At 41.5% G+C, this 57,671-nt stretch carries 55 protein-coding genes and 1 other RNA gene (2 of these 56 cut by a window edge); 33 read left to right on the forward strand and 23 right to left on the reverse strand.

What is annotated here, in order from left to right; genetic code table 11:
• Positions 1-397: the end of a phosphonate ABC transporter substrate-binding protein gene (gene phnD / locus H6H03_RS03545; RefSeq protein ID WP_190953753.1), read on the forward strand. The gene continues 611 nt to the left of window position 1, outside the view; only the last 397 of its 1,008 coding nucleotides appear in the window; the start codon falls outside the window, past its left edge; it ends in the stop codon at positions 395-397.
• 109 nt (positions 398-506) lie between these two features.
• Positions 507-1,340: a phosphonate ABC transporter, permease protein PhnE gene (gene phnE / locus H6H03_RS03550; RefSeq protein ID WP_242057742.1), complete on the forward strand. Its 834-nt coding sequence runs from the start codon at positions 507-509 to the stop codon at positions 1,338-1,340.
• A gap of 71 nt (positions 1,341-1,411) precedes the next feature.
• Here the strand turns inward: phnE and H6H03_RS03555 are convergent, their stop codons facing one another.
• Both H6H03_RS03555 and phnF read right to left on the reverse strand, forming a co-directional pair.
• Entirely contained in the window at positions 1,412-1,876 is a 465-nt protein-coding gene (locus tag H6H03_RS03555) for a CYTH domain-containing protein (RefSeq protein WP_190953754.1), read from the reverse strand.
• A 150-nt stretch (positions 1,877-2,026) separates the two neighbouring features.
• Positions 2,027-2,767 (reverse strand): phosphonate metabolism transcriptional regulator PhnF, encoded by a 741-nt coding sequence (gene phnF / locus H6H03_RS03560; protein WP_242057741.1) that lies wholly within the window; start codon positions 2,765-2,767, stop codon positions 2,027-2,029.
• A 269-nt stretch (positions 2,768-3,036) separates the two neighbouring features.
• Here phnF and phnG point away from each other — a divergent pair, with 269 nt between their 5' ends.
• The 12 genes from phnG to phnM all read left to right on the forward strand — a co-directional run bounded on the left by phnG (position 3,037) and on the right by phnM (position 12,287).
• Positions 3,037-3,495, forward strand: a complete 459-nt coding sequence (phnG, locus tag H6H03_RS03565; RefSeq protein WP_190953755.1) for a phosphonate C-P lyase system protein PhnG — start codon at positions 3,037-3,039, stop codon at positions 3,493-3,495.
• Positions 3,496-3,546: 51 nt separating this feature from the next.
• Entirely contained in the window at positions 3,547-4,146 is a 600-nt protein-coding gene (phnH, locus tag H6H03_RS03570; RefSeq protein ID WP_190953756.1) for a phosphonate C-P lyase system protein PhnH, read from the forward strand.
• Positions 4,136-4,600: a GNAT family N-acetyltransferase gene (locus tag H6H03_RS03575; protein WP_190953757.1), complete on the forward strand. Its 465-nt coding sequence runs from the start codon at positions 4,136-4,138 to the stop codon at positions 4,598-4,600. Before phnH ends, H6H03_RS03575 begins: the two co-directional genes overlap by 11 nt.
• 15 nt (positions 4,601-4,615) lie before the next feature.
• Positions 4,616-5,791 carry a carbon-phosphorus lyase complex subunit PhnI gene (locus tag H6H03_RS03580; protein ID WP_190953758.1) on the forward strand — a complete coding sequence of 392 codons (1,176 nt, stop codon included), beginning with the start codon at positions 4,616-4,618 and terminating at the stop codon, positions 5,789-5,791.
• Complete coding sequence (locus tag H6H03_RS03585; RefSeq protein WP_190953759.1) at positions 5,788-6,204, forward strand: fosfomycin resistance glutathione transferase; 417 nt, start codon at positions 5,788-5,790, stop codon at positions 6,202-6,204. The genes H6H03_RS03580 and H6H03_RS03585 overlap by 4 nt, the downstream gene beginning before the upstream one ends.
• 67 nt (positions 6,205-6,271) lie before the next feature.
• Positions 6,272-7,477 (forward strand): alpha-D-ribose 1-methylphosphonate 5-triphosphate diphosphatase, encoded by a 1,206-nt coding sequence (locus H6H03_RS03590; protein ID WP_190953760.1) that lies wholly within the window; start codon positions 6,272-6,274, stop codon positions 7,475-7,477.
• A 76-nt stretch (positions 7,478-7,553) separates the two neighbouring features.
• The gene (locus H6H03_RS03595; protein ID WP_190953761.1) at positions 7,554-8,141 is read left to right on the forward strand and encodes a phosphonate degradation HD-domain oxygenase; all 588 of its coding nucleotides are present in this window, start codon (positions 7,554-7,556) and stop codon (positions 8,139-8,141) included.
• A gap of 2 nt (positions 8,142-8,143) precedes the next feature.
• Entirely contained in the window at positions 8,144-9,013 is an 870-nt protein-coding gene (locus tag H6H03_RS03600) for an alpha-D-ribose 1-methylphosphonate 5-phosphate C-P-lyase PhnJ (protein WP_277926132.1), read from the forward strand.
• Positions 9,010-9,447 (forward strand): hypothetical protein, encoded by a 438-nt coding sequence (locus tag H6H03_RS03605; RefSeq protein ID WP_190953762.1) that lies wholly within the window; start codon positions 9,010-9,012, stop codon positions 9,445-9,447. The genes H6H03_RS03600 and H6H03_RS03605 overlap by 4 nt, the downstream gene beginning before the upstream one ends.
• On the forward strand, positions 9,440-10,213 hold the full coding sequence (gene phnK / locus H6H03_RS03610; RefSeq protein WP_190953763.1) for a phosphonate C-P lyase system protein PhnK: 774 nt from the start codon (positions 9,440-9,442) through the stop codon (positions 10,211-10,213). Before H6H03_RS03605 ends, phnK begins: the two co-directional genes overlap by 8 nt.
• Before the next feature lie 113 nt (positions 10,214-10,326).
• A complete protein-coding gene (gene phnL / locus H6H03_RS03615; protein WP_190953764.1) occupies positions 10,327-11,061 on the forward strand; it encodes a phosphonate C-P lyase system protein PhnL in 735 nt (244 codons plus the stop codon).
• 89 nt (positions 11,062-11,150) lie between these two features.
• Complete coding sequence (gene phnM, locus H6H03_RS03620; protein ID WP_190953765.1) at positions 11,151-12,287, forward strand: phosphonate metabolism protein PhnM; 1,137 nt, start codon at positions 11,151-11,153, stop codon at positions 12,285-12,287.
• 223 nt (positions 12,288-12,510) lie between these two features.
• On the opposite strand, the gene H6H03_RS03625 is transcribed toward phnM, so the two are convergent.
• The 3 genes from H6H03_RS03625 to H6H03_RS03635 all read right to left on the reverse strand — a co-directional run bounded on the left by H6H03_RS03625 (position 12,511) and on the right by H6H03_RS03635 (position 16,068).
• Positions 12,511-13,191 carry a DUF6875 domain-containing protein gene (locus H6H03_RS03625; protein ID WP_190953766.1) on the reverse strand — a complete coding sequence of 227 codons (681 nt, stop codon included), beginning with the start codon at positions 13,189-13,191 and terminating at the stop codon, positions 12,511-12,513.
• A gap of 1,042 nt (positions 13,192-14,233) precedes the next feature.
• A complete protein-coding gene (locus H6H03_RS03630; RefSeq protein WP_190953767.1) occupies positions 14,234-15,898 on the reverse strand; it encodes an alpha/beta hydrolase in 1,665 nt (554 codons plus the stop codon).
• An 8-nt stretch (positions 15,899-15,906) separates the two neighbouring features.
• Positions 15,907-16,068, reverse strand: a complete 162-nt coding sequence (locus tag H6H03_RS03635) for a hypothetical protein (protein WP_190953768.1) — start codon at positions 16,066-16,068, stop codon at positions 15,907-15,909.
• Between the two features lie 282 nt (positions 16,069-16,350).
• Between H6H03_RS03635 and H6H03_RS03640 the strand changes: the two genes are divergently transcribed.
• Positions 16,351-16,791, forward strand: a complete 441-nt coding sequence (locus tag H6H03_RS03640; protein ID WP_190953769.1) for a hypothetical protein — start codon at positions 16,351-16,353, stop codon at positions 16,789-16,791.
• A 372-nt stretch (positions 16,792-17,163) separates the two neighbouring features.
• On the opposite strand, the gene H6H03_RS03645 is transcribed toward H6H03_RS03640, so the two are convergent.
• A complete protein-coding gene (locus H6H03_RS03645; RefSeq protein ID WP_190953770.1) occupies positions 17,164-18,219 on the reverse strand; it encodes a M20/M25/M40 family metallo-hydrolase in 1,056 nt (351 codons plus the stop codon).
• Between the two features lie 469 nt (positions 18,220-18,688).
• Here H6H03_RS03645 and H6H03_RS03650 point away from each other — a divergent pair, with 469 nt between their 5' ends.
• From H6H03_RS03650 to H6H03_RS03660, 3 genes are all read left to right on the forward strand, one after another.
• Positions 18,689-19,909, forward strand: a complete 1,221-nt coding sequence (locus H6H03_RS03650; RefSeq protein ID WP_190953771.1) for a hybrid sensor histidine kinase/response regulator — start codon at positions 18,689-18,691, stop codon at positions 19,907-19,909.
• A gap of 351 nt (positions 19,910-20,260) precedes the next feature.
• Positions 20,261-21,532, forward strand: coding sequence for an urease accessory protein UreH domain-containing protein (locus tag H6H03_RS03655; protein WP_190953772.1), 1,272 nt, complete (start codon positions 20,261-20,263; stop codon positions 21,530-21,532).
• Positions 21,507-22,178 carry a hypothetical protein gene (locus H6H03_RS03660; protein ID WP_190953773.1) on the forward strand — a complete coding sequence of 224 codons (672 nt, stop codon included), beginning with the start codon at positions 21,507-21,509 and terminating at the stop codon, positions 22,176-22,178. The genes H6H03_RS03655 and H6H03_RS03660 overlap by 26 nt, the downstream gene beginning before the upstream one ends.
• 87 nt (positions 22,179-22,265) lie before the next feature.
• On the opposite strand, the gene galE is transcribed toward H6H03_RS03660, so the two are convergent.
• Entirely contained in the window at positions 22,266-23,264 is a 999-nt protein-coding gene (gene galE / locus H6H03_RS03665) for a UDP-glucose 4-epimerase GalE (protein WP_190953774.1), read from the reverse strand.
• A 573-nt stretch (positions 23,265-23,837) separates the two neighbouring features.
• Between galE and H6H03_RS03670 the strand changes: the two genes are divergently transcribed.
• From H6H03_RS03670 to H6H03_RS03685, 4 genes are all read left to right on the forward strand, one after another.
• On the forward strand, positions 23,838-24,470 hold the full coding sequence (locus H6H03_RS03670; protein WP_190953775.1) for a hypothetical protein: 633 nt from the start codon (positions 23,838-23,840) through the stop codon (positions 24,468-24,470).
• Between the two features lie 179 nt (positions 24,471-24,649).
• The gene (locus tag H6H03_RS03675) at positions 24,650-26,401 is read left to right on the forward strand and encodes an ABC transporter ATP-binding protein (RefSeq protein WP_190953776.1); all 1,752 of its coding nucleotides are present in this window, start codon (positions 24,650-24,652) and stop codon (positions 26,399-26,401) included.
• A gap of 666 nt (positions 26,402-27,067) precedes the next feature.
• Entirely contained in the window at positions 27,068-27,742 is a 675-nt protein-coding gene (locus tag H6H03_RS03680; protein ID WP_190953777.1) for a HupE/UreJ family protein, read from the forward strand.
• An 846-nt stretch (positions 27,743-28,588) separates the two neighbouring features.
• Positions 28,589-28,888: a hypothetical protein gene (locus H6H03_RS03685; RefSeq protein ID WP_190953778.1), complete on the forward strand. Its 300-nt coding sequence runs from the start codon at positions 28,589-28,591 to the stop codon at positions 28,886-28,888.
• A gap of 174 nt (positions 28,889-29,062) precedes the next feature.
• Here the strand turns inward: H6H03_RS03685 and surE are convergent, their stop codons facing one another.
• On the reverse strand, positions 29,063-29,743 hold the full coding sequence (gene surE / locus H6H03_RS03690; protein ID WP_190953779.1) for a 5'/3'-nucleotidase SurE: 681 nt from the start codon (positions 29,741-29,743) through the stop codon (positions 29,063-29,065).
• 416 nt (positions 29,744-30,159) lie between these two features.
• On the opposite strand from surE, the gene psb32 reads away from it, so the two are divergent.
• Complete coding sequence (psb32, locus tag H6H03_RS03695) at positions 30,160-30,903, forward strand: photosystem II repair protein Psb32 (protein ID WP_190953780.1); 744 nt, start codon at positions 30,160-30,162, stop codon at positions 30,901-30,903.
• Positions 30,904-31,185: 282 nt separating this feature from the next.
• Here the strand turns inward: psb32 and H6H03_RS03700 are convergent, their stop codons facing one another.
• Complete coding sequence (locus H6H03_RS03700; RefSeq protein WP_190953781.1) at positions 31,186-31,575, reverse strand: DUF4346 domain-containing protein; 390 nt, start codon at positions 31,573-31,575, stop codon at positions 31,186-31,188.
• A gap of 277 nt (positions 31,576-31,852) precedes the next feature.
• Between H6H03_RS03700 and H6H03_RS03705 the strand changes: the two genes are divergently transcribed.
• Genes H6H03_RS03705 through H6H03_RS03715 form a run of 3 tightly spaced genes read left to right on the forward strand, consistent with a single transcriptional unit; the run spans position 31,853 to position 33,703 of the window.
• Entirely contained in the window at positions 31,853-32,557 is a 705-nt protein-coding gene (locus H6H03_RS03705; RefSeq protein WP_190953782.1) for a hypothetical protein, read from the forward strand.
• Positions 32,526-33,209, forward strand: coding sequence for a hypothetical protein (locus tag H6H03_RS03710; protein ID WP_190953783.1), 684 nt, complete (start codon positions 32,526-32,528; stop codon positions 33,207-33,209). Before H6H03_RS03705 ends, H6H03_RS03710 begins: the two co-directional genes overlap by 32 nt.
• A 26-nt stretch (positions 33,210-33,235) precedes the next feature.
• Positions 33,236-33,703, forward strand: a complete 468-nt coding sequence (locus H6H03_RS03715; RefSeq protein WP_190953784.1) for a tetratricopeptide repeat protein — start codon at positions 33,236-33,238, stop codon at positions 33,701-33,703.
• A 135-nt stretch (positions 33,704-33,838) separates the two neighbouring features.
• Here the strand turns inward: H6H03_RS03715 and H6H03_RS03720 are convergent, their stop codons facing one another.
• Together H6H03_RS03720 and H6H03_RS03725 are read right to left on the reverse strand one after the other, a co-directional pair.
• On the reverse strand, positions 33,839-35,020 hold the full coding sequence (locus tag H6H03_RS03720; RefSeq protein WP_190953832.1) for a GNAT family N-acetyltransferase: 1,182 nt from the start codon (positions 35,018-35,020) through the stop codon (positions 33,839-33,841).
• Between the two features lie 206 nt (positions 35,021-35,226).
• The gene (locus H6H03_RS03725) at positions 35,227-36,048 is read right to left on the reverse strand and encodes a RibD family protein (protein WP_190953785.1); all 822 of its coding nucleotides are present in this window, start codon (positions 36,046-36,048) and stop codon (positions 35,227-35,229) included.
• 293 nt (positions 36,049-36,341) lie between these two features.
• Between H6H03_RS03725 and H6H03_RS03730 the strand changes: the two genes are divergently transcribed.
• Positions 36,342-38,468, forward strand: a complete 2,127-nt coding sequence (locus H6H03_RS03730; RefSeq protein ID WP_190953786.1) for an ATP-binding protein — start codon at positions 36,342-36,344, stop codon at positions 38,466-38,468.
• A 220-nt stretch (positions 38,469-38,688) separates the two neighbouring features.
• On the opposite strand, the gene H6H03_RS03735 is transcribed toward H6H03_RS03730, so the two are convergent.
• From H6H03_RS03735 to groL, 6 genes are all read right to left on the reverse strand, one after another.
• Positions 38,689-39,819, reverse strand: a complete 1,131-nt coding sequence (locus H6H03_RS03735) for a Gfo/Idh/MocA family protein (protein ID WP_190953787.1) — start codon at positions 39,817-39,819, stop codon at positions 38,689-38,691.
• Between the two features lie 187 nt (positions 39,820-40,006).
• Entirely contained in the window at positions 40,007-40,726 is a 720-nt protein-coding gene (gene rnc / locus H6H03_RS03740) for a ribonuclease III (protein WP_190953788.1), read from the reverse strand.
• Positions 40,727-41,922: 1,196 nt separating this feature from the next.
• Positions 41,923-42,347, reverse strand: an RNA gene (rnpB, locus tag H6H03_RS03745) — RNase P RNA component class A.
• Positions 42,348-42,467: 120 nt separating this feature from the next.
• Positions 42,468-43,163: a hypothetical protein gene (locus H6H03_RS03750; protein WP_190953789.1), complete on the reverse strand. Its 696-nt coding sequence runs from the start codon at positions 43,161-43,163 to the stop codon at positions 42,468-42,470.
• Positions 43,164-43,227: 64 nt separating this feature from the next.
• A complete protein-coding gene (corA, locus tag H6H03_RS03755; protein ID WP_190953790.1) occupies positions 43,228-44,370 on the reverse strand; it encodes a magnesium/cobalt transporter CorA in 1,143 nt (380 codons plus the stop codon).
• 489 nt (positions 44,371-44,859) lie between these two features.
• On the reverse strand, positions 44,860-46,521 hold the full coding sequence (gene groL, locus H6H03_RS03760; RefSeq protein WP_190953791.1) for a chaperonin GroEL: 1,662 nt from the start codon (positions 46,519-46,521) through the stop codon (positions 44,860-44,862).
• A gap of 156 nt (positions 46,522-46,677) precedes the next feature.
• Between groL and H6H03_RS03765 the strand changes: the two genes are divergently transcribed.
• Complete coding sequence (locus tag H6H03_RS03765; RefSeq protein ID WP_190953792.1) at positions 46,678-47,760, forward strand: MraY family glycosyltransferase; 1,083 nt, start codon at positions 46,678-46,680, stop codon at positions 47,758-47,760.
• Between the two features lie 41 nt (positions 47,761-47,801).
• Here the strand turns inward: H6H03_RS03765 and H6H03_RS40095 are convergent, their stop codons facing one another.
• Positions 47,802-48,032, reverse strand: coding sequence for a hypothetical protein (locus H6H03_RS40095; protein WP_242065733.1), 231 nt, complete (start codon positions 48,030-48,032; stop codon positions 47,802-47,804).
• Positions 48,033-48,221: 189 nt separating this feature from the next.
• Here H6H03_RS40095 and H6H03_RS03775 point away from each other — a divergent pair, with 189 nt between their 5' ends.
• Together H6H03_RS03775 and H6H03_RS03780 are read left to right on the forward strand one after the other, a co-directional pair.
• Entirely contained in the window at positions 48,222-49,187 is a 966-nt protein-coding gene (locus H6H03_RS03775; protein WP_190953833.1) for an acetamidase/formamidase family protein, read from the forward strand.
• A 135-nt stretch (positions 49,188-49,322) separates the two neighbouring features.
• Positions 49,323-49,898 carry a hypothetical protein gene (locus tag H6H03_RS03780; RefSeq protein ID WP_190953793.1) on the forward strand — a complete coding sequence of 192 codons (576 nt, stop codon included), beginning with the start codon at positions 49,323-49,325 and terminating at the stop codon, positions 49,896-49,898.
• Positions 49,899-49,963: 65 nt separating this feature from the next.
• Here H6H03_RS03780 and H6H03_RS03785 read toward each other — a convergent pair whose 3' ends face one another.
• Positions 49,964-50,542 carry an NADPH-dependent FMN reductase gene (locus tag H6H03_RS03785; RefSeq protein ID WP_190953794.1) on the reverse strand — a complete coding sequence of 193 codons (579 nt, stop codon included), beginning with the start codon at positions 50,540-50,542 and terminating at the stop codon, positions 49,964-49,966.
• Between the two features lie 205 nt (positions 50,543-50,747).
• On the opposite strand from H6H03_RS03785, the gene H6H03_RS03790 reads away from it, so the two are divergent.
• Positions 50,748-51,746, forward strand: a complete 999-nt coding sequence (locus H6H03_RS03790) for a methyltransferase domain-containing protein (protein ID WP_190953795.1) — start codon at positions 50,748-50,750, stop codon at positions 51,744-51,746.
• 120 nt (positions 51,747-51,866) lie between these two features.
• Here the strand turns inward: H6H03_RS03790 and H6H03_RS03795 are convergent, their stop codons facing one another.
• On the reverse strand, positions 51,867-52,853 hold the full coding sequence (locus H6H03_RS03795) for a 2-dehydropantoate 2-reductase (RefSeq protein WP_190953796.1): 987 nt from the start codon (positions 52,851-52,853) through the stop codon (positions 51,867-51,869).
• Positions 52,854-53,117: 264 nt separating this feature from the next.
• On the opposite strand from H6H03_RS03795, the gene H6H03_RS03800 reads away from it, so the two are divergent.
• A complete protein-coding gene (locus tag H6H03_RS03800) occupies positions 53,118-54,044 on the forward strand; it encodes a CPBP family intramembrane glutamic endopeptidase (protein WP_190953797.1) in 927 nt (308 codons plus the stop codon).
• A gap of 119 nt (positions 54,045-54,163) precedes the next feature.
• Here the strand turns inward: H6H03_RS03800 and H6H03_RS03805 are convergent, their stop codons facing one another.
• Positions 54,164-55,696, reverse strand: coding sequence for an acyl--CoA ligase (locus tag H6H03_RS03805; RefSeq protein ID WP_190953798.1), 1,533 nt, complete (start codon positions 55,694-55,696; stop codon positions 54,164-54,166).
• A 249-nt stretch (positions 55,697-55,945) separates the two neighbouring features.
• On the opposite strand from H6H03_RS03805, the gene H6H03_RS03810 reads away from it, so the two are divergent.
• Positions 55,946-57,103: a BMP family ABC transporter substrate-binding protein gene (locus H6H03_RS03810; protein ID WP_190953799.1), complete on the forward strand. Its 1,158-nt coding sequence runs from the start codon at positions 55,946-55,948 to the stop codon at positions 57,101-57,103.
• Between the two features lie 119 nt (positions 57,104-57,222).
• Here the strand turns inward: H6H03_RS03810 and H6H03_RS03815 are convergent, their stop codons facing one another.
• Together H6H03_RS03815 and H6H03_RS03820 are read right to left on the reverse strand one after the other, a co-directional pair.
• Positions 57,223-57,441 carry a hypothetical protein gene (locus H6H03_RS03815; protein ID WP_190953800.1) on the reverse strand — a complete coding sequence of 73 codons (219 nt, stop codon included), beginning with the start codon at positions 57,439-57,441 and terminating at the stop codon, positions 57,223-57,225.
• 58 nt (positions 57,442-57,499) lie between these two features.
• A protein-coding gene (locus tag H6H03_RS03820) for a COG3650 family protein (protein WP_190953801.1) crosses the window boundary here: on the reverse strand, positions 57,500-57,671 show its 3' portion. Its footprint extends 248 nt past the window's final position; the window shows 172 of its 420 coding nt (coding positions 249-420); its start codon lies off the right edge, out of view; its stop codon occupies positions 57,500-57,502.

The following is a 57,671-nucleotide window of genomic DNA, read 5'->3' on the forward strand; positions in this document are numbered from 1 at the left end:
AGCTGTTGCCAATAAGCAAGTAGATGTTGCTACTGTTAGTAGTGAAGCCTTACAACGGTTAGAGCTAACAAATCCTGAAGCTAGAAAAAAAATAGAAATTATTTGGAAATCATCTATGATTCCCAGCGATCCTATTGCTTACCGCAAAGACTTACCAGCAGATATCAAAAGTAAATTTCAAAACTTTTTCTACAACTATAAAGATGAGAAAATCTTGAAACCTTTTAAAATTGCTGCTTTTGCTCCAGCGGACGATAAAGTTTGGAATACAATTCGAGAACTTGAAATTGCTAAGAAAATTCAAGAAACACAATCTCAAGCAGATTTGAGCGAACAAGATAAAAAACAAAAGTTAGCAGAACTAAATCAGCAACTCCAGCAAATTCACACAAACTAAGCTATTGCGCTGTTGATAAATAACAAGATTCCCGATTTCTGGAAAAAGTCGGGAATCAGTATTTTTGATGTCTACAAAGTTTATTAAAAAATCAAATAGGTTTTGATATATGAAAAAATCTCAAAAAGATAGATATCTTCTTGCTAATACTTCTCCTGCGGTATTAGCAATGTTAGAAAAAGAAGCAAAACTTGTTACTAATGGTCGCTTAATTTTTCTATTAATTATTGTTGTTATACTAATTTTTTCTTATATCCAGGGAGAACTAAATTTTCCATTATTATTTCAGCGTGGTGACAATATGGCGGAATATATTCGTGGATATTTTCCGCCTGATTTTACTGATTGGAAATATTATTTTTCCGAAACTCTGATTACTATATCGATGGGAATTTGGGGAACTTTGATGGCTGCGATCGCCGCGGTTCCTTTGTCTATTTTGGCATCGAATAATATGTGTCCGCCTTGGATTGTACAATCAACACGCCGACTTTTAGATGCCATGCGTGCTATTAACGAACTTGTTTTTGCACTCATCTTTGTGGTAGCCGTAGGCTTAGGGCCTTTTGCTGGGGTATTAGCTTTATTTGTTCATACAGCCGGTACACTTGGGAAGCTATTTTCTGAAGCAGTGGAAGCGATCGATCCTGGCCCTGTGGAAGGAATTCGAGCAACTGGCGCTAATCAGATTCTAGAAATTATCTTTGGCGTACTTCCCCAAGTATTACCTTTATGGACTTCTTTTACTCTCTATCGCTTTGAATCAAATGTACGTTCCGCTTCTGTATTAGGAATTGTTGGTGCTGGTGGAATTGGCGTTTCTTTATATCAAAGTTTCGGAGCTTTTGAGTATCAAAAAGTCTGTGCAATTTTGATTATTTTGATTCTTGCCACAGGTATTATTGATTTTTTCTCAGCCAAAGTTAGAGGTTGGCTAGTTTGAATCAGAATTCAGAATAGGCATTTGATAAAAATGAATGTATAGACGTAGCATTGCTACGTCTATATCAAGAATTACCATTGTGAAAAAGGATGTTTTGCTAAATTGCTGTTGAAATATCTGGAGTCGTGAGAAACTTCTTCTCCAATCCAGTTTGGTAGTTCAATTTGTTGATTTTCATCAGTGAGTTCAACTTCGGCTATAATTAACCCTTTGTTAGCGCCCTCAAACTCATCTATTTCCCAAATCAAACCGCCAGAATTTATCTTATATCTGATTTTTTCTATAAATGGACGCTGACACAATGTCTCAAGCATTTCTTGAGCATCTTGAATTGGAATAGAATATTCAAACTCTGCTCTTGAATATTGGATAGTCGGGCCTTTAATTGTCAAATAACCTTTTTCACCTATTATACGTACCCGTACAGTTGCCTTATCTTGTGTAGGAATGTATCCCTGACGATAGACGCTACCTTCAGCTAATCCTCTCCAACTATCTCCGATTACTAAATATTTACGCTCTATTTCTTTCGCCATTTTTCGTAATTCTCAATTGTCAGTCTCTTTTATTTCCAAACCTCAGTTAAATCCAAGATGAACCCAGGCAAAACATCTTTCCCTTGGCTTGTGTCATTTTTGAGTTCTAAAACTGAGGTTTAAATATCTATTACCAAGTACATAATACAATTATTTTGTCAAGTCATTTTCAAAAAATAATTCCATGCGATCGCCCCGCAGTCGAGTAACGCCATACTCAATTACATTACCTTTTTGATCGACGTTTACCGACTCAGCTAAAAGAATAGGTTGATTGAGTCCAAGTGCCAACCACTGTGCATCGCGAGGTTGAACTAGACGCGCCGAAACACAAGTACTGCGACGTATATGATCGCATCCATATACCTGTTGTAAAAACTGAGAAATTGATTGCTTTTCTCGCAAAATCTCAATATTTTTTGGCTCTAACAAATCTGGAAACCGTTTGAGGGGAAAATATCCTGTCCCCACACTAATTGGTTCCTCATCCGCTAAACCTAAACGCTCAATTAAAGCCACCGATTCACCATAATTAATCTCCAATACTTTGGCAACGTTAATATCTGCGGTAACTTCCAAGGTGCGGAGTAGTTGAAACCTAGCTTGCCAACCCTGTGCTTTCAAGGTTTGATTGTAACGTACCCGTTTACCAATCGCATAGCGGATAGTTTTAGCTGCGACAAAAGTTCCGCGCCCCCTGTCAACTCGTAGCAATCCCTCATTTTTGAGCAATGCGATCGCCTGCCTGATTGTATGGCGATTGACGGCAAATTGTTCTGCTAACTTCGTTTCTGTTGGTAATTTATCTCCAACTTGATAAACCTCCTGTTGGATATTTTCTCGCAACTCGGCAGCAATTTGGGCGTAAATAGGCATTACTTCATTGTTCATATATCAATTATCAATATTTAGATTGTCAACTTACTCAAATTGCGCTACTCTATTTTCATCTAGATGTCTAGACAAATTAAGAATAGTTTAACAAAAAAGAATTCATGAGTTAGGAGCCAGAATTCTCCAATTTAAAATTTGGTAGCCTTAAATTCGCATATTCGCATACTTATCAAACAGAAAAATAGTTGCAACACTTTCGATTGTGAAAAGGGTTATTGACTAACTTTTTGGCAATCCCAAATTGAAAATCCAAAATAGTATGACCTATGGATACTGTAACGCCGCGACAAACATGGATGAATACACTAGCTAAAGCTGAACTCAAGCAACTAGAGGAACTGGTGAATAAATTAGGTACATTGCCGAGTTATAGCTTTTTACGCTCTCCAGAAATTGGTCTAGCGATGGTTCGGGGACGTGCTGGAGGTACAGGAGAGCCATTTAATTTAGGAGAAATTACCATGACTCGCTGTGTGGTGCAACTAGAGAGCCAAGCAGATGAAAAGATCGCCGGTTTTGGATATGTCGCGGGGCGATCGCACCGTCATGCAGAACTAGCAGCCCTGTGCGATGCATTATTGCAAAGTTCTCAATGGGGCGATCGAATTCAAGCTGAAGTCATTCAGCCCTTGCAAACAATAAGCCGAGAACAACAAGAACTCAAACAACGCCAAACCGCCGCCACCAAAGTTAACTTTTTCACGATGGTGAGGGGGGAAGGGTAAGAATTTGGGGCAGGGGGAGCAGGGGGAGAAATAACCAATACCCAATGACTAATGACTAAACTTACTTATTTACCAGGTTTTGAGGATTCGGTTCATGATGCCCAGCAGACATTTCGATCGCTACTTGATGCGAATGCTAGGCCGGGGACACCATACCCGATAACTGCTAACATGAGCGTGCCTTTAGGCTTAACGGCTGCTTGTGCTGCGGCTTGTCTGACGTTGCTAGATTTGGATGTTCGGGTTTGGCTGCAACCGAGTTTTGCTTCTACCGTTAGAGATTGGTTACTGTTTCACACTGGTTGTTGCTTTACGTTGCAACCTGGGGAGGCTGACTTTGCGCTGATTGGAGATTTGGCAGCATTGCCAGAATTGTCTAATTTTCGCTGGGGTACAGCAGAACAACCTGAAGCTTCGACAACGCTACTAATACAAGTTGAAAGTTGGGAAGGAGGACAAAGAGCGACGCTAACAGGGCCAGGAATTTTGGATCGCAAAGAAATTGCTCCTAATCTCCCTTGCCATTTTTGGGATTTCTGGGTGAAGAATCACCAAGCTTATCCTCAGGGTGTTGATGTATTTTTATTTACAGAAAATGCAGTTATGGGACTACCTCGCACGGCAAAATCTGAGGTCTGTTATGAGCGTTGATATCCGCGTTGCTAGTCGTGAGGATCTGTCAGTGCTGGTTGAGCTTTATGCACAGATGGATGGTGAGTCACCCTTGCCGACGGATAGTGCAGCAGAGATTTGGAATGCGATCGCCGAAATTCCCAACTATCAGATTTATCTTGCCTTCCAGAATCAAGAGCCTGTAGGTACTTTTAGTCTGCTTTATGTTCCCACAATGATGCATCGGGGTTATCACAAATTTGCAGTTCTAGATGCGGTGACTGTTATTCCAAGAGTTCGCAGTCAAGGAATTGGCACTTTGATGATGAAAGCTGCACTCAAAATCAGTGCAGAGGCAGGGTGTTATAAAGTTACGCTGTCTTCAAATTTGAAACGCGATCGCGCTCACCAATTCTATCAAGCACTGGGATTCGAGCAGCATGGCTGGAGTTTTAAGTGCGTAGTCCAGCCAAGTTACCAAATTAACAATTGAAAAAGGTAAAAATTCATGCCGTATGTTGCAGTCAAAGGTGGCGAACAAGCGATTGAGAATGCAGAAACGCTGCTTAAGAATAGACGCCGGGGCGATCCTGCTATCCCTGAACTGACGCTAGAGCAGATTGAACAACAGTTGACTTTAGCTGTTGAGCGGGTAATGTGTGAAGGCAGCCTATATGACCGAGAATTAGCAGCCCTCGCTATTAAACAATCCTGGGGCGATTTAGTCGAGGCAATTTTTTTGTTACGAGCATATCGCACAACACTGCCACGCTTGTATTACAGCCAGCCGCTAGACACCAGCAAAATGCAAATACAGCGGCGAATTTCCTCAATTTTTAAGGATGTTCCCGGAGGGCAGAACTTAGGCCCCACCTTTGACTACATCCATCGCCTGCTGGACTTTAAGCTGATGGCAGAATCAGAAGTTCCCACAGCAAAAGAAGCAGAGGCAATTAACGAACCAGTTCCCAGGGTGATTGATGCTTTAGACCGGGAAGGGTTAATGCAGGTGGAAGAGGATGGGGGGACAAGGGGACAAGGGGACAAGGGGAATTTATCAGAAACACTCCCCGCGCCCTGTTCTGACTTGACGCGTCAACCGCTTAGTTTTCCTGCGAAAAGGGATGCGAGACTCCAGAATTTGGCGCGTGCGGATGAGGGGTTTTTATTATCTTTGGCGTATTCGACTCAGCGAGGTTATGGCAGAAATCATCCTTTTGCTGGGGAAATTCGGATGGGGGAAGTGGAGGTGGTGATTTGCCCGGAGGAATTGGGATTTGAAGTGGCGATCGCTGATATTACTATTACTGAAGTGCAGATGGTAAATCAGTTTAAAGGTAGTAAGGAATTACCTGCTCAGTTCACTCGCGGCTATGGGCTGACTTTTGGTTATAACGAACGCAAAGCCATGTCAATGGCGTTGGTAGATAGGGCAATGCGAGCTGAGGAATTTGGCGAAACAGTCCAAGGGCCAGCCCAAAATGTCGAGTTTGTACTTTCTCACTCAGATAACGTTGAAGCACAGGGCTTTGTTCAGCATCTCAAGCTTCCTCACTACATTGATTTTCAAGCAGAGTTAAATCTAGTACGAAAGATGCGGCAACAACAGCCAAACACTCAATCATCACCTGAATTAACTACAGAAAATCATCAAACTGAGTTTGTTTTGGAAGAAGTCAAATGATTACAGGAATTAATCATATTACTTTGTCTGTTTCTGATTTGGAAAGGTCTTTTGATTTTTATACCAGAATTCTTGGTTGTCAAGCGATCGCCAAATGGAAAAAAGGCGCTTATTTACTTGCAGGTAATCTTTGGTTGTGTTTATCTTTAGATGCAAATACGCGCAAAAGTCTTGCGGCTGAGTATACGCATATTGCTTTTAGTGTTCCTGAAAAAGAGTTTCAAAAATATAGCGATCGTCTGATTTCTCTGGGTGTGGAAAAGTGGAAGGAAAATATTAGTGAGGGGGAATCGTTATATATTTTTGACCCAGATTTTCATAAGTTGGAATTGCATGTGGGTGATTTGTTTTCTCGAATTGCTGCAACTAGAGAAGTTCCTTATGAAGGTATGGAGTTTTTTGGGTGTGGTTAATTATTTTTATCACCCAGAGGCGCAGAGAGGAAAGAGAGATTAAAGAGAATATGATTTAGTAAGAATAATGCAAAATATTCAAGAATTAACAACATTAACTAAAGGTAAGATTGCGATTCAGGGGGCAGATGTGCTGGCTCCAGAGGGTTGGATTAAAGATGCAACTGTTTTAATTGAAGATGGGCGGTTTATTAGTATTGATGGGGGGAGTAGTCCTCAGGGGTTTGATTTTGTCAATGCTCAAGGACTCCAGATGTTGCCAGGAATTGTGGATTTGCATGGCGATGCTTTTGAAAGGATGATTTGCCCTCGTCCTGGAGTTAACTTTCCTTTATCAATGGCGATCGCTGAAAATGACCGGAATCTTTTGGCTGCTGGAATTACGACTTTTTTCTGTTCAATTACTGACTCTTATGAACCGGGTTTGCGAAGTCGAGATTCAGCTCGGGCTTTGATTGAGTTTATTTTGGAAACGGGAAAGCAGGTTTTAAGTTGCAATCATCGAATTCATATTAGACATGAAGAAGCAAATACAAAAGGGCATGAAGAATTATGTGATTGGCTGATATCTGGTCGCATTCAACTTTTGTCGATTAATGACCATTTGCCACCTGCTGGAGATGAGCAAATGTTAAGCCGATACCTCAATGGTTTACGGCGACGAATATCTATGTCTGACGAAGAAATTAAAGAATTTATCGCCCAAGTACAAGAACGGCGAGACGAGGGATACAAACAAGTAGAGGAATTAGTTAAGCTTGCTCATACTTACAATATTCCCTTAGCTTCTCATGATGATGATTGTGAAGAAAAGGTAGCAGAAAGTAAACGCCGTCAGGTTGCGATCGCCGAATTTCCTGGGAGTATTGCTTTAGCTGCCCAATCCCGTGCCTATGGTGCAGCAGTCCTCATGGGTGCGCCGAACTTAGTGCGGGGTGGTTCCCATGTCGGCTACATGAGTGTGGCGGAAGCCGCTAAAAATCATGTCTTGGATTGCCTTTGCTCAGATTACCACTATCCTTCCTTATTTCATGCACCCTTTAAAGTAGCTGAATTAGGCTTGATGAGTTTTGAACAAGCATGGACGCTAGTTTCTAGCCGTCCAGCAGCAGCAGCCGGAATTAGCGATCGCAAAGGCAAAATCTCTCCTGGGTTAGATGCAGATTTCTTGTTGATATCCCCCAATAATTCTTTACCTACTGCGATCGCATCTGTCTACATCAAAGGACAAGAAGTAGCCCGCTATCCAATTAAATACTTACAGCAATCCTAAATTCTTTATAACCGCTCAATCTTCTCTCTGCGCCTCTGCATGAGCTAAATCTACCTCACAATCTAAACACAAAAAAATGATTGCCACAATTGAAACCATTATTCAGCTATTTACCGAAAAAGGTTCCCAGTTATATGGCGCTGAAGCTGTCAGCCAGCTAGAACATGCACTGCAATGCGCCACCTTAGCTCAAAACGCAGGTGAAAGCAATGAATTGATTACTGCTTGTCTGCTCCATGATGTAGGGCATCTCATCCATAACTTAGGGGATAACGCCGCTACCAGAGGCATCGATGACCGTCATGAATATCGAGCCATACCCCTACTAAATAAGATGTTTGCACCGGCAGTCACAGAACCAATTCGTCTTCATGTCGCCGCCAAACGTTATCTGTGCCAAGTTAATTCTGAGTATTGGTCAACTCTCTCAAGTGGTTCTGTGCGTAGCTTAGAACTGCAAGGAGGTAAGTTTTCTCCTGAAGCAGCCGAGACTTTCATTTCTCAACCTTATGCCGAAGATGCCGTCAAGCTAAGAATTTATGACGACCAAGCAAAAGTAGCTAACCTGCAAACCCCAGATTTAAACCACTTCATTCCATCTCTTAATGCCTGTTTGCATTCACGCACCTTACCCCAGACATCACCAATAAACAGCAAAAATTAACAATGGAAAACATGCCCAGTCCTCAGTCCCCCGAAACAGGTTTCAACTTCGCCTACCTAGACGAGCAAACCAAACGCTCAATTCGTCGCGCCTTACTTAAAGCCGTTGCTATTCCAGGACATCAAATTCCCTTTTCTTCTAGAGAAATGCCCATGTCTTACGGTTGGGGAACTGGTGGAATTCAGGTAACAGCCTCCGTTATTGGTCAAACCGATGTGCTAAAAGTGATTGACCAAGGAGCAGACGACACAACCAACGCAGTTAACATTCGCCGCTTCTTCAAAAAAGTTTGTGGCGTGCAAACAACAGAACAAACTCAAGCAGCAACCTTAATTCAGACACGCCACCGCATACCAGAAACACCACTGCGAGAAGGGCAAATTTTGGTTTACCAAGTACCAATTCCCGAACCCCTACGCTGGCTAGAACCTTCATCTGTTGAAACGGGTAAAATGCACGCCCTAGAAGAATACGGCTCAATGTACGTCAAACTTTATGAAGATATCACCACACACGGACACATTGCCACATCCTACGACTACCCGGTGATGGTACACGATCGCTATTTAATGAGTCCTAGCCCAATCCCGCGCTTTGATAATCCTAAAATGCAGATGAATCCTGCACTCCAGTTATTTGGCGCCGGCAGAGAAAAGCGCATATATGCAATCCCCCCCTATACCAAAGTCAAAAGCCTCGACTTTGAAGATCATCCCTTCACCATAGAACGTTGGGACAAAGCTTGTGAGCTATGTAGTTCTACGGAAAGCTATTTAGATGAAGTAGTAATTGATGACCAAGGCGGCAGGATGTGGATTTGCTCGGATACAGACTACTGTCAGGGGCAGAGGGACAGGGGGGCAGGGGAGTGAATATCAAAGATTCATCGCCGAATATCAAAGATTCATCGCCGAATATCAAAGATTCACCGCCGAATATCAAAGGTTCATCGCCGAATATCAAAGATTCATCGCCGAATATCAAAGGTTCACCGCCGAATATCAAAGGTTCACCGCCGAATATCAAAGGTTCACCGCCGAATATCAAAGGTTCACCGCCGAATATCAAAGGTTCATCGCCGAATATCAAAGGTTCATCGCCGAATATCAAAGGTTCACCGCCGAATATCAAAGGTTCACCGCCGAATATCAAAGGTTCATCGCCGAATATCAAAGGTTCATCGCCAATGCCCAATTCCCAATGCCCAATGCCCCATACTTCTCTACGAGAGGCTGCGCCAACGACTACGCTCAGGACAAGCTCAGTACAAGTGCCCAATGCCCTATACCCAATACCCTATGACTAAACCTCTTTTACAAGTTCACCAATTGAGTAAATCTTACGGCGCAATTAAAGCGTGCGATCGCATTTGCTTTGATTTATATCCTGGGCAAGTTCTGGGTATCGTCGGCGAATCGGGGTCGGGTAAGTCTAGTTTGCTCGGTGCGATCGCCAACCATTTCCCCATTGACCAAGGTAATGTTACTTATACAACTCGTAGCCAAGAAGACTTAGAAATTACTCGACTTCCCGAACCTCAACGCCGCCGATTGATGCGAACTGAGTGGGGTTTTGTCCAGCAAAATCCCCGTGATGGTTTGCGAATGAAAGTGAGTGCAGGAGCGAATATTGGCGAAAGGCTGCTAGATGTTGGCGTGCGGCACTACGGCAATATTCGCGATGAAGCTGCTCACTGGTTGCGACAAGTGGAAATCGATCCAGCGCGGATGGATGATTTACCAGTAACTTTTTCTGGAGGTATGCAGCAAAGATTACAACTAGCTCGTGTATTAGTGACACGTCCCCGGCTGATATTAATGGATGAACCAACTGGAGGACTTGATGTATCAGTGCAAGCGCGGTTATTAGACTTATTGCGATCGCTAGTGCGAAATTTTCATCTCAGCGTCATTGTAGTCACACACGATATAGGTGTTGTCAGGCTGCTAGCCCATCGCTTGCTAGTCATGCAACAAGGGCAAGTAGTGGAATCAGGTTTAACTGACCAAGTACTCGACGACCCCCAGCATCCCTACACTCAACTATTAGTCAGCGCTGCCTTAACACCATAACAAGAGGATGGGGAAGTGTGGGGAGTGTGGGGGGATAGGGGAGAAAGATTTCTTGCCACACCTCCCACACCTCCCACACTTTCTGTTCAACCCGTGCCCAATCCCCAGTAACAATGCAATCATTAAATAATCATCGCCATCTTTCCACTAACATTTCTACCAACACCGTTTTGCAAGTAGAAAATCTGCGAAAAGGTTTTACTTTGCATCAGCAAGGAAGCGTTCGCCTATCAGTTTTAGAAGGATTATCCCTGAGTGTGAATGCTGGGGAATGTCTAGCTTTATCTGGGCCTTCTGGTTCCGGGAAGTCTACTTTGATGCGCTGTTTATATGGTAACTATCGCGCTGATAGCGGCTCAATTTGGGTAAAGCATGGAGGAAATTGGGTTGATTTGTGTCAACTTCTGCCCCATGAACTGTTAGCGGTGCGGCAGAAAACCATAGGATATGTCAGCCAGTTTTTACGAGTGATTCCCAGAGTTCCCGCCCTAGAAGTTGCCGCAGAACCACTGATGGAATTAGGGATAAAAACAGAAGTTGCTTTTGACAAAGTAAAAGAATTATTTCATCGTCTCAACCTACCAGAACGTTTATGGAAACTCTCCCCCACCACGTTTTCTGGAGGCGAAAAGCAACGGGTTAATCTCGCCCGCGCCCTGTGTGTAAACTATCCGATTTTGCTACTCGATGAACCTACATCAGCCCTAGATGCTACGAATCGCCAAGTAGTCATAGAACTTCTCCAAGAACACAAAGCAGCTGGCTGTGCTTTAGTTGGAATTTTTCACGATCAAGAAGTGCAAATGCAACTCTGTAACCGCCAATTAACCTTTGCTAAGGATAATTGATCGCAAATTCAAAATAATCGTAGCTTGGGCTTACCGTTTGAAAATTCCATGCCCCATGCCCCATGCCCCATGCCCCATGCCCAAATCCTATGAATGAGCAAGTATACACAAATTATCGCCTCCAACTTCCCCATGAGGAAGTGCTGGGTACGCTTGTAGTGCGAGATGGATTGATTGCTGACATTCAGCCAGGAGTTGTTACTCATGGGTTGAATGGTCAAGGAGATTATCTCATGCCTGGGTTGATTGAACTGCACACGGACAATTTAGAACGCTGTGTATCTCCGCGTCCGGGAATTCGCTGGCCTTTGGAAGCAGCAGCAATTCACCATGACCGAGATTTAGCTAGTGCTGGAGTGACAACTGTATGTGATGCGATCGCCATTGGTGACATAGCTGTTGGTTCCCCACGTTTAACTAATTTTGCCCCGATGATTGATATTATCTGTCGCGGGCAAAAAGCTGGACGCTTTTGTGTGGAACACCGGATTCACCTACGTTGCGAACTGGCATACGATAAGGCTTATGAAATTACCGCACAATATATAGACAATCCGCTGTTATCGTTAATTTCTCTAATGGATCATACCCCTGGTCAGCGGCAGTTTGTCCGTTTAGACAAGTTCAAACAATATTACATGGGCAAACACGGAGCCACACCAGAGGAAATTGATGATTTCATCGTGGTTCGTCACCAACAACAACAAATATATGCACAAAAAAACCGCGCGGCTTTGGTGGAAATCGCCACAGCCAAAGGTATTTCCTTAGCCAGTCACGATGATGCAACAGTGGAACATGTTCAGGAAGCGGTACGAGATGGAGTAGTAATAGCCGAGTTTCCTACCACTTTAGAAGCAGCAAAAACAGCCCACAGTTTTGGACTGCAAGTTTTGATGGGTGCGCCTAATCTAGTTTTGGGCGGTTCTCATTCTGGTAATGTTTCGGCGATGGAATTGGTTTTGCAAAATTTAGTCCATGTTATTTCTTCTGACTACGTTCCCCAAAGCCTGCTGCAAGCTATCTTTCTCATTGCTGACAAAACTGGTAAGCCAATTTATGAAGCGATGCAATTATTTACCAGTAATCCAGCGAAAGCTATTCACCTATTTGGCGATCGCGGTAGTCTCGAACTAGGTAAACGAGCTGATGCGATAGCTGTTCATTATGATGGTGTAGTCCCACGCTTGACTGCAACTATCTGTCAAGGTCGTCGAGTCAGTTAAATGAAAAAGCTAGAAGCCAGATTTCAGCAATGCTTGAAGTGGCGCACTGGAATCTTTGACAAATTTTTAGAATAAAACAGGGAACACGAAAGACCAACTCTAAACAGCAAACAAGATAGCTAAAACCATAGGTTGTTTGGTAGAAACATTCAATAAAAGTTTGACATCAGTTATCAGTTATCAGTTATCAGTAGTAAATGATAACTTATAGCTGATTGAAACTTTAATAAATCACTAAGTTTGCTGTTTCTACTTCTTCTTTCGCTAAAGCCAATGCCTGATAAGCAGTTTTAAACCTAGTCTCATCTGTAAATTTCTGGCCAAACCGCTTTAAATAAGCTTCCAGATATCTAATGCGTAAGTGTGGGTCAGCCGGACTTTGAAGAAAAGGCAAGTCTGCTTCAACCATAAATCGGATAGCTAACAAAGGTACAGGGCTACGTAGTGGACGGAAGTCTGGGTTGTGTAAACCCGGACTTTGATTGCGTTTATGAAATTCTCCAATCATTAGTCCTGATTCGACAAACAAAGGTTTAAGTTTTTGTTGTATATTATCTATGCTTTTAGTAGCATCTTCTATATGGATGTCAGGAAATATTAGCAAAAAAGCTTTACTAAGTTTTAATTCATGTTCTTTAACATCCATCTCTAGAAAGATATCTCGATAGCGTTTGACAATATTTTCTATTTGTTCTGGATACAAGTCTTTCGTGCGAATAACTGCCAAACGAATATTGTTAGATCTTAGAGAGTGGGGTACAAAAGGACAAACTGCACCCGGTCTTCCTAAATGAGGATGAGGTCTTCCTAAAAAATTTTTAACCCAATCTAAAATTTGAATGAAGTAGGGAAGGTCTTCGTTTTCCTGAAGTTGTTCAATTTCAATAGGTGTATAGAGTTGCATTAGCGTCAGTCAAGTGTAGTAATTGTTAAATGCTGAATTCAAATTCATTTGATGATGCTATCTGATAGCTGAATCAATTTTTATCTAAAAAATCAGCCTTCATGATGTTGCATTTTGGGCTGATTTGTAATTATTACCAGATAAAAATCGTTTTAATATTTCGTGCGATTCAATTTAGAGAAATGCACATAGCTAAAAATATATTTCAGCCTCAAGTAATTTATTTGTGAGCATCATTTGTAGTATTATGGAAAATATTTTTATTTTTTTTGACCTTATCCCCCTGCCTTTTTAGCCCTTAAAAGCTAATAATATTTTTAACAAAAGTATTATAAAGTTAATATCTAAGTGTTTAGTTTTATTGTAAAAATTTAGTATAGATTTTCAAATACTGATAGTATGTAGCGTAAAATATCAGTATTCTTACTTTAAGAGTAAGTATTTTAGTTAAAATTTGAATATTCTTAGAATCAGGGATAATTTGTGATTACAAAGACTTACAAGCGCTGATAATACAGAAATGTAGAAAAGCAGAAAGTTGCGATCGCAAGTGATTATCTCAACTTCATACAAGCTATAAATATGTACATACTTAGTATTATTTTATAGTCAAAAGTTTTGGTATTTAATTTACAGCAGATTGGAGATTAGTAGGGAACATTGTTGCATCCCTACGCGTATATGTCATTTACCTGAAAAATACTGTAAATAGACAATTGAGGATGATATTATTAACCTGCTAAAACAATCACAGGTTAAAAGTTAAATTTTCTCTTTACCAGCAGCTTTATGAATCCAATAAGCTCCAGTTATATTAGCACTTAGATGTGATTTGTACAGTTATTTATACCCTCAAGGAATAAACAAAGGGCAATAGCAAAAGTATTCATTGCCTATTGCCTTTTTCCTTCAGATGTAAGTAATTTTTTGCACACAATCAAATCGGATTCATTTGTCATTTTTCATTAGCAAAAGGCAAATGAGAAAAGACAAAGATTAAAAATTAATTTCTGGAACTACATGTCTGCCCAACTACAAAGGGTTAGTTATTTCCAACGTATTCTTTGACTACAGCCATAGCATTAGGAGGAATTTCGGTAATTAGCCGGAATGGAAATGCCGGGGTTGATGTAGAGTTGACATAATCTGATGTGAGAAACACAGCGTAGTTTTTCGCTTCTGGAGTCAGTTGTGCAGCGAAGGATAAAGTTAAAGCTTTAACTAACTTACGAACATCAGCTGCTTTTTCGTTGACAACTTCACCGCCACTGATAGGTGTATTTGGTTTTCCCTTTTGATCCTGAGTGGTACTTGGGTCTTTGACACTCAAATGAGTACCTCCAACTACACCAACTAACCATTTGGGGGATGGGATTTTATCAAATCCCACAATTTGTTCGGTTAAAGCCGGGGTGGTTTTATCTGCTGAACTTGTTAACACCAGGGTAGGAACCTGCACCTTGCTTAACCCAGTTTCACCAAATATCAGAGAAGTTGTAGGATTGAGAGCGATCGCTCCTTTAATTCTGTTATCCCGCAATTGATAGCTATTTTCTGGCAGTTCTTGAGCGATACACTGCATAGCTTCTCCTAAACTCAAGATCGCCAAGTTCTGTTTGCAGCGTTGTTTGAGACGTTCTAGTTGTAACTCGGCACCAGCAATTGCCAAAGCTGTACCACCACCAAAAGAATAGCCAACAACCATCGCGTTCTGAGTCGCAAGTTTCCCAGCAAGGGGGTTATTAGCTGTTTGATTGAGCTTTTCTAACTCGTCGAGAACAAAACTAATATCTTGAGGGCGAAGCAAAAACTCCTCAGGCTTGACAAATCTGTTTTTCCCTTGTAAGGCTGAGCCAACATTTGTCGCATTACTACCAGGATGTTCTAAAGCTGCGACTACATAACCGTGGGATGCTAGATGTTCCGCAAGATAACGCAAGTCCGTGCGGATTGAACCGAAACCGTGAGAAAAGACAATCACAGGTTTGTCAGGAGTTGCAGCAGTTGACCAGTAAACATCAACTGGAATTTTGCGATTGTGCTTTTGGTCATCCAAGTCTAATTTGAGTATTTCTACTTTAGCGGTTCCTGGTTGCGAGGGGTCAAAAGGAAAAGCAACCTGGGGTGTCAAGGGCTGTGGTGTCAGGAGGCCAAGTTGAGGTGCAATTGCCAACATAAACTGCTGAGTGCGCCAAAAAGCGGTATTCAAACTCCCTGCAACCTTAAAAGCCTGCGGTACATTTATTTCTAAGCGTTTACTCGGATAAGCAGCGATAAAACTGAGTATAGAAAGACCCTCTGGTGCAGTAGAGCCTAATACTAATCCTGCCCTGAGTGCTTGTACTCCAGCTTTGTCTTCCCTGGCTAAAGCAGTGGCCAGATCGTTGAGAATACTTGTACCAATCTGCGTATTAAGTAATCTATTAATGGTGACAACATTTAACGGTAGATTCGTGTTTAACGCACCCAAAAAGAACTCGCGTTGTTCTTGGGATAGTCGTTTAGTGTAAGGCTGCAAACTACTAGGTAATTCCCTAGTTTTTGCAGCCTTTTGCAACTCAGCAAGGGTGATGGATTCTGTAAATAGACCAAAACGAACAACAACTGTGTCAGCTGCTTTTGCACAAGTATTTGTACTGAATTGCGTCAGTGCAATGGCGCACAAAAAACTACCAAGTTTTTTCAGACCTTCCCAACTTCTAGCCATGAAGATTTTCACCAATTCATACTTACGTGAATATAGCGGATATTCGTGTATTTGACTACTTCATTTGCTGTCAAGAAATAAACGCAGATTTTTTGTTGGAAGTTAATAGCGATCGCCCCTAAGTGGTAAATGTATTTGCTAATGCGATCGCAACTCATCAAAAACATCACAAAAACAAAGAACTGTACAATTTATTACAGCTAAAAATTTGAGTCAAAATCGGTGTTAATAGCCACAAAAAACCGATTGTTTCTCAACTAAGTTAAATATTGCAACAAATTTCCTTTGTGATTAGTCACTAGCCATTAGTTATTAGCCCCTTGCTGATAACCAATGCCCCATCCGCAATGCCCAATCAATAATCTGTTGCAGGTGAATAGTCTTATTGCTGTTGCTGCACTACCATTACTCTTCAAATTGCGCCAGTAGCACCAACACTTTTTTCTAATTTTATGCTTCCCAGACTCATTTATATTTTTATTTTTCTGATCTCGCTAAGTACTATTGCATTATGGTGGCCTGTGAATGATTCTGTTTGCAATTCTGAGGCTTTTTTAGCATCAAATACTACAAAGTTTCAAGTAGAAGCCAGTAAAGTTGTTGTTCAGCCGTGGCATGGCAAACATAAATCATACGGAATCTTTATGATTCCTGATGAATACAAAAAAGCTCCATTTTTTGTGTTAACAGTCAAAGGTGCTGGCAATTACTGTTCAAAACAATTCGGTTATAGAAAAAAAATTGATAATATTGTTGCTCAGCCAGGAACTTATCTATTGAGAAAGTTCATTAGAACTCGAACATCTGTGCGATTGATTCTCCAAGGTTTGTACTTTCAGATCAATGATAAAAAGAATTGGACATTAACTTTCCCTCAAGTAAAAGTCGATTAATAGTAAACATTTTTAATCCAATTGCATGAGGTAAAAATTGATTGGCTTTGAGGCAGGAGCCAGGAGGGAGAAGAATTTTTATATTTAATTCTCTATAGCAATCTGTGTAGGAGTTGCAAAATTCCTCATGAAGGTAGGGAATAGGCAACAGGCAACAGTCAAGAAGAACGTACAAATTTACTCTAGCTTTCACAAATGATTTAGGACTGCTATAGTTGTCTACCTCATTTGGTTGCAAACTGCTGTAAGTACTTTTCAAACAACCTCTTAATTATGGGCGTATGAGACGCCACACCACAAGATTAGATTTTTTATTTCTTGGAAATGCTTAAAGTTAGTATTTTCCAAAATCTCGGAATCACTAATTACGAATTAGGTCGCTGGTTGAGTTGCTAAATCCTCGTTTTTTTCTAATAAAGCAGTGGTAGCATTGACCACAATCTGCGCTGAACCTGTGAAAAACGATCGCTCAATAGTCGCTAGAACATCGCTGGGTTGATGATAGTGGGGACTACGTAAATTTGCGGTATCCGTTACCAGTACAGCACCCACTCCTTGATACCAAAACGGTGCATGGTCGCTGCGTAAAGTATCTGGTGTCAGTAAGCCTTTGAGAGGAATTGGCAGCCTTAAAAGTGCTGGCAAATAAGATTCTTGTTTATTCAGAGCAGTTAGGGGAATGTTCTGGGAGTTTTGAAACGCATTCAATAAAGGTAAATGTTCTGTATCACCAACTACCACCAAAAAATCGCCCTTCTCGCTAGGTGGTGTAACAGGCAATCCAGCAGGATATTTTTGACACCCAGACGTGTAACAAGCATAACCTACCATATCCATGACGATCGCCCCGCCCAAATTTTCTAAACGTGCCTTCTTGGCGACAAAAGCCTGACTACCTAAAAGTCCTGCTTCCTCTTGGTCAAAAAAAGCTAACTGTAACGTCCGTGGTGTGGGATGGGAACCCAACAGCCGCGCAACTTCCAGCATTACGGCTATACCGCTGGCGTTATCATCGGCGCCTGGAGAAGAGGCAACAGTATCGTAATGCGCTCCTACGAGAATTGCTTTAGCGGCTTTGTTAGTTCCTGCACGTTCGGCAAAAATATTTACACCGTCCGAGAACTTTTCTAATTTAGGTGTCCAGCCGAATTTTTTCAGTTCATTTGTGATATATGTGCGAGTACGCGATCGCTCTGTTGTCGTGTAACGCTGAAAATTCAAATTTTGGATATGGTTTAACAGTCTTTCACCAGACACTTGTAGGGTACTGTCAACTTCCTGAGACCCTGGCTGTGGTTCTGGTGTTTTTACTGGAATGCTCTGAACAATCTCTGGTGAGGGAGGCTGTTCAAAAAAAGTGCTACCTCTGCTACTCACCGTGACAACTGTCATCACCACCAACAGTATCAGCCAGATCCATTTTCTCATGTGATTTATCCTTGGCTTATCCAAGTTGTAGTTTGTTCAATTATCTATGATTGGACTTTTTGAGTGTCTGGAGTGTCCATACAATCAAATGACCAATGATTCCTTGACGTACAGAGCCAGCAGATTTATCCGTGGAATCAATGGAAAGTTTTTTCATCCAAAATTCCCAAGCCCCAGATTTATTCGTGGGGTTAATAATCTAAAATTGTCTGGCTCACTTAAAAATTTGCTCAAAGAAATACCAACTCAATTAAAGAGTCCATCAAGAAGGCATTTTCTTTTTCCAAACTGCGATCGCGTTAGGTTAGATTGATTGAAATAATACTACTTAATTGCTGGGCAAAAATTGATACTTGATATTTAGACAAAACGAGAATATTTTAGCCTTTTTCCCTCGATAACAAAAGTTATAATTATAGCATTTATTACTTATATAAATGCCTACAAATGTTTATAAAAAAAGCAACATATGAACGGAACCAGCATTCTATCAAACATACAGACAACACAGACAGTTCGGATTCTGATTGTTGAGGATGAGTATATCCTGGCTATGAATTTACAAGAAATTTTAGAATCGCTGGGATACACTATTCTAGATATTGCTGATTCCGCAGAAACAGCAATTGACAAAGCATCTGAGCTACTCCCGAATTTGGTTTTGATGGATATCCGGTTACGGGGTGAAATAGACGGCATTCAGGCGGCAGAGCAAATCTGGAATCGTCTTCAAATCCCTGTCCTCTACATCACCGGACATTCTGACAAAAGCACTGTAGAGCGAGCTAAATTGACAAATGCTTTTGGTTATATTCTCAAACCTGTCAAAGAGCAACAACTTTACGTTGCAATTCAAACAGCACTCAATCGCTATCAAAACGAACAATTGACACAATTACAACGGCTCAACGAGTTAAAAGAGAATTTTTTAGCAACCACCTCTGATGAAATACGAATGCCCTTATGGAACATCAAAATGACAATCTCTGTGCTAGAAAAGATTCTGGAGCGCGAGGACATTTTAAATTCAGAACTACTTTCTCCATTTGAATCTGTCGCTGGGTATTTAAGTATTTTGCGTCAACACTGCGAACAAGGGCTAGATTTAGTAAATAATTTGCTGTCTGTGCAAATGATTGATGCAGATGTCCATCCATTAAAATTAACTTCATTTCAACTTCAAGACTGGCTTCCTCAGGTAGCTTCACATTTTCGAGAACGTGCCAGATCTCAGCAGCAGATTTTCCACCTTAGCATCCCCCCAGATTTACCAGCTATAGTTTCAGACTTAGCTATTCTGACTAAAATTGTCTCAGAGTTACTTAACAACGCCTGTAAATATTCTCCTCCCGATGAAGAGATTAGATTAGCTGTCCGGCTAATCTACACTACAAAAAGTTTCATCAATGATGATACTGAATTTCAGACAATAACTACTTCTCAAGTGCCCTTCTTTGAAATTACAATTAGCAATTCTGGCGTCCTAATCCCTACAAAACAACAATCTCGAATATTTGAGCCATTTTACCGGATTCCTGACAACGATTTCTGGAAAAATGGCGGTCCAGGGCTGGGCTTGGCATTAGTTAAGAAGCTCTTAGAATATCTCCAAGGCACAGTAGAAGTTACTAGTATTCATGGTTGGACAAGATTTACAGTTCTACTACCTTTAAGTCTGCAAATTTTTTAAAGTAAGGGATTTCTTTGGCAATAACATCACCATAAATGGTAAATGTTTCAGTAAGATTATTAACATTTTCTCTAAGCTAAAACACATTTAGTTGGCATCATTAAAATTCATTAAATTTTTGTAAGGTGCGCCGGAAAGCCTGCCCAGCGTATGCAAGTTAAATGTGGAACAGCTTATCAAGTTTGACAACTTGTCTTTTGACAGAGAGCGCAACTTCACTTAAAGTGCCCCACTAGAGGAGTGCTGAGTACTGAGTACTGAGCAAAAAAGAGAAAAACAATTTCTTCTTAATTCTTCAAAATCTTTATTTTGACACTCAGGATTCATGACTCAGAACTCAGGACTTTTCTTATGGTAGATTTATTGCCGATCGCAATCCTGGGGTTCCTGGGTAGTTTTGGTCATTGCTTTGGCATGTGTGGCCCCCTAACAGTGGCGTTTTCTCTATCTCATCAGCCAAAAATTCCACACACAGCTTCCCGTGGACGGACATCAACCTTAGAAAAGCCCCACACTTGGCAACAGCAATTAAAATTTCATATCCTGCTAAATCTGGGACGGATGTTGAGCTATGCTCTAGTCGGCGCTGGCATTGGGGCGCTGGGTTCGGTATTGCTGCAAGGCGGACAACTAGCGGGTATTGGCAGCGACTTCCGGCGTTGGATGGCAATTATCACTGGTGTGATGCTGATTTGGTTTGGCTTAGCACAAATAAAACCGGATTTGTTGCCCCACATTCCCGTGCTACATCCTCTACTAAAAGGCAGTTTACATGATCGCCTCAGCACCGGAATGATGAAACTTTCCTTAAAAACTAAATGGTGGACACCATTGCTTTTGGGAATGACTTGGGGTTTTATGCCCTGTGGTTTTCTGTATGCTGCTCAAATTAAAGCCGCTGGAACTGGGAATTTATGGATGGGTACAGCAACTATGCTGGCTTTTGGCTTGGGAACTCTACCCACTATGTTAGGTGTCGCTGTGTCCACCTCTTTGGTAAGTAAAGACAGGCGCAGTCAGTTGTTTCGATTAGGTGGTTGGGTTACCCTCACCATCGGCGTTATCACCTTGCTGCGGACTGGCGACACAATGGTAGATTACACCGGACATGCCGCCTTATTCTGCTTAATCCTGGCGTTAATTGCGCGTCCCATTAGTGGCTTGTGGGCGTCACCACTGCGTTATCGTCGTGCTTTGGGTGTGGGAGCGTTTGTGCTTTCTGTGGCTCACACTGTTCACATGATTGCACATTCATTTCAATGGGATTTTGCTCGTTTTTCTTTCCTACCACCACAATTTCAGTGGGGGATGGCTGCGGGTGCTGTAGCATTGATATTAATGTCCCCCGCCGCTTTAACGAGTTGGGAATCATTGCAAAAATCTTGGGGCAAGCGTTGGCGACAGATTCATCTATTGGGTGTGCCAGCTTTGCTCTTGAGTGCTATCCATACTGTGTTGATTGGTTCCCATTATCTGGGTTCCTGGCAATCAACTTGGGGAAATAAATTAGCGGCAGTACTGATGGGAATTGTTACCCTCTGTGTTTTGTTAGTACGTTCCCGCTTTTTCTGGTCAAAGTTAGCCTTAGAAAAGTTTTATGTTCCCCCAACTAAATCGCGGTAAATCATTGTTATTTTCTGCCTCCATCCCAACGAGTTCAAAACAGAGGCATTACCTCAACAAAGGAACAATCAAGTATTTGTTATTCCTGAGTTGCCTAGCTATACCAATAACTAATCTTTACCCTGCTGCTGCTCATAAGGTAGAAGTCTCTGGAGATGTCGGTGGCACCCTTCACATTGAACCAAATGATAATCCTCGTGCTGGAGAACCAAGTCAAGCCTGGTTTGCCCTCACCCGCAGAGGTGGAAAGGTAATTCCCCTAGCTCAGTGCAATTGTCAATTGGCTGTTTATGCCGAACCCTACGCAGCCGGAGAGCCAGCACTCTTAGAACCAACCCTAAAAGCTGTGGCAGTTGAGCGTTATCAAGGCATCCCAGGTGCAGAAATTGTCTTTCCCAAGCCAGGCCTTTATCAGTTGGAACTGAATGGTAAACCAGCCTCAGGGGCAAGATTCAAACCTTTTGAGTTCAAATTTGAAGTTACCGTGGCAGCTGGATCTACAAATAATGCACGAAATGTCAATGGCGATCTAGTCCAGAGCGAGAATCAAAGTTTACCATTTTGGGCGATCGCTCTGCCAATCCTCGGATTTATCGCCATCTTATTTGTTGCACTGCGAGGGATGAGAGGAGGCAGCGGAGAGTAGGGAGTAGGGAGTGGAGAATGGGGCACAGGAGCAGAGGAGACAAATGCCCAATGCCCCATGCCCCATGCCCAATGCCCCATTCCCCACCTATTGATGTCGCTTTTGATGCCACTGCCACGCATGAGCCACAATATCTTTGATGGATGGATATTGAGGTTGCCAGTTTAACATTGTTCTGGCTTTTTCGGCGCTACCAATCAGAATTGGGGGATCGCCAGGACGGCGATCGCGTTCTTCAACTTTTATGCTAGCTCCTGTCACGGCCTCAGCTGCTGCAATTACTTCTCTGACAGAAAAGCCGCTACCATTACCCAAATTAAAAACTTCGCTATCGCCACCTTTTAATAAATATTCCAATCCCAAAATATGAGCATCTGCTAAGTCATTTACATGAATATAGTCACGAATACAAGTACCATCGGGTGTAGGATAATCAGTACCGAAAATTGAAATCGACTCTCGTTTGCCTAAAGCTGTCAGCAATACCAAAGGAATCAAATGTGTTTCTGGTTCGTGATCCTCACCCAGTAAACCGTCGGGATTAGCACCAGCGGCATTAAAATATCGAAAACGTACTGATTTGAAACCGTAAGCTACATCAAAATCAGTCAGAATCCGCTCCACCATCAACTTAGTAGCCCCATAAGGATTAATCGGATTTTGGGGATGGGTTTCTGGAATTGGCACGAATTCCGGTACACCATAGGTGGCACAAGTGGAAGAAAATACAAATTTATTAACAGAAGCCGTCAACATGGCCTCTAACAGCGTGAGAGTCCCAAGGACGTTATTGCGGTAATATTTGGCAGGGTCAGTTACCGACTCTCCCACGTAGGCGTATGCAGAAAAGTGCATCACCGCGCTAATATCGTGGGTTTTGAATAGGTGGTCGAGTAGAGAGCGATCGCTTGTATCGCCTACTATCAGTTCTACTTGTAAAACCTTTTCTACTAGGTCGCGATGACCGTATACCAAATTATCAAGAATGACAACGTTGTAACCCGCTTGCTTGAGAGCAAGCACTGTATGAGAGCCAATATACCCAGCTCCCCCTGTTACCAAAATCGTAGGCTTTCGAGATGACATAGTTTTTCCTTTTAAGTTCACAACTACTGAATTAATTTAACTAATTCGGTGGAATTCCCCATAGCTCAATAGATAACTATAAGAGTGGCCATGGACGGCCGAGAAATTGTCAGAGCCTATGCAGTGGCGTAGTTCACTTTACTGGTGCCACATTACTCTTCTGGAAATTTATAAATAATAGACGCAGTGTCAAAAAATTGCACTAAAATCACTACGACGGTAGTCTTTCGGTGTGAGGTTTGAGGTGTTTGAAGTCAAATGGTGCAATTACAATTTGACGATAAAATAAATCCATTTCCCGGAACCTCTAGGCTAAACCTTACGGGTTAGCCAGTTGACGCTAGTGGCTCATGGGTAGACAGTGCATTCGGTGGGTATTTTCCGACCAATAAACTGTCTTTACAAGAACCCACTGCTTGAAATCGGGAAAACCTTTCGGTAGTTCCTTGGAGGGGAACCATGACTTTGCTGGGCAATAGCCAAGTAAAAAAACTGGCACAAAAACCCCAATCTACAGGCGACTGCCTCACCACCGCACTGGCTCACCGCACCAGAAAATTTGAGAGTTAATCTATGTTTCTATTGCTAAGCCGGGTACTGCTGTGGCTGCTGATTGGCACTATCGTATATTCTCTGTTCCAGCGATTTTATCCTTCTGGAACTTTTGTAGGGCGATTAATCTTAGTCGTTATGTTGGTAATCGTAGCCCTATCGTTTCTCAACCCCAATGAACCCGCTGTGGCCTCGTTGTGGAGGATGATGTCTTTCCCACTCAAGCCTCTGGGAGCCTCTGTCTTAATGATGATTTTTGCAGCCCAGAGAATTAAAGGAGGCGGGATAGACAAACCAGGAGGATACTTAGTAGGTTGGGCACTAACGATTTTGCTATTGGCGAGTACACCAGCAGTCGCCTATTTTCTTTATAGAGCGCCTTTAGGAGCAACTGCTCTATCAACACCTGAAACACTAGTAGCTTTAGGGCAACAAACCAGCGCAGCAAACATTTCAGATGTGACGGGGAATAACATTCTTTCTTATAATTTGAGAGTGCCTCCCTACCTAATGCAAGGAAATCCTCAAGATATTCGCACACGCGGTTTACGACTTGAAGACTTTGTACCTAATGCGGAAACCTTGCAATTGACAACAAGAACTTGGGAAAGTTATCTCACTGAAATTTACAGGTTCTTGCGTGTTCAGCGGTAAGAAAGTAAAAAAGAAATACTCAAAAGGCCACAACCCACTCCCTAGTACTGCTACCCTTTAGGGAACGCAGTACTAGTGGCTGGATTAGTCTAGGCTATGATTGCCGCCAAGCAATATTCCCCAGCTGCCTTCTGGGAATAGCGGTTAATTTAGGATGATAAAGTTGCAAAATTGCTTTAATGGCAAAATCTCGAAGACTCGCTAAACTCGGTGCTTACCTTCGACCCCATTGGCGGGAAGCGTCTTTAGGCATTCTCGCTCTGTTGTCTGTTAATGCCCTTGGCGTTTATATCCCTTGGTTGATTCGTGCTGGGGTTGACAGATTATCAACATCCTTCAGCTGGAATCAAATACTACATTACGTAGTCATTATTGTATTGCTCAGTTCCGCAATGTGGCTAATGCGTATGGCGTCACGCATTTGGCTATTTGGGGTAGGGCGTCAGGTGGAATTTGACCTCAAACAACGGATTTTTGAACACTTACTGAAGCTCGAACCGTCTTATTTTGCCAGTAATACTGCTGGTGATTTGATTAGTCGGGCTACCAGTGATGTGGACAATATCAGGCGGTTGCTGGGTTTTGCCGTCTTGAGTTTGGCAAATACAGTTTTTGCCTACGCTTTAACACTGCCAGTAATGCTGGCCATTAGTGTAGATCTGACACTAGCCTCTTTGGCAGTGTACCCTTTTATGTTCTTGTTGGTGAGTTTGTTTAGCGATCGCTTACGCAAACAACAAGCAGCAGTCCAAGAGCAACTCTCTGAGATTAGCGAACTCATCCAAGAAGATATCAGTGGTATTGCTCTAATTAAAATCTATGCCCAAGAAGCCAACGAGCGTCGAGCTTTTGCCAAGAAAAATCAGCAACTATTAACTGCTAATTTGGAACTGGCAAAAAGCCGCAATACGCTTTTTCCTTTAATTGGCGGCCTAGCTAATGTCAGTTCGCTGGTAATTATTTGGCTAGGTGCGTCGCGGATGTCTTCTGGGACTTTGGAAGTCGGGGACTTTTTAGCACTCTTAATTTATGTAGAGCGTTTAGTGTTCCCCACTACTCTTTTAGGATTTACAATTAGCACCTATCAACGGGGTGAAGTTAGTATAGACCGGCTGGAATCTATTCTCAGTGTTACACCGAAAATTCAAGATACAGCCGATGCGGTAAATCTAACAATGGATGAACTCAAAGGAGAAGTGACGGCGAAAAATCTTAGCTACACTTATCCTGGTTCCGCTACTCCCGCTTTAGAAAATATTAACTTTACCATTGCTCCAGGGGAAACTGTGGCAATTGTTGGGGCAATTGGTTCGGGAAAATCTACTTTAGCCAATGCTTTGCCGCGTTTGCTGGATATTGAAGCAGAACAATTGTTTTTAGATGGGCACGATATTACTAAAATAGCCTTGGGAGATTTGCGAAGTGCGATCGCCTACGTTCCCCAAGATAGTTTTCTTTTTAGCACCACAATTAAAAATAATATCCGCTATGGTGACCCAGTTAACGAAGAAGAAAGGGTAGAGTTGGTAGCCAAACTGGCTCAAATTGATGGAGAAATTAATAATTTTTCCCAGCAATACGAAACTATAGTTGGGGAACGCGGTATTACTCTTTCTGGCGGTCAGCGCCAACGTACTGCCCTAGCTAGAGCTATGCTGGTTGATGCGCCAGTGTTAATTCTAGACGATGCCCTCTCCAGTGTAGATAATCAAACAGCTACACAAATTCTCAAAAATCTCTCCGGTGGTACTCAGAAAAAAACAGTAATTTTTATTACCCATCAATTATCTGCTGCTGCTGCTGCTGACCGAATTTTTGTCATGGAGAAGGGCAAAATCGTGCAGATGGGAAATCACTTAGAACTTGTACAACAACAAGGACTTTACAGAAATTTGTGGAGCCAGCATCAAGTTGAGGAATTACTACATTAAAATAATTCGTAATTCGTAATTCGTAACTGGGCATTTAAATTCTAATTAATTCTAGGTCATTATATATATGTCGCAGCCTGTGTATTTTACACAACTTTTTATGAAAATAGTCCTGTAGGTTTGAGCCGTCGCATATATAGTACTAATTCTAGTAATCCACAAGAAAGCAACACAATTGAGTTGGAAAGTTTAAGCGAAACAGATGCCCAAATGATTCAAAATATAGTTGATAATATTGTCAGAAAAATCTAGAAAAAACTTTTTTGATATGTTTGATGGGGTGAGTTATAAAAAAAATTATATTTTTTTACTTTGAGTTACTTTGTGTTTGGACATAATTGCACTTTGCTGAGAGAGGGCAATCATTACAAAGAGGATTTTGTGCCTTGCAAACCATCGCTCCAATATATCGAATTCACCGTACTTTAGATTCATTTTTATAGTTTAGTTGTATTGTTAAGGGTTGTTGAAACGATAGTGATTAGCGATCGCCTCTTCAATACACTTTCAGTAATTATTAATACACTAAATACTCACATACTGCGATCGCTACTGAGACTTTACATAACTTTATAAAGTTAAGATGATTTATCGTTATTATCACGTTAGTTTTGGAAAGTAGGTGGGTAGTATAAATTACCGAAAAACCTAATTTCCTATATAGCTATGTTCAAAACTAAATTATCAGAATTCCGTGCTACACCGGAATTTTATACCTTGAAGGTAGTCGATCGCCATATTGCAGCGATCGCAGCTCTCATATTAATTAGCTTGCTGAGTTCGTGGAGTGGAACGCTAGCTGTTCGCACGATCTCTAATTTCTGGGAAGGCTTTATCTGGGGAATAGCAGATCCAGTCATTAACTCAAAATGTTTAGTTGGTATTATTGCTATTGGCTTACTATCAGCTATATTTATTCGTAGCGCTTTGATAGTTGGATATTTTGTCTTAGCAGTAATTTTGGGGACTATAATTCATTTATTTGAGATAAATATACCGGAGATAGAAATAGCCATAAGTATTTCTACTATTTTCTTAGGTACAATGCTAATCAACGCAAATCATGTAAACTTTATGTTACTTGCTGTGGGAAGTATTAGTGTTGGTTTATTTCAGGGTTACATTCACGGACAATCGATTACTGGTACAGGAATAATACCTTTGGTTGCGTACATACTAGGTATAACCTTAACTCAGTTTGCAGTTACCATAAGTATTAGAGAAATTGGTATTGCGATGGGTATGGGCGAAATCAACCGAATTGTACCCCGGAAAATTAGTATTATTGGCTTTTGTTTGTGTGCGATCGCTATTGTATTTTTGAGCAATTCGATTGTCTAAATCAAGTATTTTAGTTCAATAAAATACAGTCATTCGTAGGGATGCATAGCTAACTGTGTGTCCCCGCCATCTGTTCCTGCAACTAGTAGAACTAATAAAAATTTATTGGCAAATACATATATAGTTGTTCTCGAAGTAAATCGCTTTTTGAGTCAGGAAAATTTAGACTAATTGATTTTGCCAGCGATGGCGATCGCCATAAATAAAAGGAATAAAATTAATATTCCTACAATCGCTCCTCTTAGTGTGTACTGAAACTGAAATGTAAATTGCAATTCTCAGTTTTGAGAATTGGTACTTAGAAAAATCCTGATTTATCGTCTTGCTTGATTGTTTGACGAAATGTTAAACAACAAAGGTATAATTACTTAAACTTAATAAGACTATAAACTTAGCCTTATTAAAAATATTGATTGTAACTGTAGATTGGCTCAATCTTGGTTTGATAAAATTTATAAGGAGATAAGGGTTGTATCAATTAAAGCTTAAAAACTAATAAGTATTTTTCTGGATGGTTAATTATTCTAGATATCTAATCAATAAGGTTGATTAAAAATTGCAATTCATTAAGTACTTAGAAAACTCCTATTTGATTTTTGAAAAAACTTGCTCTCAACTCAAAAAGCCTGATTCCCTGTTGCGTACTGCCTACTTACACAGAAAAATTCAAAAATCAAAGCCGAACCAGATAAGCACTTAAACACAACATTAGATAGATGCATCAAACAACAAAATCAGACATAGTGTCGGAATGATAGTGTTATCTAATGTTTGTACTGAAATTAATTATTTCAATTTAAATTAGGAATTTTACTAATATGCTTTCTCAAAATTAAGGTGGTAAAAATGATTGCAACAGGAGTTGAAGTAAAAATAAATCGTTTGGAATCTATTGTGGAACAAATTGGAGAAGCAGTACTTTCGACGACAGAAACAATCGAACGTCTCGCGGAAAGATTGGAGACTGTCAGCACACAACTCGAAGCACAAGGACACCAGGTGCAGCAACAAGGCTATCAAATTGTTGCTTTATGTGACGCAGTACAAACTCTCGCCGAATCTCAGCAAAATTCCCTGCAAAAACTCAACGATCTGACACAAACTCTAGATAGATTTATGTATTTAATTAAAGGAGATACTGATTAAAAAGATATAGCAAGGGACTGGGAACTGGTGACTAGGGACTGGGTGAAAAGTCTTTTTTTGTCTGAGTTTTATCATCTGTCGATGTCTTAACCACCTTGGCTGTTGCTATAAAAGCAAAAAGAAATATTAAGTCAATACTTCTTTTTACTTTTGCCTTTTGCCTTTTGCCTGATATCAAACTCTCAACTGAGTTACGGCGATATTGCCGGAAAAACATACATCCACATCGCTACCGGGAGTGCGATCGCGTTTGCCATACTCTCCAACATAATATAAATCATTACCTTCAATGCGATAATTCACCGGCAAAGGTTTGATACAGGGTTGGCAAAACACCATTTTAGGATCTGGTTCTCCTGGTTGCAGATGTGGCAAATTTACATTCCAAAAACATCCAGGTTCGAGGGGACGGTTGAGTAATTCCCCTAAAACTTCAGCTGTAAATTTAGCAGCCAGATCCCAATCAAAATTTTGCTTGGCTTTGCGATAGTGAGAAAAAGCAATTCCGGGAATACCGTGCATTGCTGCTTCTCGCACAGCAGCAACCGTCCCAGAAATGTAGACATCGACTCCTAAGTTACCACCAGCATTGATACCTGAAAGTACAAATTTGACATCTGGGGTAATTTGTGTTATGGCAATTCTCACACAATCAGCGGGAGTGCCCGCGATCGCATACTCAGTTTCAGAACGTCGTTGCAGGTTGATGGCACGAGTTGTGGTGACTTGATGCCCGCAGCCAGACAGATGATCCACAGGAGCCGCAACAATAGCATTTTTGCCGTTTACAGCTTTTACCAACGCTCGGATACCAGGAGCATCAATACCGTCATCATTAGTGAGAATTATAGTCATGTATTTATTTATATTGATACAAATCGAATTTATAGCAGATAAACTTTTAAGCCTATTGCCTATTGCCTGTTCCCTGTTGCCTATTCTCTGCTACTTGCAGATATCAAAAAAATCTTGTTGATTTTACCAAAAATATTCATAAGTACGATATCATTTCTAGATGGTTTGCAAATTCCGCCCTCAGCATTTGGGTTAATTCCCATAGGGGCGGTATTTCTTGCAACTAGCAGGTGTGTTAGCGTCAAGATTAATGCTTGCAGCCCCATTCATCATAAATTTGTGCAATAAAAAAATCCTGTAAAATATATATCTGCTGGTAGCAGCAGAAACTTTCTGTTGCTGAAAACTGAGAACCAGATGATTTTTACAGCGGTTCTATAGTATTTTTGGTGCAAGCCCGTCTTAGAGTTAATACGATGAAACAGATCATCAAGCAATTATTTAGCAATACAAAACATTTTGTCCGGCTAATTCTACCATTAGTGACGGTTATTTTAGCAGCGACGCTGTTTAGCGCACCTGCTTTAGCCACGGGTGTATATCAAATACCCGACCTCACATCAGGGAATGACACCTGGGTTTTAGATCGAGGTGAAGTCATCAGTCGTCTGAATGAAGGTAAGATTAGCAGCGCTTTAGAGGATTTGGCAAAACAAACCGGTAATGAAGTCAGAATCGTTACCATTCGTCACTTTGACTACGGCGAAACAGCCCAAAGTTTTACTAAAGAACTGTTTGAAAAATGGTTTCCTACTAAAGAAGCCCAAGCTAATCAAACTTTATTGGTTCTTGACACAGCAACCAACGATACCGCTATTATTACTGGCGATCGCGTTAAATCTTTGCTCACAGACTCGATTGCTGAGAGTGTAGCTAATGAAACTCTAAGTACACCCTTGCGAAAAGGCAACAAATATAACCAAGCATTTATCGATACTAGCGATCGCCTCGTTGCCGTCCTGTCAGGCAAACCCGATCCAGGGCCACCCCAAATCGCTGATGAGGTGCAGGTAGAAGGTACTTTCAAGAACGCAGAAGAAACTAAAGCTGTCCAAGGTAGTGCTACAGCTTGGGTCATAGGATTGTTAATTGCCGCCACTGTTATTCCAATGGCGACTTACTACATCTATCAGATAAATCAGCCATCATCTGATGGGTAATGACAAAGTTAGGAGTTAGGGGTTTGGAGTTAGGAGTGAGGAGTTAGGAGTGAGGAGTTAAGGGTTAGAAGTTAGGAGTTAAGAGTGAGGAGTGAGGAGTTAAGGGTTAGAAGTTAGGAGTCGTGAATTTGTAACTTTTAACTTCTAACTCCTCACTGTTAACTTTTAACTCTTCATTACTAATTCCTTACTCTTAACACCCTCCTTTTAACACTCTTAACTCCAAACTCCAAACTCTTAACTCCTCACTCCTCACTCCTAACTCCCAACTCCTAACTTCTCTTAATCTTGAACATATTCTTGTTCTGTAATTAAAGCGACTTCAGCCCTGACAAATTCTCGACCTAAATAAGCTGCATGATTTAATTGAGTGACTGGACAAGGCTGAGTTTCCTCAAAGATTTTTACGCAAAGTTCTTTGGCTGTTCTGCCACTAAAAACTGTGGTGTTAGTCCGTTCTACCTTTCCTCGTGCAGGAATTACCTTTCCCGTTTCTGGATCGACTGCTAAACCTCGTTCATCAATCGCATTTGTAAAATGCTTGGCATAAATTAGCCCTGCGTCTCTATCCAAGTAAATGATAAAATATCCACCGGGATCGAGGTCAATATGACGCTGAGAAAGGCGATCGTCAATTGCTGCTAAATCTTTAACCATTAAATCCGTAAGCATTATCAAAAGCAAATTTTTTCTTAAGAGTTTTTACACTCTATCTCAAGTGTAATTCCTATCTTCCTAAGTCTTATTGATATTTTTCAGATATTTTTGATTGCTTTTACTTAAAAGCACCTCCGATAATTTGCAATAAATTATACTTTTACTATCAAATAAACAAATTATTTTCCTACGTCAATTTACTGTAGTCGTAGCTATAAAAAAAAACTATATACTGAAATTTCAAGAAAATTTCAAAGCCCTGTTAAAGGCTTACTTACTTTAGCTTCTAATCATGAATTACATACGAAAAGTAGCGCTATTCATTGGGGTAGCAGCTACATTTGCTATGACTCCGTTTGCTGTTCAAGCTCAAACCTGCGCTAATTCCAGCCAAACACCATTGACTAAAAGCAGACTCGATCAAATCGCTACTAACCAAGGCATCCCACTATCTCAAGTTGGAATAAAATTTGAAGAGTTTGCACTGAGTACACTCAAACCAGGCGATCCAATTGCTTCTAACAAAAAACTTTTTCCCTCACCCTTAAGGCAAATAAAGGCTGGTATAGCTAATGTACAACCAGATGGAGTAGTTACGCTTGTCGTTAACTTGAGACCATTTTTTAGTTTCACCTACCCCGAAAGCGTCTTTTATGAATCAAAGGCTGTGCAAAGGACTTTACTACCTCCCAGCTATGAGCGCTATCAAATTCTTGGTCATCTGGATGCTCTCAGCAGGAGTCCTGGGGCTGTTGCGGATGAAAACCCGGCGATTGTTTTTCTCACCACATCTGATGTCAGAACAATAAGTCCTAAAACAATTGCTGAAGCTACTAATAGGGATATTGGAGTTTGGCATTCCATAGGGTGTGAGATTGTACCCCCGTTTGGTAATCTTCAGATGGGTAAAGCTGAACTATTAAATCCCATTGTGTACATCATAAAGTTAAGGGTTCCAACAGATTATGGTGGCCCTGGAACTCCTGGTAGAATTTAGAATTATATTTACCAAAATGTCAATATATTTTGTCAGAGAAGAAGGTATCCCTCTAGAGCAGCGTAGAGGAATAGAAACAATTGATAGAAATCTTGTGTTTGTTCTTGTTCGAGCATCTGTAGAACGAGTAGCGCAAGCATTTAGCACCTTAAAACAAATGAATGTCTGGGTACGTAATGCGTATGAGTGCGAAATTGAAATTCAGAATGAAAGCACTTTTGTTTTTCAGTTGCGAGGACATCCCTGGAGCTTAATTTATAAGCTATACAGATCATCAATACGAATTTACTTAACAGAAGAAGATGCTAGAAAACTTTCAGGATTTATGAATACTTCTGTTATTTACTACGCTGGCAGCGATACATCTGGCACTATTGAATATCATCTTTACACTAATGGTATTCTACAAGAAAAACTGTATTTTGAAGAAAACTTTAAATGTGAATTTCAGTCTCAGCTTCGGCAAGTTGAAGTCAGGAATATAAAAAAAGATCCATACACATTTACAATGAACTTCATCCGGGAGCAGGAAGCTTATATTCCCTGTGTAGTTGAGGTAAAAAAACTACTAGTAGGTCAACACACAACTTTACGTATCGAGGATTTGATGCTTAATGAAGTTGAACGAATGGATTACCTAGCACAACAATAAACTATTAGAATTAGGAGTAATCTAAAATGAAAATAATCACAAATTATTTGTCGATTATATTTGGCGTATGTTCTGCGTTTTTTATCTTCTCTATAATTCTTGATGTAGCCAAAGCTCAAGAACAGCCAGCGTGTCCATCGGGGCAAATCACCGATTCAAATGGTTCATGTAGTCCAAGCAGTCAAGGACAAAATTCAACAAGTATGGCAAGTGCACAAGGATTTTTCCGAAGTGGGCGTAAATTAGCTAAACAAGGTCAGTCTCAAGACGCAATTGCTGAATACACGCGAGCAATCGAGCTCGATCCTAACTATGCCGAGGCTTATTTTTATAGAGGTAATACCCTGGCTTTAGAAGGACAACCACAAAAGGGAATTGAAGATTTACAGAAAGCTGCTGCTATTTTCACTTCAAGAGGAGAATCAGAAAGAGCACAGGCAGTACAGCAACACGAAGAAATTATCCGCCGGGGCATCCAAGAGGGTGAATTTTGAGAAATGGTAGCAGAAATACCGTCTCGAACGCTAACTGTTTAATTTCACGATTTTGAAATAAGGAAAATAAGCATCTGTTTGCCGAGTAAATTTTGATTATTCGGCAAACTCTGTTACAAAATTAATTACTTTTTCTCAACTATTTTTATCACTAAATGGCAACTCTGCGTTAATCGCCTCAATCTCCTGCTGTTCGAGTTGATTGACTTCTTTAATATAGGGGCGGAGAATTTGTCCTAAACGATTATTGTAAAAGCGGTGCAGACTGTGATTGGGCATAGCAGGGAAGCCACGCCGTTTTTTATGGCGTCCACCGGCACCAGGGTCAAAAAATTGGATATTATTAGCGATCGCCCACTCAATCGGTGCATAATAACACGCATCAAAATGTAAGCAATCTATTTCTTGAAAACTTCCCCAATACCTTCCATAGAGTTTGTCATCTTTAAACAAACAAAAAGACATTCCTAAAGGATAAGAATTATCTGCTTCGCTATATGCGGCAAAAAACACAACTCGATGGCGATAATCAGTCTCTAGCTGTTCAAAAAACCGCTGTGTCAAGTACTTGCTACCCCACCAGCCAAATTTATCACAGGTGTCAGCATAAAACTCATACATCAAACGAAAGCAAGACTGAGGAATTTGATCCCCAGCCAATGGTTGCAATCGCAAACCTGCTTTTTCTACAGCTTTACGTTCCCGCTTAATATTGCGACGTTGATTGGCGTTGAATACTTGCAAGTAGTCATCAAAAGTTTTAAAACCAGAATTTTCCCAGATAAAGCTGTGGTGTAGCCAACTTGTAAAACCATGCCGTTCCAACATCGGACGCCATTGGGGATCGACGAATAGAAAATGACAACCAGAGATGCGATTTTTAGCACAAAAAGTATCAATTTCATGCACAATTATCGCTGTAATTTCATCCTCATCTTCTCCTGGGGCAATTAAAAACCGATAACCTTCAGCGGGGGTAAATGGTGTCATTCCCAGCAGTTTAGGATAATATCGTATGCCAATGCGATCGCTTAACTCTGCCCACTGATGATCGAAGACAAACTCACCAGAACTGTGTCCTTTTAGATAAAGTGGGGCAGCAGCAATGAGTGTTCTGTCTCGCCACAACGTCAAATGATTTGGTAACCAACCAGTTTTAGCCGTAGCACTATGGGAAGTTTCCAGATTATTCAGCCACTCCCACTCTAAAAATGGTGTTTTAAGTGGCATTGCCAAAGCATTCCAGGCATTTTGCGGTACTTCGGCGATTTTGTCCGTCCAAAGAACAGAATAGCGGGGCTTGAGTTGTTCCACCATCGTGTCGGTTGTTAAGGGATTGGGGGCTGGGGACTGGGGACTGGGCATGAGGTATGGGGAAAGGGAAAGGGGTATGGTTCGACAAGCTCACCAACCGGGGAAAAGGGGAAAGATTAAATTTATTCCTTTTCCCTTTAACCTTTAACCTTTCCCCCAGTCCCCAATCCCCAGTCCCCAATCCCTTAATTAGCCTAATCTAAGAAAGCTCATCGTTGCAGGCGATAGTGCAAAAATACTTCTTGATCGACTGTATTAACTTCTAGAAGTTGCAATTTGGGAGCTAAATGGGATAAAAATCCTTGTCCATCTACGGGTGTAGGTGCGTTATTACCGCCTAAAATCAGGGGACAGACAGTCAACCATAATTCATCAATTAAATCTAATTCCAGCAGGGAAGCTACTAATTGACCGCCACCCAAAACCACCAAGCGTGTTATATGTAGAGTGGCTAGATGCTTCAAAGCTGTGGAAATATCAATTTCTCCCGTTGGTGTTTCAAAAACCAGAATCTGCTCAAATTTTGGAGGATACTCCTGGGCAGAGGTTTGGGAGACGATATTTTGCTCTGGTTCCGAGAGTTTTTGTAAGTGCCGCCCTTTTGGGGAGCCAGTACCATTTTCGCCTTTCTCCAGTTGAGGCAAGTGGCCTCTAAGTGTATTTTCGCGTTTATTCCAGGAAGCAGCTCCCGCTGTCGTCGTCAGTAACCAACGTTTAACTGGTTGCTTGAAAAAGCTAATTTCCGGATTGAGGTTTCCAGAATGTGTAATCACTATATGAATTGGCTGGAGGGGTTTAACCCTTTGTGCCCGATGTTGCAATAAGTTCGGATCTGATATGGTAAGTGTTGTTCCGTAGGCACATAAAGTACCAGCACCGAATAAAACGGCATCAGAGGCAGCGATTTGTTTTTCTAAGTGTGCTTTATCAGCCCTTGAACCAAACCGAGCAGGCGATCGCCTATAATCTGCTATCTTGCCATCTGCACTCATCGCTAAAACAACTGTAGTATGAGGACGATGTTGCAGCATTCAATTACTTTCATATTTTTGGAGTTTTGCTTTAAAGTGTGTAGGTGGAAAAAAATTCCTGCCTACAAACTACTGTTTCACTATTTAACTACTGTATTCATATGCAACACAAATCGTTTTTACATCCACCGTATATAAATTTTGGTATACTACGTTTCTTTTTCTACTATAACAATTTGTTATTTTTAAACATTGAAAATCAAGTTATGATAACATGATGAAATGTCTCATTTAGCCGCTCTAAGTTGCATATCTTTGCTTTTACGGTTTGCAGATGCAAAGTGAGACAGTCGATGACTAATTCCCGCCAATCATCCTTTCGCCGAATTTTAGTAACGAGAATATTGCTGTTGTTCGTGCCAGTTTTACTAGTAGGTGAAATTGTGGCTTTGAATAAGGCACGTTCTAGCATATTGGCAACTGCCCGTCAGAATTTAACAGAAAGCGCTATTAGTAAAGCCGAGAAAACTGTAGATGCGATCGCTCTATTAAAAGCGCATTTGTTGAGTGTAAGTAAAACAACAGTAATTCCCTCAATTTTGCCGTTAGAAGAGGAAGAAATTCTTAAACAGCTTAGGCAACAACTCCCAGGGAGTATTGAGTGCGTCCAATTAACAGAACTCCTCAGTCAGAAAATAATTGCCAGCGATTGTGGTGATGAAGTAATTGGAGACTTAAAATACCCTTTGCCTAGTGACGGAATTGATGTCAAAGCAGTCTTTCCGCCAAAGTCAGGAATGACTGGAAAAAGAAACAGGCAAAATCAGCTGCAATTAGTTTTATCTGCACCAGTTAGTGATCGCCGAAAAAATTTAGTTTACAGTTTAAGTATTAAGTCAGCACTGTACCAAAAAACTACAAATCGGCCGGGATCGCTCACAGGCGCTATGGTAGTGATTGCTGAAGACGGCACAATTTTGGCCCATCCATTAACAGGTTGGGTAGGAACTAATATCGAACAGCATCCAAATGCTTCCCAACTCAAAAGCATAATCAAAAATGCAATTGCTGGACGTAACGATTCCATAAATTTATCTTTTGAGGATCGAGAATTAGTTGCCGGCTATACTGCGATCGCCAATCCACTCAGTCAGCAACACCAACAAAAATGGATAATCTTAGCTGTTACCACAGTTGATAATGCCCTTTTTGGTTTAGAAGAAATCAAACTCATCCTCATCGTTTTAACAGTTGGTTTAATTGGTGCAAGTTTATTAGCATCCCTATATCTAGCTCCTTACTTGGCAAGTCCTGTAGAAGAATTGCGAGACTACGCTCTCAATATTCACTCTCACCACGCCGCACAGCCAGTTCCCCGTAACTTCAAAATCAAAGAATTCGATCAACTAGCCCAAGCGCTAGACCAAATGGTACAACGACTCAAAGCCGGGGCAGAAGAACTAGAAACCGCTTGGAAAGAAGCAAAAAGTGCTAACCAAGTTAAAAGTCAGTTTTTGGCTACAACTTCCCACGAATTGAGAAACCCATTGAATATTATTATTAACTGTATTCGCTTGGTCGCAGATGGCTTATGTGACGACCGAGATGAAGAAGTAGAGTTTCTCAAACGTGCAGATGAAACAGCAATTCACTTGTTAGGAATTATTAATGATTTACTCGATATTTCTAAAATTGAAGCAGGCAAACTTTCAGTAGTCACAGCACCTCTTGACCTGCGACAATTATTGCTAGAGGTCATCAATTTACAATCAGTTAACGTTCAACAAAAAGGCTTGCAATTGAAATGTGAATTAGGTACTGAACCGATACCAATTAACGCAGACGCCGCAAAACTCAAGCAGGTGTTAATTAATGTTATCGGTAACGCTACTAAATTCACTGACGCTGGAAGCATTACCATTAGTACAGAAATTGAATATATTAATGGTAAATCTCAGGCAGTCGCGATCGTTAAAGATACAGGTATAGGTATCGATCCGGCTCAACAGCACAAATTGTTTCGCCCCTTTGTAATGGTGAATGGCACAACCACACGTCAATATGAAGGTACTGGACTGGGGCTGGCAATTTCACGAAACTTAATCGAACTCATGGGAGGTACCATCACCCTTGAAAGTGTGGGACTTCATCAAGGTACAACAGTTAAAATCACCTTACCTTTGATTGATATTTCCCTGTTACCTATTTCTAATAAACAGCGAAATGCAGGGGATCTTGGATTCTCCTCTGGGAACGATGGGGTAAAGGTAAGCCGTCAGCCGAGTCCACAGGAGTCTGGAAGAACTGTGGCTGTGGGAATCAACAAATCCGAGAAAGTAGGGGTAGACAAAAAGAACTCCGCGAAGCTTCAGCAGCTACCTGGTAAGGAGATTTATCAAATTAGTCTTTCGCCCCAACAGACTATCCTGCTAAGTCTTCCAAAAGGAGGGGTTTACGCAAATGGGACTTCTCAAAGGTAAGACGATTTTGGATTTGGGATTTTAGACTTCGGCTTACCTTGATTTCTCTACGCGAACCCTACTTCAACTTCCTTCGGCTCCCCTCAGCACAAGTCCGATTTTGGATTTGTTTCACACCACTTGCTGGTATTAGCGTAGCGGGACGTTATACCAATTCGCAATTCGCAATTCGCAATTAAAAAACTTAGATACAGCAAGGTTTTCAGGGTTTAAATCTGTATCACATTTTTCGTGAAATGGTATTAGTCGAGCATTCATTGAGAAAAACAGGTTTGCCGCCTTCTTTAAGAGATACTGTTAGAGCAGCAAGAATTTCTACTAACTGGGTGCCGACCCAGCCAGAAGAAACCTCTGGAGGAGTATTGTTAAGAATAGAGACAACAAAGCGATCGCAAACCCGTTGTAATGGTTCTCCTGGTTCTAATTCCAGCATCACCTGACTTTGATTTACAGGAATAAATTGGTTGCCCTGTTGTTCAAACTCTCCATGTAGCAAGGTTAGAGGCGAAGATCGCGACATTTCATCAAAAATTAAGCTGCCAAGGCTGCCTACAATCCCCAACCGTCGCTGCTTATCGGGATTCAGCCAGCACAAGTGAATATAAGCTTGAAAGTTATCTGGATATGTCAGTGTTAGCCATACTAAGTCAGCCAAACCTTGAGGCAGAGGGGCAGAGGGGCAGAGGGGCAGAGGAGAATTCATATTTTTCTTCTCCTCTGCTCCCCTGCTCCCCTGCTCCCCACCTCCTTGTAGCCACACTGTACCCGTTGCCTGTACTTTCACAGGGGACTGACCCAACCATGTGTTAAAAATAGCAATATCGTGAATTGCTAAGTCCCATAGAGCATCTACATCTTGGCGCACAGGGCCTAAATGGGTGCGGGTGGCGTAGCCATAGCGCAGATCGCCCAATTTGCCCGCTTGAACTATAGTTTGTCCCCGCTCAACTGCTGGGTGAAATAAATAGGTGTGGTCAACCATGAGTATTAAATGACGCTGCTCTGCTAACTGGCAAAGCTCTCGACATTCTATTGGGTCGAGAGTTAAGGGTTTTTCTGCCAAAACATGGTATCCCTGTTGCAGAGCGTCTTTAATTAAAGCATAGTGAGTGGTAGCCGGAGTTGCGATCGCCACTGCTGTCAGCCCTGGCACTTGCTTTAAATCCTGCCACTGTGTTGTTAATACTACATCTTGATTTAAGTTAAACTGCTGTTTTACCGCTGCCAATCTTTCTGGGTGGGGATCTACTACAGCAATAACACTTACCTGTGGGTGTGCTAAAAAATTTCTTAGTAAATGCACTCCCCAACGCCCAACTCCGATAACAGCGATTTTAATTTGATTTGTCATTTTTTATTAGTCATTAGTTATTGGGCATAGGGCATGGGAAAAGAGGAGGCAGGAGGCAGGAGGCAGAAGGCAGAAGTTTTTGAATTTTGAATTGATTTGTCTCCCTCATCTTTCCATGCCCAATGCCCCATGCCCCATGCCCAATGACAACCATCTGAATTATTAGTTTAATTCCAGTCTTTTGAGTTCAGGGTTTTTCCTGATTTGCAATTGCTAAATAAGCTACTTTAGCTGCGGCTTGTTCGGCGGTTTTGATTGAGCGTCCCTTACCTTGTCCGAGCATGTTTCCGTGTAGCCAGACTTCAGCAAGGAAACGTTCTTGATTGCGGTGGGGTTGATTGGCTTCTACAACTCGATACTCTGGTAAAACTTTAAATTGTGCCTGTGTCCATTCTTGTAGAGCAGCTTTGTAATTAAGTCTAGCTGGGTCGAGGCGAATTTCTGTTGCTAGTTGTTGAAAGTGGGGATCTAGCCAAGGGCGAATTAATTCTAAATTTTGAGTACTTAAGTAAAGCGCACCCAGAACTGCTTCAAAAGCATCTGCTAGTCGTGATTCTTGACCAACTTTATCAGCCGTAGCACTGCCAGCAACTAGTAAATATAGTTCTAAACCATACTCTCTAGCTAATTGGGCGAGAATGCGATCGCTCACCAACACCGAACGAATTGCCGCAAAGTCTCCTACTGGGCAATCTGGGTAATGTTCCCACAACACAACAGCTGATACTAGCCGTACCACCGCATCACCAACAAACTCCAACTGTTCATAATTTGCTGAGTCAGAAACAGTAGGATGAGTTAGCGCTAAGTCCAATAGTTGCCATTTGATTGGTGCTTGTGCTGGCAAACCAAATTTTTTGACTAAGCTTTCGAGTTGTCGTTGACGGCGTGGATAAACTAGGGTCATCAGTTCTTAGTCAAGAGTGATTAGTGATTAGTTATTGCTCATTCACAAATCAAGAAAGAGTCGGTAGTAAGTCGAGTCATGTCCAGATTAATGATATTACACGTATTTCAGATTACTATTTTTCAAAACGTACAAATTAATCGTAATCTTGAGCGATCAAACAGTGGTACGAGTAATATATGTAGTACATTTTTGGTACAAGTAGGCTATTAACTCAGTTTACTTAATTCCTCCATCGAAGGCGACTATCAGATTTTTCTTCCTCTGTTTTCCCTGCTTACTCAGCGATCGATTTTTTATAAAGCTTCTTCGGAGCGGGAACAGCGGAAAAAACTAGCCTCTCTGTGCGAGACGCTACGCGAACCTGGGCGAAAAATTCCTTGTATCCTGTGGTGTATAGACTTAATATTTTTATGAAGATAAGTAACAAAAATTCGTCCTTTAATAAGGAAACTAGAAGATTGAGCTAATACAGCTTAAGCGGAGCTTATACAAAATGATTTTTAGTTAGAAAATTATGTTTTTTGATAAGTAAAAATAAATCTTTTCTCAAAAAATTAGATTTTTAATTATAAATAAGGCTTCAACGATAAGTCAAATAGAAGTTTTAGTCAAAAATTTTATTTTTAAATTCTCAATCAACAAGTTTTAGTGACTCCGGGACGTTCTGGAGTAAGTAACGAACAAGTTTTATTGACTCCGGGACGTTCTGGAGTAAGTAACGAACAAGTTTTATTGACAATACTACGCCCTCATCCCCTAACCCCTTCTCCCACAGGAAAAGGGGAATTAAATCATTGGCTCCCCTCTCGCTTGGGGCTAAGGTGTACACACAAGTCTTCTAGAGTTGCGCCGCAGACTTTTGATCCCCCCAACCCCCCGATAAATTGGGGGGCAAAATCTTTCAAAGTCCTCCTTTTTAAGGAGGATAATGACGGATCTACGAGGATTTTGGTTTCCTACAGAGATGTGTGTACACTGTAGCTCGCTTGGGGGGCTGGGGGTGAGGGCAAAACCTCTTCACAAAGCGGGTTTCACGTTAAGTTGATACCAATGACAGCTCTGCGCCCCTACCCAGTGTATTTGTCGCATTCTTTTTTGAAATTGGTATTACATTTGATGAATTGGCGATCGCACAAAAACCGTACAAAAAATAATGGAGTACAAACCGAAAAAGTTTGATACTCCATTTTGAAGGAAAGAGCAGGACATAAGCCGGGTTCTGTTCTCTTACGAGGGCAGTTATCTATCTGGGACGCCTGTTACCAGACGCCTCTAGCGGCTCTTGTTGAGCGGAACTGGTAAAAGACCAACCGTAGTTCCTTTGGCCTTGCTCCCAACCGGGGTTTACCGAGCCAGCACCTCTCGATGCTGCTGGTGCGCTCTTACCGCACCTTTGCACCCTTACCAAATTTAGTTAGGAGTTATGAGTTGACAGTTAAGAATTAATAATTCCTAACTCCTAACTTTTAACTCCTAACTATTTTGGCGGTATCTTTCTGTGGCACTATCCTCACGATCGCTCGCACTGGACGTTATCCAGCAAGTTTGGTCTTTCGGGAGTCCGGACTTTCCTCAAACCAGTGACTATCACGGATCTGCAACCGCCTGCGCCTACTCTCTCCCTACATCCAGTGTAATCTTGGATGGCATACTGTGTTAAGTTAGTAAGCCGATCCCAGCCATCAAAGGGGGATAAGATTTCATGTTGACTGTTGCCTTAGATGCTCTCGCCAGCTTATTACTTCTTTTTATTCCAAGGTAGGGCGTAAGTCCAAGGTAGTTTTCTGACTGTGAAAGGACAATTGATAATGCTAATAGGAGGGAAATTAACACCGGGAGCTAAACCTACACGCACTTCAGATATTCTTAATACTAATTGCAGAGAAAAGTCTAACTCCTTTCTTCTATTTATAAAGTCGTTGTACAATTTTTTTTGCCCTTTTTGCAGCCCATTGATATCAATTAGTGGCTTTTTAGCTGAGTAGGTTCCAGTTGCTTGATCGCGCTGCAAAACATCTTCTGCTGTCACTGTTTCGGAAAGTGTTTTCTTGGGGGCAATCAAGCTAGGGCTTTGGGGTACAGCTAAGTCGCGGGTTAAGTCTGGTGATTTGCGAATTACTCGACGCGATTGTTTGCTATGTTCAACTACCAAAGAGCTATTGTCCCAATCAACGTATACGGCGATATTCTCAGATTTATTTTCAATACTCAGCGATAAATCTTTGAGGTCGTCAATTGGGTATGAAGATTTGAATTTAAAGGAAATCCCAATTTTGTCGTCGAGATTTTGTTCTTTTAGCTGATCGTCAACAGTTCCTTTTTTAAACTCAAATTTAATTTGGTCGTCGATGGATTCAACCATCCGGTTAAAAACATAAGAGACAACAATAATATAAATCGTCAAAATTATTAAATTCTGGTCGCTACTCCTCATAATTCTAAAATATTAACTCCCGTACTAATGAATGTATATTCCACTGGGCGATCGCCTGCAATATTTAATCACGTTTAACTGGGACAGAATTTTGCAGCCAGCCTCGTTGCCAAAAAAAGCATACTAAACCAAGTGCGATCGCTAACATTAATGCCCAACACATTGGGTAACCCCAATACCAATTCAATTCAGGCATATTATATGGTGATTTCTCGGTATTGAAATTCATACCATATATTCCGGCAACAAAAGTCAATGGAATAAAAATTGACGAAACCACTGTTAACACTTTCATGATTTCATTCATTTTGTTGCTCACCGCTGAAAGATATACATCCATTAATCCAGATGCTAGTTCTCGGTAAGTTTCCACCATATCCATGACTTGCACTGCATGGTCATAACAATCTCGCAGGTAAATTCGCACATCTTCGCTAACCAGATCGCTGCCATCACGAATCAACGAATTAATTGCATCTCGCTGTGGCCAGATAGCACGACGTAATTGTAGTAATTCTCGCCTAATTTGATAAATACTTTGTAGTGTTTGCGGAGTCGGTTTAACTATTACTTCCTCTTCTAATTCTTCGATTCGCTCGCCATAAAGTTCTAGTACTGGAAAATAGCCATCAATAATGGCATCTAACAGAGCATAAGCTAAATAATCGGCTTTTTGAGTACGGATGATCCCTTTGCCTTTTTCAATTCGCGATCGCACTGGTTCAAAGCAATCATGCTCTGGTTCTTCTTGGACTGTGAGCAAATAATTTTTACCCAATATCAAACTCACTTGTTCGCTATAAAAACCACATGTTTTTTCCTTTGGTACTACCATGCGAGAAATGAAAAGTAATTGGTCTTCATAATCCTCTGTTTTCGGACGCTCTGGTACATTGACCACATCTTCTAAAACAAGAGGATGTAAATCAAAAACTCGACCCAATCTTTGTAATATATCTTGACTACCTAAACCTTGTACGTCTACCCAAGAAACGCTTTCCATCTCTAGATATGGAATACATTCTTCTGGAGTTGCTATTTGTTCGCGAATAAAATTCGTCTGGCAATAGTCAATCAAGAAAATTATTGGCGGTGGAGCGTCTGCATCAATAAAAATCGTTCCCGGTACAGTTCCAGGTTGGTGATGGAACTCCTCTTCAAATGCTTTTGTTACTACTTTCAGAGCGCGGCGCAATTTTCGTGGCATGAAATATTACCTAATAGTCATTGGTCATTGGTCATTAGCGAATAACAGAGGGCAAATGACATACACGTTATTTTACAAAAATTAATAAAAAGGTGGTAATTTCTAAATTCTGTAATTATTTACGTAGCTCATATGAGCATCAGCATTTTGTTAGTAGTCAGTTGTATTTACCACTAATTACTGAAACTTGCATAATTAATACCAATTTGCAATCAAAATGCGACAGATCTATGGATAGGGGCGTACAGCTGTACGCCCTTACTGCCAATTCATGTATCGCAAATATTTTTGAAAATGGGATGAATTTATTTATTTTCAGTGAGTTACCAGCAATAGAGATAACATATTGCTTCTGAATCAGCAATGGTATAAAAAACAGTTTGCCTTGGTAAGACAAACTGCTTAAAAAATATTTATGTCGGGATTTGGCTTGGCTACTGAATTCTGAATTCTGAATTCTGAATTCTTACATCTGTAGATGGGGAGAGCTTAGAACATGCCACCCATGCCGCCCATACCGCCCATGCCGCCCATGCCACCCATGCCGCCCATGTCAGGAGCAGCAGCGGCTTTCTTTTCAGGTTTTTCAACAACGATCGCTTCGGTGGTTAAGACTAAACCAGCAATGGAACCGGCGTTTTGTATAGCCGAACGCACGACTTTAGCGGGGTCAATAATGCCAGCTGCGATCAAATCTTCAAATTCTCCGGTAGCGGCGTTGTAACCAATGTTAAATTCGGTATCCCGAACTCTAGAAACAACCACAGAACCTTCTGCACCAGCGTTGTCTGCTATTTGACGCAAAGGAGCTTCTAATGCTTTCTGAACAATTTCAGCCCCAATTTTTTCTTCTGCTTCCAGGGTGTTTTTAAATGCTTCTACTGCCTTGGCTAAGTGAATCAGGGTGGTTCCACCGCCAGGAACAATGCCTTCTTCGACGGCTGCTTTAGTGGCGTTGAGGGCGTCTTCAATTCGCAATTTGCGGTCTTTGAGTTCGGTTTCTGTGGCTGCACCCACTTTAATCACCGCCACACCGCCAGCTAGCTTAGCGATGCGTTCCTGGAGTTTTTCTTTATCGTAGTCAGAATCGGTTTCTTCCAACTGTCTGCGAATTTGACCAATGCGCTTTTGCACTTCTGGCTTGGTGGAACTACCAGCGACAATTGTGGTATTTTCTTTGTCAATGGTGATTTTCCGAGCAGTTCCCAGGGTCTCTAAAGAAGCAGTATCCAGACTCAAGCCGATTTCTTCAGAAATCATTTGTCCATCGGTGAGAATGGCAATATCTTGTAATAAAGCTTTGCGGCGATCGCCAAAACCAGGGGCTTTGATGGCAGCTACAGCAAGTACGCCCCGCGCTTTGTTCACAACCAAAGTTGCCAAGGCGTCTCCTTCCACATCTTCCGCGATAATCAGCAAAGGTTGACCGGAACGGGCGACTTTTTCCAACACCGGCACTAAATCCTGAATGCTGCTGATTTTTTTATCAGTAATCAGGATGCGGGCGTTTTCAAATTCCACAATTTGCCGTTCGTTGTTGGTGACGAAGTAGGGAGAAATATAACCTCTATCAATCTGCATCCCTTCAACTACTTCTAGTTCAGTTGTCAGGGATTTAGATTCTTCAACGGTGATGACACCATCTTTGGTGACTTTTTCCATTGCTTGGGCTAGCATATCACCAACTTCTTCGTCGTTACCGGCGGAGACGGTGGCAACTTGAGCGATCGCACTTCCTTCTACAGGCTTAGCTATCTTGGCAATTTCTTCTACCAACGCTTCGACAGTCTTGTCGATCCCGCGCTTTAAGCTCACTGGGTTACTACCAGCAGCAACGTTCTTGAGACCTTCCCGAATCAAAGCCTGTGCCAGAACTGTAGCAGTTGTAGTGCCATCCCCAGCAACATCTTTAGTTTTTGATGCTACTTCTTGGATGAGTCTTGCACCTGTATTTTCCAAAGGATCTTCTAATTCAATTTCCTTGGCAACAGTGATACCATCGTTGACAATTTGAGGTGCGCCAAATTTTTTTTCTAAAAGGACATTACGACCTTTGGGGCCTAAGGTGATTTTTACGGCATCGGCAAGGGCGTTAACACCCCTTTCTAGAGCTCGCCGCGATTCCTCGTCAAATGCAATAATTTTCGCCATGTTTTATTTCTCAAGCGCTTCCATTAGACAATTTAGCACTCACAGGTCAAGAGTGCTAATGTCTCCAGCAAGTCAAGTTACAAATGGAAATGAAAAATTGATTAATATACAGGTGATCCTCATATTAAATACTGGCAGTAATGCTTGAATTGGGAGATGAACCTAGACAACTCCCTTAAATCCCTTGGTATTGCCGACCCTAGCGGCACCGGCTGGTTGGCAGTGGTATTTACGTTCCTCTTAGCTTGGCTTGTAACCTGGCGTTTAATTCCGACTGTACGCAAATTCGCCTTGCGAGTAGGTTGGGCAGACCAACCCAACGCACGGCGGCTCAACCGAGAACCTTTGCCCAATGCAGGGGGGCTAGCTATCTACGCGGGTGTAATTGCCGCGCTGGTATTAGCCAGTCTTTTACGACCTATCGAACTCCAAAACGTATTGGCTCAGGTACTAACTATTCTGTTGGGGGGTTCAATATTAGTTCTAGTAGGCTTTATTGACGATCAGTTCGGTTTACCGCCCTCCGTTCGTTTGTGGGCACAAATTGTCACAGCACTGTTACTCGTAGCTAACGGCATCAGTGTCAAAGTACTATTTGGCACACCCATCGACTCGCTTCTGTCCATGTGCCTGACAGTACTATGGGTAGTAGGGATTACCAACGCCATCAATTTGATGGATGGGATGGATGGTTTGGCGGGAGGAATCAGCTTTATTACCGCCATGAGTTTGTTAGGCGTTGCAGCCCAATTTAACAACCGTGCAGCGGCAACTTTAGTTTTGGCAGCCTTGGGGGGTGCGGCACTGGGCTTTTTACGCCACAACTTCCATCCGTCAAGGATTATTATGGGTGATGCTGGAGCATACTTTTTCGGCTATGTCTTGGCAGCAACTAGTATTTTAGGCAAACTGCAACAAAACACAGTCTACGCCCTTGTACCCACGGTTTTATTTCTGCTATTGCCCGTGCTAGATACTACTCAAGTATTTGTACGGCGGATATTAGCAGGAAATAACCCTCTAAGCACTCCTGGCAAAGACCACCTACACCACCGCTTGCTAGCTTGGGGACTCTCCCAACGTCATGCAGCATTCACGCTGTGGGGAATTACTTTGGTTTGCAACTTGCTAGCAATGAGAATACAAGGTATGACTTTCGCTGTAATGTTAGCTACCGCTAGTAGTATTATTATGCTTTTGGGCTTTACTGTGTGGCAAAGGATACGTCAACAACATTAGTACACTTTCACGGTTATAAGGGCTTTTAAAAAATAAAATCCTCAGTGATTATAAATAATAATCATTGTAGAGCGTGGGAAGTCAGGGCTGTCGATGTCAGCCCTGACTTCTGTTTTTCTAGAAAACGCGATGGGGGCTTCCAAATTAAAGGCTAAACCAGCGTGCTTGACTGCGCTTCCCAAAATAAACGCACCTATCATTAACCAGACGACATCCGAACCCAAAGACTCAAAAAATTCTTCTTGGGAAATACCGCCGCATAACAGCAACATGAATACCGAAACCAAGGCAATGTAACCAGCATTAATTGAGGTTGTTGACCAAGGTAGGGGATTGGTTATAGGGTGGGTATTGCAATAGTAGCCGTACTATGTCTATTCTCTGTATGGGTAAGTTAAAGAAAATTTTTAACTTAGGAAACCTGAAATTGGAAATTCCCAGAGTTAGAAGGAGGTAGAGCGATCGCTCACTACACTTTAAAAGCTACTAAGGATACCGTGCATTTAGGTGGTTTCTCGCATCTGCTAAACCCAGCACTCAGTATTGACTCCGGCGATACAGTTGATGTAGAAACTTATACTGGTTATTACATTTATGAGAAAGCGCCACCAGAGTTTCTCACGCCAGAATTTCTCGACATCTGCCAAAATCTTTTACCAGAACGCAAAATTGCTGGAGGGCCGCATTTACTCACAGGGCCGATTTACGTGCGGGATGCCCAACCAGGAGATGTTTTAGAAGTAAAATTAGAAGCGATCGCACCTAGTTTACCTGTAGGCTTTAATGCAATTCGTACAGGTTGGGGAGCTTTACCACATCAGTTTTCTCAACCAGCTTTAAGATTCATTCCTTTGGATTTAGCAAACAATATTGCCGAATTTCCACCCGGTACTGGAATTAAAATTCCCGTTAAACCTTTTTTTGGAATTCTTGGTGTTGCTACCCCAGAAACCTCTCGAACTTCCGTCCCACCAGGCTATTACGGCGGTAATATCGATAACCGCGAACTTCAAGCAGGTTCTCGTTTATTCTTGCCGATTTTTGTTCCAGGTGCGTTATTTTCAATCGGTGATGGACACTCTGCACAGGGAGATGGCGAAGTTAATGTAACCGCCATTGAGACTTCCATGAACGGTAGAATTACACTCAAACTCCGCAAGGATTTAAAATTAACAACACCAATTGCCGAAACTCCAACTGATATTATCACAATGGGTTTTGCTCAAACCTTAGATGAAGCATTAGAACTGGCTTTAAAAAATACGATTGATTTTCTGGAACGCTTCGCCAATTTGTCGCCAGAAGATGCTTATGTATTGTGTAGTTTAGCTGTCAATTTTCGCATCACTCAAGTTGTGAATAGTCCCCAAAAAGGCGTACATGGAATGTTACCCAAATCAATTTTATCTAAGGCTATTAATTTATAATTTCTGAAAATTGAAATATTCAGATTCTTGCCTTAATAATTGATTTAAGGTTTTTACATCATTCTATGCTCTATATATTTATTTTCCACTCGCTCAAATTATACTTACTACTTTATTTGACAAGACTTAGGTTACATGTCGAACCAGCAAACAAACGACAATTTTTGGACAGAGTGGGTATTAGTTAATGCAGTTAGTTTTTGTGTATGCTTTGCTATGATTTCGCTTTTTATCACTCCAATCGTACCTGGACTAGCTCAGTGGTTAATACTCAAAAAGCAAATTAATAGACTCAGCCGATGGTGGATGCTCACGAATTTTGTAGGGGTCTTTGTAGTAGCAATAGTCTTTTTTTATCTATTAAATTATAATTTTAGGTCTTTTTGTACAAAGTATGTAGATAGTAATGTGTGCTGGGTTATTAGCTACACTACTTGTAGCGCGATCGGCGGGGCTATTACTGGAGCATACCAATGGTTATTGCTTAGAAGACATATTTTGCTAGCTAATTTGTGGATAGTCTGGACATTAACTAGTGCTTTGGGTTGGACAATAAGTGGTGCTTTAAGCAGTACTATATCTTGGAATGTGTCCGTAATTGCCAGCAATTTAGTCCTAGCCTTAGTTAGTTTCGGAATTATTTTTGGTACTGTCAATGGAATTATTACAGGAATAGTACTTGTTTGGTTATTGCAACGGCCTAGATATTAAAGTGAAAGTGTTTGCAGTATTGAATGATAATTAGGTGTTCGCTATTTATTGAACACCTGAATAATTTAGTTGAGCTTGAACAATATTTTTGTTAAACCCTCACCTAACTTTTCAATAGATTCTTGCTGTTTGGGATCTTTTAATGTGCCATCAGCATTGAAGGCTTCATAAGCTTTGGATACGGCTATTTGGTCGGGAAGTACCAAAACTTTGATGTTTCCCAAAATAGAACGCAGGTGAACTAACCCCCGCAAACCACCAAAACCACCAGGTGAAGCACTCATAATCGTAGCAACTTTACCTGCAAAAGCAGTCAAGGGGGCTTCGTTTGGATATGGACGCGATGCCCAATCGATCGCATTTTTCAAAACTGCTGTGATGGAACTGTTATATTCAGGTGAAGCAATGAGAAATCCCTGATGAGAAATCATCAAATCCTTCAGTGTGCGGGCGTTGGCAGGCATTCCTTCTTGAGCTTCCAAATCTTCATCATACAGAGGTAAGGGCAAATCCCGTAGGTCTAAATATGTAACTTCTGCGCCTGCTGCCTTGGCACCAGCCGCTGCAATTTTTACTAATTTTTTGTTGTAAGAATCTATACGGGTACTGCCAGCAAAGGCTAGGATTTTCGGTGTAGATGCCATAGTTAGAAAATGAGAAGGATTAGCTAACTCAGCTGCATTATCCTGTTTTTAGGCGATCGCTTTTTCGTAAATTTAGATTTTCTTTACACATTTGCTCGAAAATTATGGCAAATTGGTCAGACTCCGATCTCGGCAAGTTGCGCTATGCTAGTTGAGTTTTGTCAGCCAACCAGCTACGTTAGGTGTATGGGAAGCTTTCAAAACAATGTCAACCTTAGTATATTTTGCAATTGCTGTTCTTCTGATTTTAGTGATAGGAATCGGGGTTTATTTCCTGACTCCTCGCAAATATCAATCTTCTGCAACAGTCGCCAATTCCTACGATGAATGGACTGTTGACGGCATCTTAGAGTTTTATTGGGGAGAACACATTCACCTCGGTCACTACGGTTCGCCGCCACGACGCAAGGATTTTTTAGTTGCTAAATCTGACTTTGTACATGAAATGGTTAAATGGGGTGGTTTAGATAAATTACCTCCTGGTATCACCGTCTTGGATGTCGGCTGTGGTATCGGCGGCAGCAGTCGGATTTTAGCGCGAGATTATGGGTTTGCTGTCACAGGGATTACGATTAGTCCACAGCAAGTGAAACGCGCCCAAGATTTAACGCCCCAAGGGCTAAACGCCCAGTTTGCGGTCGATGACGCAATGGCACTGTCATTTCCAGATGGCAGTTTTGATGTAGTCTGGTCGATTGAAGCAGGCCCCCACATGCCCGATAAAGCTGTTTTTGCTAGAGAATTAATGCGGGTGCTAAAGCCTGGTGGGGTTTTGGTTGTAGCTGACTGGAATCAGAGGGATGACCGCCAAAAGCCACTCAATTTTTGGGAGAAACCCGTAATGAAACAACTCCTCGAACAGTGGTCTCATCCAGCTTTTTCCAGCATAGAAGGGTTTAGCGAGCTTTTGGCAGAGACGAAATTAGTCCAGGGGGAGGTGGTTACGGCAGACTGGACGAGGGAAACGCTTCCTTCTTGGTTAGATTCCATCTGGCAAGGAATAGCCCGGCCGGAGGGATTAGTGCGTTTTGGACTGTCTGGTTTTATCAAGTCTGTGCGGGAGGTGCCGACTTTATTGCTGATGCGTTTGGCATTTGGTACAGGGCTGTGCCGATTTGGAATGTTCCGCGCTGTGCGGGCGAATTCACCCACAGAATTGACGGACAAAAATTTTGCTAAGCAAACTCAAATAATTGGTAATTAGTTAGGACTTACGCACGAGTCACGGAAGAACGTAGACGCAAAGCGGCTTGCCGCAGGCTACCACAGAGGCACAGAGTTCACGGAGAAATGAGAGTTTGAGAGATATTTTGCGTAAGTCCTGTTAGTAATTATTCTTTTGTTTGGTCGCTTCTAACAGCTTAACGCTGGCGAAGATAGCATCAATATGAGGTGTGGGAATTTGAGTGAGTTTACCCAATTCTGCCACCGCGCCGACGATGGCATCTATTTCTGTGGGGCGTCCGGCTTCAATATCTTGTAGCATTGAGGTTTTGTGGGCGCCAACATTTTCTGCACCATTAATTCGCTGTTCTAAGGTAATGCCAAATTTTATACCCAATTTTTCGGCGATCGCCTGGGCTTCTGTCATCATTTGCCGTGCTAGTTCGCGGGTGAGGGGATAGCGGCAAATATCCTCTAAAGTGGCACTAGTTAAGGCGCTAATGGGATTAAAGGCGACATTACCCCATAATTTAATCCAGATTTCCGTGCGAATTTGATTGCGGATTGGTGCTTTGAATCCTGCTTGTTTGAGAGTTTGGGCTAATAATTGAATGCGATCGCTTTTGCTGCCGTCAATTTCACCCAGAGTAAAGCGATCGCCTTCAATATGCTTAATTACACCTGGTTCAATTATCTCAGTTGCCGGGTAAACAACACAACCGATAACGCGGTCAACACCGATACCAGCTTCAACAATTCCATCTGGGTCGACAGATTGAATGCGTGTTCCTTCATACTCACCGCCGTGATGATGAAAGTACCACCAAGGAATACCATTTTGGGCTGTGATAACTGTTGTGTCAGGGTTGTAGAGTGTGGAAAGGGAGGGGGCGATCGCTGGAACGCTGTGAGCTTTAACAGTTAAAATTACTACATCTTGTTGTCCCGCTTCCTGAATATTACTAGTTGCCAAAGCCGGACGAACAACTTGGCTAGAACCGTCCGTCATCACTAGTTTCAGCCCATCTTTTTGAATTGCTTCCAAATGAGAACCACGAGCAATTAGCGTCACTGTTTCACCAACCAATGCCAATTTTGCTCCTAAATATCCACCAATCGCACCTGCGCCAACAATACAGATTTTCATATTTTCAAAAGGATATAAATTATAGTTTATTACGATTTTAAATTGAAAAATTCAAAAATCTTATTAGCCGACAAATCTATAGTAAAGTTGCTTTAACTGTAATAACTATCCAAAGCAACTATATGAATCCAATTTAATTTTGTAAAAATTACGTATACCTTAACGCAAAGAGCAAGAGCTAACAGACAATTAATCTTTTATTATTATTGCCTATTGCCTATTGCCTATTGCCTACAAATAATTTCACAAAAACAGGAATAATATATGAACCAAAATTTTCTCGATGCTGCTAAGAAAGGTCAAAATAATTGGTGGCGCTACTTACTAGGAGTTTTCCTGATTGTCTTTTCGTATTGGTATATAGGTTCATTCGCTTCAGGGATTTTAGCAACTATTTTATTTTTGGTTTCTAGTGCTGCTAATGGAAATGAAGTTTCTAATTTACCGTCTGAATTCCAAAACCAATTAGAGCTTTATTTACAGGCTTCGCAAACTCGTTATTTTGTTATTTATAGTATTCCTGTTTTGTGTGCATGGCTAGGTATATTTGTAACTATTAATTCGTTGCACAAACGCCAAATAAAAACTCTAATTAGTGCTGATAGCTCTTTTAAGTTTCAGCGTCTAATATCAGGTTTTCTAGTCTGGTTAATTATTTTAATAGCCTTCACAGGAGTAGATTACCTAATACAACCGCAAGCTTATTCTTGGACTTTTGACTTAGCCCAGTGGCTTCCCCTTTTTCCCTTAGTTTTAGTGCTTACTCCCATCCAAACCTCCGCCGAAGAATTTTTGTATCGCGGTTATTTACTTCAAGGACTGGGACTATTATCTCGGCAGCGACTTGTATTAATCCTTGTTACCAGTTTGTTGTTTACGCTGCCACACTTGAGTAACCCAGAAATGCAACGGGGAGAAATATGGGTGGCATTGCAATACTTTTCATGGGGTGTATTTTTTTCAGCACTTACCCTAAAAGATAATCGCTTAGAACTTTCCTTAGGTGTCCATGCAGCTAATAATATTTTTGCTTTTTTGTTCGTTAATACTAAAGATTCAGTAATTCCGACACCTGCTGTCTTAACTATCAACGATGCTGGAGATCCAAGGTTAGGTTTGGTTGTTTTCTGGGCAATGATCGCAATATTTTACTACTTCTTCTTTGGTAGAGGAAAACAACACTCTAACTAAAACAGATTTTAGATTACCTCCACCAAATTTCTAATTCAAAGCCTTACTTTCCGAGTTCACAACTCGACACTCCCTTCTCTCCCCACCTCCCCATCCCTCCATCCCCCACTCTCTACTCTCTACTCCCCAATACTAAGCAGCTTCGCCATTGCCAAGCGTTGTAATTTCCCAGTGGCACCACGGGGTAATTGCTCTAAAATGTGAATTTGCTTGGGCACTTTGAAATTTGCCAGCATAGTTGAACAGTGAGCTAAAAGTTCTTTTTCGCTAGCTTCTGCTTTCAGAACAACAGCTGCGTGAATATCTTCTCCTAAAGATTTGTGGGGGACGGCAAATGCTAGGGCTTCGGCGACGGCGGGATGGCGCAGCAAAATATCATCTACTTCTAAAGGAGAAATTTTTTCTCCACCCCGGTTAATCAATTCTTTTATCCGTCCAGTCAGGCGCAGATAGCCATCTTCATCGATTGTGCCTTGATCCCCTGTGCGGAACCAACCATTTACAAAAGCAGTGGCGTTGGCTTCTGGGTTATTTTCGTAGCCGTCAATGACATTTGGCGCTTTTACCACCACCTCGCCCAAACTTCCTTGGGGTAGCAAGTTACCTTCCGAGTCCATAATGCCGACTTCCACGCCGAAGCCATAACCGACAGTACCCGGTTTGCGGACTTTTGGTGGTAAAGGATTGGTAGTCATTAAGTGAGATGCTTCAGTCATACTGTAAGATTCCACCACAGGAGCATCGAGAGTTGTTTCTAGTTGTTCGATGATAATTGGGGGCAAAGAAGCACTACTAGAGCGAATAAAACGGAAGGGATTTGCTTTGACAATTTCTGTATTGCGGCTAGCGCGTGCCAAAATTGTCTGGTGCATAGTTGGCGCTGCCGAGTACCAGGTAGGTTTGTAAGTTTCTACCAGTTTCCAAAACTCTAGAGCATTAAAACCATTGGGGCAAACTAGCGTACCGCCAGATCCCAGAGTTGCCAACAAACAGCCTACCAAACCATGAACGTGGAATAAGGGCATTAAGCAAAGTGTAGTGTCAGCTGCGGTGAGCGAATAAGCACCAATGATGTTGTTAGCAGAAGCAATGAGATTGCGATGACGAATTGGCACCCGCTTGGGACGACTGGTGGTGCCGCTGGTGTGGAGAATCATCGCTATATCGTCAGATGAAGGGGAGGTGGGGAGGTGGGGAGATGAGGGAGAAAGATTGCTACCTTGTCCTGTTTCCATGCCCAATGCCCCATGCCTCAATTCAAAACTCAAAGTACCGTCAGTATTGACCTTAGCATTAATCAACATCATGTCGGGAGTGAGGGCAGCAATGGCCGCTTCTGGTTCATCAGACAGAGTAATCAGTGCTTTTGCCTGGGTATCTGCATAGTAGAAGGCAAATTCATCTTGTTTGTATTTGGGATTTAAAGGTGCGGCGGTACCAGATAAAGCAGCAGCCAGAAAAGTAATTGCCATTGGCGAACCATTATTCATGGCAATGGCAATGCGTTCTCCGGGTTTGAGTCCAAAGCTGTGGAGTTGAGATACTAGCCCAGTAATATTTTCGCGCAATTGCTTATAAGTTAGCGATCGCCCCTCAGGCGTAACCAAGGCTAGATGATTGTCTTCCCCTGCTAAAAGCTCAAATAAATTCATTGCAAAACCTCTAAAAAGTATTGGGAATTAGACATTGGGCATTAGGCAAACAGGGCATGGGGAAAGTGAAAGGGGTAAGGGGAAAAGCAAAAAGATTAAATTTATTCCTTTTCCCTTTTCCCTTTAACCTTTTCCCCTGCCTCCTGCCTCCTCTCCCCACTCCTCAAGGTAAAATTAACTAAACGTTGTGTCTGTCGCTACTAAAAATCAGAAAAAACTTTTTCAGCAGTTCAACCAATATCGATAAATATGGATCGTCGGAAATTTCTCAACTATGTTACTTTAGCAGGATCTAGCTTTGCCTTAACTAGTTGTATTCAAGGCAGAAATTCCAATTCATCAGGTGAAGTATCTCCTGTAGCATCACCTGTGGTTGTAAATGAACCTCTGAAAGTGGGATTTGTTTATATAGGGCCTGTGGGCGATTTTGGGTGGACTTATGCTCATGATTTAGGTCGCAGACACATGGAAGCCAATCTTCAAGATAAGGTAAAAACTACCTTTGTGGAAAATGTGAATGAAGGCGCTGATGCTGAAAGAGTAATCCGCCAATTAGCATTAGATGGTAACAAATTAATTTTCACAACTTCCTTTGGCTACATGAACCCAACAATTAAAGTTGCCAAAGAGTTTCCTGATATTTTCTTTGAACACTGTACGGGTTACAAACGTGCTGCTAATGTTGGCACTTATTTAGGACGTTTTGAAGAACCGCGTTATTTAACCGGCATGATTGCTGGCAAAATGACAAAATCAAATGTAATTGGTTTTATTGGAGCATACGCGATTCCGGAAGTAATTCGTGGAATCAGTGCATTTGCTCAAGGAATGCGGTTAACAAATCCCCAGGCAAAAGTTAAGGTACTTTGGGCGCAAACTTGGTACGATCCAGCTAAAGAGAGAGAAGCGGCTCAAGCATTGTTTAATTTAGGTGCGGATGTGCTGACTCAGCATACCGATTCTGGTGCTGTTGTACAATTTGCTGAGGAAAAAGGGATTTATGCTTTTGGCTATAACACAGATATGAGCAAGTTTGGTCAAAAAGCTCATTTGACATCAGCTATTAATAAATGGGGCAAATTCTATACAGATAGAGCTTTGGCTGTAATGACTAATACTTGGAAATCTCAAGAAGTTTGGGATGGTATTGGTCAAGAAATGGTGGATATTTCTCCGATGAATCAAGTGATTCCGGCTGATGTACAACAATTAATAAACACCAAGCGTGATGAATTTATTCAAGGTACTGCACATCCTTTTGACGGCCCAGTGAAAGACCAAAAAGGTGTAGTACGAGTGCCAAAAGGCAAGGTATTAGATGATAAGCAACAACTGGCAATGGATTGGTATGTTGAAGGAATTGAAGGGTCAATTCCTAAACAACAATCTTATACCAATTCTTCGTGAAGCTGCATAGAATTTTACCCCTCCCCAACCCTCCCCTTGGCAAGGGGAGGGTGCGCGCTAGCGCGGGTGGGGTATTTATATGCGTCTTCATATTAAATTGGTATTAGCGTTATGGTTTCTTATTGAAACGCTTGTTCTAGTTGTTCAGAAGTTAGAGATTTAATTAAACTTAAAGGTAGTGGTTGCTGACTAATTGTATTAGCGTAATCTGTACTCAAATATGACAAGTAACTTGGTTGTTCGGCAATATAACTTTCAAAAAAGGGAACACTCAAAACTTTAAGATAACGATGTGCAATGGCTTGACCAGAACCAATTACTTGCGTAGGTATAGGCATACTTGAATTTGACGCGATCGCCCCGCTAACTCCTGTAAAATATTACTTTGCCAATACCTTATTTTTTCTCGGCGCAACCTTCTAAAACCTTATTTCCGAGGATAAAAATTGCCGAGTAAGGATACTCTTTATCTGACATACCGTCGCTACAGGCATCAACTTTTTTGATGATTAAGATATTGTTGCCTTTGCCCTGAAGTCGGTAGACTCGCACCAAATCTGCGGGACGC

Origin of the sequence: Nostoc paludosum FACHB-159, assembly GCF_014698835.1 — a bacterium.
In the GTDB taxonomy this organism is placed as follows: domain Bacteria; phylum Cyanobacteriota; class Cyanobacteriia; order Cyanobacteriales; family Nostocaceae; genus Nostoc; species Nostoc paludosum.

Bases quoted from the DNA above. Each gene is read 5' to 3' on its own strand.
- H6H03_RS03630 (WP_190953767.1), bottom strand. From the start codon at position 15,898: ATGGCTAGAAGTTGGGAAGGTCTGAAAAAACTTGGTAGTTTTTTGTGC.
- phnF (WP_242057741.1), bottom strand. From the start codon at position 2,767: ATGAACAATGAAGTAATGCCTATTTACGCCCAAATTGCTGCCGAGTTG.
- galE (WP_190953774.1), bottom strand. From the start codon at position 23,264: ATGTCATCTCGAAAGCCTACGATTTTGGTAACAGGGGGAGCTGGGTAT.
- phnM (WP_190953765.1), top strand. From the start codon at position 11,151: ATGAATGAGCAAGTATACACAAATTATCGCCTCCAACTTCCCCATGAG.
- H6H03_RS03780 (WP_190953793.1), top strand. From the start codon at position 49,323: ATGTCGAACCAGCAAACAAACGACAATTTTTGGACAGAGTGGGTATTA.
- psb32 (WP_190953780.1), top strand. From the start codon at position 30,160: ATGAAACAGATCATCAAGCAATTATTTAGCAATACAAAACATTTTGTC.
- H6H03_RS03800 (WP_190953797.1), top strand. From the start codon at position 53,118: ATGAACCAAAATTTTCTCGATGCTGCTAAGAAAGGTCAAAATAATTGG.
- H6H03_RS03735 (WP_190953787.1), bottom strand. From the start codon at position 39,819: ATGACAAATCAAATTAAAATCGCTGTTATCGGAGTTGGGCGTTGGGGA.
- H6H03_RS03575 (WP_190953757.1), top strand. From the start codon at position 4,136: ATGAGCGTTGATATCCGCGTTGCTAGTCGTGAGGATCTGTCAGTGCTG.
- H6H03_RS03670 (WP_190953775.1), top strand. From the start codon at position 23,838: ATGTTTCTATTGCTAAGCCGGGTACTGCTGTGGCTGCTGATTGGCACT.
- H6H03_RS03675 (WP_190953776.1), top strand. From the start codon at position 24,650: ATGGCAAAATCTCGAAGACTCGCTAAACTCGGTGCTTACCTTCGACCC.
- H6H03_RS03585 (WP_190953759.1), top strand. From the start codon at position 5,788: ATGATTACAGGAATTAATCATATTACTTTGTCTGTTTCTGATTTGGAA.
- H6H03_RS03750 (WP_190953789.1), bottom strand. From the start codon at position 43,163: ATGAGGAGTAGCGACCAGAATTTAATAATTTTGACGATTTATATTATT.
- surE (WP_190953779.1), bottom strand. From the start codon at position 29,743: ATGACTATAATTCTCACTAATGATGACGGTATTGATGCTCCTGGTATC.
- H6H03_RS03785 (WP_190953794.1), bottom strand. From the start codon at position 50,542: ATGGCATCTACACCGAAAATCCTAGCCTTTGCTGGCAGTACCCGTATA.
- H6H03_RS03590 (WP_190953760.1), top strand. From the start codon at position 6,272: ATGCAAAATATTCAAGAATTAACAACATTAACTAAAGGTAAGATTGCG.
- rnc (WP_190953788.1), bottom strand. From the start codon at position 40,726: ATGACCCTAGTTTATCCACGCCGTCAACGACAACTCGAAAGCTTAGTC.
- H6H03_RS03765 (WP_190953792.1), top strand. From the start codon at position 46,678: ATGAACCTAGACAACTCCCTTAAATCCCTTGGTATTGCCGACCCTAGC.
- H6H03_RS03660 (WP_190953773.1), top strand. From the start codon at position 21,507: ATGTTCCCCCAACTAAATCGCGGTAAATCATTGTTATTTTCTGCCTCC.
- phnE (WP_242057742.1), top strand. From the start codon at position 507: ATGAAAAAATCTCAAAAAGATAGATATCTTCTTGCTAATACTTCTCCT.
- H6H03_RS03595 (WP_190953761.1), top strand. From the start codon at position 7,554: ATGATTGCCACAATTGAAACCATTATTCAGCTATTTACCGAAAAAGGT.
- H6H03_RS03710 (WP_190953783.1), top strand. From the start codon at position 32,526: ATGGTGGCCCTGGAACTCCTGGTAGAATTTAGAATTATATTTACCAAA.
- H6H03_RS03555 (WP_190953754.1), bottom strand. From the start codon at position 1,876: ATGGCGAAAGAAATAGAGCGTAAATATTTAGTAATCGGAGATAGTTGG.
- H6H03_RS03715 (WP_190953784.1), top strand. From the start codon at position 33,236: ATGAAAATAATCACAAATTATTTGTCGATTATATTTGGCGTATGTTCT.
- phnH (WP_190953756.1), top strand. From the start codon at position 3,547: ATGACTAAACTTACTTATTTACCAGGTTTTGAGGATTCGGTTCATGAT.
- H6H03_RS03720 (WP_190953832.1), bottom strand. From the start codon at position 35,020: ATGGTGGAACAACTCAAGCCCCGCTATTCTGTTCTTTGGACGGACAAA.
- H6H03_RS03790 (WP_190953795.1), top strand. From the start codon at position 50,748: ATGTCAACCTTAGTATATTTTGCAATTGCTGTTCTTCTGATTTTAGTG.
- H6H03_RS03600 (WP_277926132.1), top strand. From the start codon at position 8,144: ATGGAAAACATGCCCAGTCCTCAGTCCCCCGAAACAGGTTTCAACTTC.
- phnK (WP_190953763.1), top strand. From the start codon at position 9,440: ATGACTAAACCTCTTTTACAAGTTCACCAATTGAGTAAATCTTACGGC.
- H6H03_RS03805 (WP_190953798.1), bottom strand. From the start codon at position 55,696: ATGAATTTATTTGAGCTTTTAGCAGGGGAAGACAATCATCTAGCCTTG.
- H6H03_RS03680 (WP_190953777.1), top strand. From the start codon at position 27,068: ATGTTCAAAACTAAATTATCAGAATTCCGTGCTACACCGGAATTTTAT.
- H6H03_RS03655 (WP_190953772.1), top strand. From the start codon at position 20,261: ATGGTAGATTTATTGCCGATCGCAATCCTGGGGTTCCTGGGTAGTTTT.
- H6H03_RS03580 (WP_190953758.1), top strand. From the start codon at position 4,616: ATGCCGTATGTTGCAGTCAAAGGTGGCGAACAAGCGATTGAGAATGCA.
- H6H03_RS03815 (WP_190953800.1), bottom strand. From the start codon at position 57,441: ATGCCTATACCTACGCAAGTAATTGGTTCTGGTCAAGCCATTGCACAT.
- H6H03_RS03625 (WP_190953766.1), bottom strand. From the start codon at position 13,191: ATGCAACTCTATACACCTATTGAAATTGAACAACTTCAGGAAAACGAA.
- H6H03_RS03795 (WP_190953796.1), bottom strand. From the start codon at position 52,853: ATGAAAATCTGTATTGTTGGCGCAGGTGCGATTGGTGGATATTTAGGA.
- H6H03_RS03685 (WP_190953778.1), top strand. From the start codon at position 28,589: ATGATTGCAACAGGAGTTGAAGTAAAAATAAATCGTTTGGAATCTATT.
- H6H03_RS03640 (WP_190953769.1), top strand. From the start codon at position 16,351: ATGCTTCCCAGACTCATTTATATTTTTATTTTTCTGATCTCGCTAAGT.
- phnG (WP_190953755.1), top strand. From the start codon at position 3,037: ATGGATACTGTAACGCCGCGACAAACATGGATGAATACACTAGCTAAA.
- corA (WP_190953790.1), bottom strand. From the start codon at position 44,370: ATGCCACGAAAATTGCGCCGCGCTCTGAAAGTAGTAACAAAAGCATTT.
- H6H03_RS03810 (WP_190953799.1), top strand. From the start codon at position 55,946: ATGGATCGTCGGAAATTTCTCAACTATGTTACTTTAGCAGGATCTAGC.
- groL (WP_190953791.1), bottom strand. From the start codon at position 46,521: ATGGCGAAAATTATTGCATTTGACGAGGAATCGCGGCGAGCTCTAGAA.
- H6H03_RS03645 (WP_190953770.1), bottom strand. From the start codon at position 18,219: ATGAGAAAATGGATCTGGCTGATACTGTTGGTGGTGATGACAGTTGTC.
- H6H03_RS03650 (WP_190953771.1), top strand. From the start codon at position 18,689: ATGAACGGAACCAGCATTCTATCAAACATACAGACAACACAGACAGTT.
- H6H03_RS40095 (WP_242065733.1), bottom strand. From the start codon at position 48,032: ATGTTGCTGTTATGCGGCGGTATTTCCCAAGAAGAATTTTTTGAGTCT.
- H6H03_RS03730 (WP_190953786.1), top strand. From the start codon at position 36,342: ATGACTAATTCCCGCCAATCATCCTTTCGCCGAATTTTAGTAACGAGA.
- H6H03_RS03705 (WP_190953782.1), top strand. From the start codon at position 31,853: ATGAATTACATACGAAAAGTAGCGCTATTCATTGGGGTAGCAGCTACA.
- phnL (WP_190953764.1), top strand. From the start codon at position 10,327: ATGCAATCATTAAATAATCATCGCCATCTTTCCACTAACATTTCTACC.
- H6H03_RS03700 (WP_190953781.1), bottom strand. From the start codon at position 31,575: ATGCTTACGGATTTAATGGTTAAAGATTTAGCAGCAATTGACGATCGC.
- H6H03_RS03725 (WP_190953785.1), bottom strand. From the start codon at position 36,048: ATGCTGCAACATCGTCCTCATACTACAGTTGTTTTAGCGATGAGTGCA.